The following is a 57,369-nucleotide window of genomic DNA, read 5'->3' as shown; positions in this document are numbered from 1 at the left end:
ACCAACGGCGCTCACGGAGAAAGTGGCGCCGGTCACACCAATGGCGCACCGGACGGCGCGGACACCGTCTTCGACGATCAGACGGAACACGCCGTCCGCGCGTTCCAGCAGCGCCGGGGCCTGATCACCGACGGTGTGGTGGGCCCCGCGACGTACCGTGCGCTGCGCGGATCCTGCTACCACCTGGGTAGCCGCCCGCTGGCCTTTCTCGTCTCGTCGCCGGTGCACGGGGACGACGTCTTCTCGCTGCAGGAGCGCCTGACCGAGCTGGGCTACAACGCGGGCAGGCCGGACGGGCATTTCGGACCCCAGACCGAGCGCGGCCTGAAGAACTTCCAGCGTGACTACGGGCTCACCATCGACGGCATCTGCGGTCCTTCCACGGTCCGTGCCCTGCGGCAGCTGTCGCCGCGTGCGCGCGGTGGCCGTCCGGTGTTCCTGCGTGAGCAGGAGCAGGTGCGGCAGGCCGGGCCCCGGCTCCGTGGCAAGCGCATCGTCATCGACCCGGGGCACGGCGGCGACGACCCTGGCGTCGAGGTCGGCGGGGTGGCCGAACGGGACATCGCGTGGGACCTGGCGCGCCGCCTCGAAGGGCGCATGAAGGCCACCGGCATGGAGGCGCTGATCTCCCGCGGGCCCACCCGGAGCCCTTCGGAGATCGAGCGGGCGCAGTTCGCGAACGACGCGGGCGCCGACCTGTTCCTGTCGCTGCACAGCGACGGCAACTCCTCGCCGCACGCCCAGGGTGTCGCGAGCTTCCATTTCGGCACCGGTAACGGCACCACCTCGACCGTCGGCGAGCTGCTCGCCGGCTACATCCAACGGGAGCTGGCCGCCCGCACCGGCCTGCTCGACTGCCGCACGCACCCCAGGACGTGGGACATCTTCACGCGCACGCGCTGCCCAGCGGTGCGCGTCGAGATCGGCTACCTCACCAACGGCCAGGACCGGCTCAGGATGTCGGATCCGGCCTTCCGCGACGTGGTCGCCGAGGGGCTGCTCATCTCCGTGAAGCGGCTGTACCTGCTCGGTGAGGGTGACCAGCCCACGGGCACGTTCACGTTCGCCGACGTCCTCGCTCACGAACTCGCGAAGGCGGAGTAGTCCGGGCGGGTTCACACCGGACAGGGCACTGCTGGGTGAGCCGGGTTCCGATCGGGTGACGTTCCGATGTCGCGGCTCTTAGCGGTTCGGCCGGGGCAGCCGAACCGCCACCCGGGTGGCGGCTTCCATCCTTTCGAGCGTCTCGTCGTCCGGCGAGCCGCCGAGCAGCGCCGCCTCGGAGATGACCAGCCGGTCTCGTCCCCGCCGCGTGGAGGTGTAGGCCTCGCCCGTGAACTCGCCACTGCCGATCCGCGGTCCGACGGCGCCGAGCGCGGTGACGCTACCCGTGCCGTACCTGTCGACGAGGCGCCGCAGATCCGTCACTCCGGCGGCGCGCGGCATCCGAACCCACACGACGGACACGGCGATGCGGTTGCCGTGCTCGTCGGTGACGGGGATCAGCCGCCTGGTCAGTTCCCGGCACCGCCTGGTCGAGAAGAACTGCTGCACCTCGCCGTACGACCACATCGCGCACTCGGCGGCGTGGTCGATCCGGTCCCGTACCCGGTCCCGGCGAGCTCGGCCGGGCTTGCCGCGGCCGGCGGGCTTGCGCGATTTCGCGGGTCGGAGCTTCAGGGAACGCAGCGCCTTGGCCGTACGCCCCTTCGCGGCGTGCTTGGCCCCCTGCGTCACCGCCGTCCGCATGGCCTGCGACAACGCCCCCTCTGCCGCTGTCCCGAGGCCACCCGCGCCGAAGCCTCCGGTGACACCAGGGCCGGCCAACGCCACAGCTCCCACCGCCGCACCCGCGACGGCCTTGCGGCCCTTCTTGGGCTTGTCCGGACGGTCACTGTCGATGAGGACCCGCCGACCATCCGGCAATGTGACCCAGCGCTTACCCAACGCACCCTCCCCCAGGTTCGAAGTGACCCAGGGTGGTGGATCTGAGCACTCAGAGCGACCACCGAACGAGTGACTGTGCACAAGCCACCGCGATCTGTGGATAACCGTGCGAGTTGTGCACAGAACTGTGGATAACTCGGAGGTGGTCCGGAATCGGGATCGCGGTGACTATGTCGCCCGGACGGCCGGGCAGTGGATCAGGCGCGTGAGCTGGACGACGTCGCCGTGGTCATCGTGACCTCGCCGAGCAGCTTCTCCAGCGCCGCCTCGACGTCTTCCTTCCACGAGATCGACGACCGCAGCTCCAGGCGCAACCGTGGCCAGCGGGGGTGCGGCCGCACGGTCTTGAACCCGACGCTCTGCAGGAACGCGGCCGGCACCACACACGAATGGCCGTCGTCGTCCCCAGCACCACCGGAAGTCCGAGCACCGGACGACTCCGTGCCTGAAGACGCCGTGCTCGGAGACCCCATGCCCGAGGATTCAGCACCGGAAAACGCGCTGCCCGCACCCTGCGCCTCGATGTCCGGCTCTTCCGGACCGGCGTCGCCGAATGCCTCGATGGCCTTCACCCCACGTCGGGTGAGGTCCTTCGCCACGGCTTGCACCAGCATCCGGCCCAGACCGCTACCGCGGAACTCCGGCAGGATGTGGAACGCCGTCAGCAGCACCGCGTCCGGGCTCGGCGGCGACGTCGGGAACGCATCCGACCGGGGGACGGCGTTCGGCGGCGCGTACAGCACGAAACCGACGGGCAGCCGCCCGCTGTAGACGATCCGTCCGCACGAACCCCATTCGAGCAGTACCCCTGAGACCCAGGCCTCCTTCTCGACCTCGGTCTCGCCGAATTCCTCGGCCTGCTGCTTCAGGTGCGGAGCGAGTTCCCAGTACACACAGCGCCGGCAGTGCTGCGGCAGCTGCTCAAGGTTGTCCAGCGTGACGCCCACGATGCGACGTGACACCAGACCTCCCGTACTGCAGGGCCGTGCGGCCATGGCAGACCGCATCCACCGGCACCGACGGACGCCGCCCGCGCGCCTACCGCACGCGGGGCGAGTAACACGGGCCAGCATATGCCGATGTGACGAGCACGCCAACGGCGGGAGGTGCACTACCACCTGTGGTTACACTCGAACAACTACCCGTAGGTAAAGCACGCGGGCCAGAGTCCAGCCGCCGAACGCTTTCCCCACGAAAAGCAGACGGAAGTATGCCATGAGCGAACCCCAGGTCCCGGATTCGCAGAGCGCGGAGCCGAATCTCCCCGAGGCCAGGCCCGGCACCGAACCGGGCAGCCACACCAACCTCGACCCGCACGTCGAGCGCTACGCCGCCCGCACCGCGGGCATGACGGCGTCCGAGATCCGAGCGTTGTTCGCCGTGGCGAGCCGCCCCGAGGTGGTCTCGCTGGCCGGCGGCATGCCGAACCTCGCCGCGCTCCCGCTCGAGTCGCTGTCGCAGCAGATGAGCGAACTCATCGCCGAGGACGGGCTGACGGCTCTGCAGTACGGCTCCGCGCACGGCGTGCCCGCATTGCGCGAGCAGATCTGCGAAGTCATGGCCATGGAGGGCATCACGGGCCACCCCGACGACGTCGTCGTCACCGTGGGTTCGCAAATGGCGCTGGACATGGTCACGCGGCTGTTCTGCGACCCGGGTGACGTCGTGATCGCAGAGGGGCCGTCGTACGTCGGCGCGCTCGGCTCGTTCGCGGCCTACCAGGCCGAGGTCGTGCACGTCGCCATGGACGACGACGGCCTCGTGCCCGAGAACCTCCGCAGCGCGCTCGCCGAATGCGAGAAGGCGGGCAAACGGGTCAAGTTCCTCTACACGATTCCCAACTTCCACAACCCCGCAGGCGTGACGCTCGCCGTCGAGCGCAGGGCCGAGATCCTCGAGATCTGCCGGCAGTACGGCGTGCTCGTCATCGAGGACAACCCGTACGGTCTGCTCGCCTTCGACGGGCAGACCTACCCGGCGCTGCGGTCGATGGACCCGGACAACGTCGTGTACCTCGGTTCGTTCTCCAAGACGTTCGCCTCGGGGCTGCGGGTCGGCTGGGTACTCGCTCCGCACGCGGTACGCGAGAAGCTCGTGCTCGCGTCCGAATCGGCGACGCTGTGCCCGCCGACGCTGAACCAGCTCGTCGTGTCGAAGTACCTCACGACACACGACTGGAAGGGCCAGATCAAGACGTTCCGCGAGAACTACCGCGAACGCCGGGACGCGATGATCAGCTCGCTGGAGCAGTACATGCCCGAAGGCTGCAGCTGGACCCACCCCGAGGGTGGGTTCTACGTGTGGCTGACCGTTCCCGAGGGCGTCGACGCGAAGGCGATGCTGGCACGCGCCGTCACCGCCCGCGTGGCGTACGCCTCGGGCACGGGCTTCTACGCGGACGGCCTCGGCAGCAGGCAGATGCGACTGTCCTATTGCTACCCGACGCCCGAGCGGATCCGCGAGGGCGTGCGCCGCCTTGCCGGCGTACTGGAGTCCGAAATGGACTTGATGCGGACGTTCGGTAGCGTCACCACCCGTGCCGTGTCCGGGCCGCAGACCCCCGGACCGGACACGGCCTGATCGACGTTTTCCCTTCAGCCCCAAGGAGTTTCACGGGTGGCCGAACGTACTGTCGCCGTCCTCGCGGGCGGCCTCTCCCACGAACGGGACGTCTCGCTGCGGTCCGGACGGAGGTTGTCGGTCGCGCTGCGCGATGCCGGACTGACCGTCCAGGAATGGGACACCGATTCGAGCCTGATCGGCAGACTGCGCGAGCAGCGGCCCGACGCGGCCGTCGTCGCACTGCACGGCGGTGAAGGCGAGAACGGCTCGGTGCAGACCGTGCTCGAGATGTTCGGCGTCCCGTTCGTCGGCACCCACTCGCAGGGCTGCCGGCGTGCGTGGGACAAGCCGATCGCGAAGGCACTCGTGTCCGGCGCCGGCTTCACCACCCCGGACTGGTTCGTCCTGCCGCACAGCACATTCCGTGAGCTCGGCGCCCAGTCGGTGCTCGACGCCATGGTCGAACGGCTCGGCCTGCCGCTGATCCTCAAGCCGGACCAGGGCGGTTCCGCGCTCGGCGCTCAGGTGGTGCGCGACGCGACGGAGCTGCCTGCCGCGATGGTCGGCTGCTTCGCCTACGGCGACACGGTGCTGGCCGAGCGGTACATCGACGGCACCGAGGTCGCCGTGACCGTCGTCGAAGGCTCGGACGGGCCGCAGGCCCTGCCCGCGGTCGAGATCGTTCCGGAGAACGGCGTCTACGACTACACCGCGCGCTACACGGCCGGGCTGACGGACTTCTTCACGCCCGCACGGCTCGACGACGGCGTCGAGAAGGCCGTGGGGGAGCTGGCGGTGGGTGCGCACCGGACACTCGGGCTGCGCGACATCTCCCGCACCGACGCGATCGTGGCCGCCGACGGAACGGTCCACTTTCTCGAGGTGAACTCCTCACCGGGCCTCACCGAAACCTCCACGGTGCCGATGGCGTTCGAAGCCGCAGGCACCTCGTTGGGGAAGGTGTTCGACGAATTGATCGGACGTGCCGCCGCTCGCGGCAATTGAGCGCCAGCAGCCAGGTCATCACACGACAACGGCGCCCGGAGCGACTTCGCTCCGGGCGCCGTTGTCATCTCACACGGTCGGTGATTCGGCACCACCACGAGTAATCGTCACCGTGACGTAATGACCCGGGGTGATGGGACCTTGGATCACGTGTCCGATTTGCCGTTATTCGGGTCCATCAGGCGAACGATGCGCTCGAGGTCGTCCTTCGACCCGAACTCGACGACGATGCGACCCTTCCGGCGGCCGAGGTCGACCTTCACCTTCGTGTCGAAGCTGTCCGACAGCCTGGTCGCGAGCTCCTGGAGACCGGGCGCCTCCATCTGCTTGCGCGGCTGCTTCTTCTCCTTCTTCTGCGGACCGTTCTTGTAGAGGGTCACCGCCTCTTCGGTCGCGCGCACCGACAGGCCCTCCGACACGATGCGTCCCGCGAGCTCCTCCTGCGCGTCCGGATCCTCGAGGGAGAGGAGTGCCCGCGCGTGCCCCGCAGACAGAACGCCCGCCGCCACCCGGCGCTGCACGGGGAGGGGGAGTCGCAGCAGGCGGATCGTGTTGGTGATGACCGGCCTGCTGCGGCCGATCCGCGACGCGAGTTCATCGTGCGTCACGTCGAACTCGTCGAGCAGCTGTTGGTACGCGGCCGCCTCCTCCAGAGGGTTCAGCTGCACCCGGTGGATGTTCTCGAGGAGGGCGTCCCGCAGCATCGCGTCGTCGGTCGTCTGCCGCACGATCGCGGGGATGTGCTCCAGACCGGCCCGCTGCGAGGCGCGCAGCCGGCGCTCGCCCATGACGAGCTCGAACTTGTCGCCCTCGAGGGTGCGCACCACGATCGGCTGCATGAGGCCGAACTCGCGGATCGAGTGCTCCAGCTCGGCAAGCGCCTCCTCATCGAAGACCTGCCGGGGCTGCTTCGGGTTCCGCTCGATGGAGTCGAGCGGCACTTCGCGATAGACCGCGCCGGCGACCTCGCCTCCGACCGCGGGTGCCTCGTCGATGGCGCCGTTGGCGGCGAACCATCCGCTGTCGTCACCCGCAGGCGGTTTGACGTCGGCCATGTCAGGGACCGGCACATGGGATTCGGCCTCGGGATCGTCCTCGACCGGTCCCGTCGGGATCAGTGCTGCCAGTCCGCGGCCGAGGCCGCCTCTGCGTTCGGTCATTCCTGCTTCCCCTCCACACCGCGTTCGGCGACTTCGCGTGCGGCGTCCAGATAACTCATGGCGCCACGTGAACCGGGATCGAAGGCCAGCACCGTCTGGCCGTACCCGGGAGCCTCCGAGACCTTCACACTGCGCGGGATGATCGTCTTGAGCACGACCTCACCGAAGTGGTTCTTGACCTCCTGCGTCACCTGATCGGCCAGCTTCGTGCGGCCGTCGTACATGGTCAGCAGGATCGTCGAGACCGACAGTGTGCGGTTCAGGTGCTTCTGCACCAGTTCGATGTTGCTCAGCAGCTGGCCCAGTCCCTCGAGGGCGTAGTACTCGCACTGGATCGGGATCAGCACCTCGTGGGCGGCGACCAGCGCGTTCACCGTGAGCAGGCCGAGCGAGGGCGGGCAGTCGATGAAGACGTAGTCGACGTCGAGCTGGGCGAGCGCCTCATCCGTCAGCGCCTCCTTCAGGCGCGACTCGCGGGACTGCATCGACACCAGCTCGATCTCCGCACCGGCGAGGTCGATCGTCGCCGGCACGCACAGCAGGTTGTCGCTCTGCGAGCTCGCCTGCGCCGCCTCGACGAGCGTCACCTCACCGATGAGGAGCTCATACACCGAAGGGGTCCCGGAACGGTGGTCCACGTCGACCGCGGTGCTGGCGTTCCCCTGCGGGTCGAGGTCGATGACGAGTGTCTTCACGCCGTGCAGCGCGAGCGCCGCCGCCAGGTTCACCGTGCTCGTCGTCTTGCCGACGCCGCCCTTCTGATTCGCCACAGTGATGACACGTCGCTTCGAGGGACGCGGCATGAAGCCCTCGTCGGGGTGGAGCACCTTCGCCGCACGGAGCGCCTCCTCGGCGATGGGCATCGATCCGCCGGTCTTCGACTGTCCAGCTGGCGTGGTCACCGAGTCTCTCCCTTCATCGGCGCGTACCCAACGCCGCCGTGTTTCACGTGGAACATGCCTTGCTCGGAACTGCTCGTCATGCGCTCCGCTGTCCCTTCTTCTTCGACCGCTTCCGCTGCGATCCCGGGCGCTGCCCCTTCACCCGCTCGATCACCACGACCGTTGTCGGCGTATCGAGAATGTCGCCACCACACTCGACGATTCGAGGCTCACCGCCACCCGCCTTGGCGACGTCGGTCCGGTCCCGCTCGATCTCCTCGGCGGCACTGGCGCCCTTGAGGGCAACCAGAGTTCCGGACTCGCGCACCAACGGGAGACACCAGCCGGCGAGGCGGGCGAGGGGAGCGACCGCGCGCGCCGTCACGACGTCGGCGGGATCGAGCTGCGCGCGAACTGCCTTCTCTTCCGCGCGGCCTCGAACCACGGTGACGCCGTCGAGGTCGAGCTCGTCCACGACCTCCTCGAGCCATTCGACACGACGCGCCATCGGCTCCAGGAGAACGATATCGAGATCGGGGCGCGCGATCGCCAACGGTACTCCGGGAAGACCGGCTCCGGACCCCACATCGACGACACTCGTTTCACGTGGAACCTCATCGCCCAACACGGCTGAGTTGAGTACGTGTCGCTCCCAGAGGCGGTCGAGTTCCCGGGGCCCGATGAGTCCACGCCTGACCCCGTCCTCGCGCAACATCGCCACGAACCGCTCCGCCCGATCGACGTGTTCACCGAACACCGCGATCGCCGCTGTCGGGGTGGTGGACTCCAGTCCGTCCCGGCCCACTACTCAACTCCTCACTGGATTCGCGGGCGTCGCGTTTCACGTGAAACGGCCCGCGTTTGATTGTCCATGAACTCGCGCGCGATCAGAGCCGACAGTCCGAGTATGTGGAGAACTCCACGCGCCGTTTCACGTGGAACATCGACACGTGGCCGAGCTCCGACGTCTCTGTCGCCCCTGTCGCGCAGTCTCCCGTCGCGCAGTCTCCCGTCGCGCGACCGCTGCCGACCGACCGCACAGCCAGCGCGGTTGCCTCGACCGATCATAGAAGTGATGGGTTACTCGGCGGCCCACAGTGCGCGGCACGGTCAACCACGCCCGCCGACGACTCATCGGAACCGGAACCTCGGTGTAGCGCCGACCATCGATCTCCGCGCGCCGGGGCTTGCGGCCAACTCATTACCCCCTCGGATCCGCCTGCTCCTCGTCCCGGCCGATCGGGGAGTGGCCGTTCGGGGAGTGGCCGCTCCGCGGTCGGGCCGAGCTGCACCGCTGCGGGGCCCGCGGGGGTCGAGACCCACTACCCCCATCCGAACACCGTCCACCCACTCACCAACCCGCCACCCGGCGCAAGGCCGGTCCACTCTCCGGCCCGCCGCTGTCGGTACACCGCGCCCAAGGCTCGAAGGTGCCTCGCCGCCGTGTGCCGTGTCAGTTGCGCCGTCTTCCGAGACACCATCGTCTGCCGCATTGTGGCCACGTGCCGCCGCGCGGCACCGGACACGCCGGCACCCGCTCCATGGGCCCCACCCACTTCGGTTCACGTGGACGGGCAGTTCTCTCCGAAGGATGTTCGGGGCGCGCCTGGCCGGCACCCCGCAACTCACCTCGACGCGGCGCGACTGCCCGCGAACTCCGCCTGCCGCGCTCTCAGCTCATCCGGTGTCGGTGTCGGTGCGTGCACGTCTGTCGATCGCGGTCTCCTGTGTGGGTCTCCTGTGTGGGTCTCTCGGTGCGGGTCTCTCGGTGCCGGGATCGGTGCGGGGATCGGGGCTGACGGGCCGAGCCCGCGAGTCCCCGGGCGACGGCATCGCCCGACCTGCCGATGCCGAGACCGCTATGCGGCGGCCCGCACGGCGCGACACCGACCGATCGACATGCCCCTCCCGCGAGGCGCTGTCCGACACGACCGACACCCACACCCGGCGCACCGCCCGTCATCACCTTCGCCCGCCACATCCCGGCCAACAGGACCGCACTCGTCGACCTCCATTCCGAGGGGCGGCCAGTCGCGTGTGACCGCGCCGGTTCCCGGGTCCCACGCTCCGACTCCAGCCGTCCCGGTTTCACGTGAAACCGGGACCCCCCGCAGTCGGACACAGGGGAGTGGCCGACCGACACCGCGGGCTGTCACACACACAAAAGCGGCCCGCCGGAAATCGGCGGGCCGCTTCAGTTGGGAGCGTCGCTATTACTCGGGGACGACCACCACGCGCCGCTTGGGCTCCTCGCCCTCGCTCTCGCTCGTGACGCCCTCGACCTCGGCGACGGCGTCGTGAACGACCTTGCGCTCGAACGGGCTCATCGGCTGGAGCTTCTCCTTCTCGCCGGTCTTCGCCACGTTCTCGGCGGCGGTGCGGCCGATTCGGCGGAGCTCCTCACGGCGGCCCGCGCGCCAACCCGCGACGTCCAGCATCAGTCGGCTACGCGAGCCGGTTTCCTGCTGAACGGCGAGGCGAGTCAGCTCCTGCAGCGCCTCGAGGACGGTCCCGCGCGGTCCGACGAGCTTCTCCAGGTCGTCGCCACCGTCGATACTCACGATCGCGCGGCCCGCTTCGACGTCCAGGTCGATGTCACCGTCGTAGTCGAGCAGGTCCAGCAGCCGCTCCAGGTAATCGCCTGCGATGTCGCCCTCCCGGACGAGCAGGTCGTCACCGGACTCCGCGTCACCGGACTCCGCGTCGCCGGGCGAATCCGCCGCGCCCGTGTCGTCGGGCGCAGTCGTGTCCTCGTCGGCCCCGGCCGCTACAGCCGTGGCCTTCTCTTCTTCCGTGCCGATCACCTCTGCGGTCTCGGACATGTCGCTTCTCCTCTCGAGCCCCTCAGGCGAGGTCTGATTGCGGAAGGCGGGCGCCACGCGCGTCAGCGGCGCTTTCCGCCCTTGGACTTCTTGCCCTGACCGGAAGGCCGCTGCTTGTTGCCACCGTTCTTGGCCCACGCACCGCCCTTGGCGCTGTTGCCGCCCTTGGCGCCGGTGCCGCCCTTCTGGGCGGAACCGCTGCCGTTCGCGTTGCTCGACGACTTCGCCGAGACCTTGCCGGAGCCCGAACCGGACCCGGATTCGGAACCTGCTTCGGACTCGGACTCGGAACCGGCTTCGGTCGAGTCGGACGCCTCGTTCGCTGTCTGCTTGTTCTGCGTGGCCGGCTTCTGACCCGGCTGCGGCTTCTTCGGCTTCTGGCCCGGCTTCGGCGCGAGGTTGTCGCGCTTCTCCTTCTCCTCGACCTTCTTCTGCTCTTCTTCGCGGTCGATGCGGCCGTAGACGAAGCGCTGCTGGCCGAGCGTCCAGCCGTTGTTCGCGAGCCAGTAGATGAGCAGGCCGATCGGGAAGAACGCACCGAAGATGAGGACACCGAACGGGAAGATGTACAGCGTCAGCTTGTTCATCATGGCCGTCTGCTGCGTGGCCGACGCCGGGTTCTGACGGGCCACCGAGTGACGGGCGGTCAGGTGCGTGGCGATCGCGGCGACGATCATCAGCGGGATCGCCAGCGGCGCGACCTCCCAGTGCCACTCGCTCGACTGGCCGGCGAAGCCGAAGTGGTTGATGGCATCACCGATGTTGATGCCGAACAGCTTGGCGTTGACGTACGAGTCGACTTCCGCGGCGTCGAAGAAGTAGTTGTTCTGCCTTCCCTCCTGGAAGTTGCGGAGCACCCAGTTCAGACCGATGAACACGGGAATCTGCAGCAGCATCGGCAGGCAGCTGCCGAGCGGGTTGACCCCGTGCTCCTGCTGCAGCTTGCGCATCTCCGTCGCTTGCTTCTGCCGGTCGTTGGCGTACTTCTTCTGCAGCTTCTTCACCTCGGGGGCGAAGTCCTGCATCTTCTTCATCGACCGGACCTGCTTGACGAACGGCTTGAAGAGGATGCCGCGCACCGTGAAGGTCAGGAAGACAATGCCGAGAATCCAGGAGATGGCGTTGTCCGGCCCGAAGACGAAGCCGAACACCTTGTGCCAGCACCACAAGATGAACGACACGGGGTAGTAGATAAAGTCGAGCACTGAGCTACTCCTCGGTAGATATACCAGGGGGTTGACGCCGGAGGCTGAACGTCTCGGGCACGGGGTCCCGTCCCGGTTCGGTCCACGGACCGCAACGCAGCAGTCTGCGAACGGCGAGATAACTGCCCCGCGCCGCGCCGTGCTTCGTCAGCGATTCGGCGGCGTACGCACTACAGCTCGGATAGAACCGGCACATCGGGGGCAGGAAGGGTGAGATCGCCTTGCGATAGAAGCGGATCGGGAGCAGCAGGATCCACGCAACCGGGGTAGGTCGCGGAGCCGCATGTGTCGTCTCGTGGTCGCCTGCACGGTCCGAGTGCTCGGCGACCGGCTGCTGCTCATTCACACCGTTCGTCCATTGCTGTCGCGGGAGGCCTCCGGTGCGGCGCTCGTCGCACCGGCAAGCTTCAACCGCCGCAAGGCCGCGTCGAGGTCCGAGCCCAACTCCGCACTGCTCGCCTTCGCAGCCGGCGGAAGCGCTCGTACGACCAACGCGCAACCGTCCGGCAGGGTTCCGAGTCGGTCCGCGACGAGGTGACGCAGACGCCGGCTGACCCGGTGCCGCACCACGGAATTGCCCACGGCCTTACTCACGACGAACCCTGCCTTCTTCCGCTCGCCGGACTCGGCGAGCGCGTGCAGCACAAGGCGGCGGCGCCCGGCTCGGACGCCGCCGCGCATGACGGCACGGAATTCCTCACTGCGCCGCAGGCGAGCGTCGGCGGGAAGCACGCGCGCTCGGACCCGGCCGCAGGCGAGGTCAGGCGGACAGCTTCTGACGGCCCTTGCGACGACGGGCGGCCACGATCGCGCGGCCGGCCCGCGTACGCATCCGCAGCCGGAATCCGTGGGTCCGCGCGCGTCGACGGTTGTTCGGCTGGAAGGTGCGCTTGCTCACGGCGTCATTCTCCTGGTCTGGCGACGTACAGGTCTGTGGTCGCCCCCGGACCTCGTGTGCACCACGGGCGCCGGCGCGATAGTCTCCGAACGGATGACCTCGTCGGCCGGGTGGCCGTGACGCCGCGGTGTCGGCGGCAGACCTTTCAAGGGTACGCACCCGGCCGCCCACCCCTGACACCGCCCCCTGCGGCAGGCCTGCTGCTCACGGATCCGGTTCGAATGGCGACACGCCGTCGACCATGGAATCCTTGCTCGAATGAACCGCTTGTGGCATGGACCAGCGCTTGTTAGCGTGCCTCTTCTCAACCCACGAAGATGAGGGGCAGGCGCGGCGTCGCCGATAAGTGGGAGACTGGGCGAGCGACACACGGACCCGCGAGTAGGAGGGCTCGTGGGGCAGCCGTACATTAATGCACAACCTGTGGACAACTTGTGGATGCTTCCTGCGCTCATGCCGCCGGAAGCCCCGTTCGACCTGCACCGCTGCCGTCTCGGACCGGCGATCGGCGAGCACGTGCTCACGAACGTCGACAGGGTGAAATGCGCAGGCCACGTGGATGAGGTCGAGGGGAGGGGAGCAGAGCAGGGTGTCTGAGCAACAGCTGAACCTGGGTTCCGTGTGGGAACAGGTCGTCAAAGAGCTGTCCGACGGCACGCTCTCGCCCCAGCAGCGCGCCTGGATGCGTGTGACCCGCCCCATCGGCCTGCTCGACGGCACCGCCCTGCTCGCCGCACCGAGCGACTTCGCCAAGGAAGCGATCGAGCGCGCGCTGCGCGAGCCGATCACCGCCGCGCTCTCGCGCAGGCTCGGCCGCGAAGTCTCACTCGCCGTCAAGGTCGACTCCGCCGAGAGCGCGCCCGCACCGAACGGGCCCACCTCCCCACCTCAGTACTCCTCGCCGGGTCAGCATTCCCCGGCGCCGCACTCACCGGCGGGCCGGATGGAGGGCACGCTCACCCCGGGGAGTGGCGACACCCCCGATGTGCCCCAGCACGCGGCCGGTACGGACGCGGCGACGTCTGCCACATCCCCGGCGTCCCCGCAGGGTTCCGGCGCCAACGGCCCGTCCGGGGCACCTCGCGTCCCGCCGACGTCGGCCGCCGAGGAGACGATGGTCATGCCGACCATCCCGCCGATCCGCGACGACACCCCGCCACCGCCCGGAGTCCCGTCGAGCGGCTCCGCTGCCGCGGGGAACGCCTCCCAGTCGGGTTCGGGCGCAACCGGATCGGGGTCGGCCGAGCAGTCGCCGCACCGGCACCAACCGGGGCAGTCGGCTGCGTCACAGGGCAGGCGGCCGACGCCCTACCCACAGCAGCCCGGCACCCCCCGGCATTCCGCACCTCAGCAGCCGGGGTCACAGCAGCCGGGATCGCAGGCCGGGCCGCAACAACCAGGGTCGCAGCAACCCGCTCCCCGGGCCGGCGGGCAGAACGGCGGCCCGGCGCACCCGCCGGGACAGCAACAGCACGCGTCCGGGCGGCAGTCCTCGGACGGAAACAATCCCGCGGGGCAGTCCGCCCAGTCGAACCCGCGCGGCCACGCCGGACAGACCCGGTCCACGGGCGAGACCCCGGCCGGGCCGGGCTCGCAGGCGACCGGCGGCTCCGCCGAGACTTCGCAGCACTCGGGAAGGCGTTCGCCATCCAGCGGCACGCAGCACTCCGGGAGCGGATCGGCCTCGGCGCAGTCGGCCGGTCAGTCGCGGCTCGAGGCGCTGGCCGATTCCGACGAAGAGGTCGACGAGGAAGGCGAGGCGTTGGCGGCCGCCAACGAGATATGGCCGTCGTTCACCGGGCAGCCGACCGCGGGCCAGCCGTACACCGCGCCTGCGCAGCCGCAGACGTCGAAGACGAAGCTGAACGAGAAGTACACGTTCGACACGTTCGTCATCGGTGCGTCCAACCGGTTCGCGCACGCGGCCGCGGTCGCCGTCGCCGAAGCGCCGTCCCGCGCCTACAACCCGCTGTTCATCTGGGGTGAGTCCGGCCTCGGCAAGACGCACCTGCTCCACGCCGTCGGGCACTACGCCCAGCGGCTGTTCCCCGGTATGCGCGTGCGGTACGTGTCGACCGAGGAATTCACCAACGACTTCATCAACTCGCTGCGGGACGACCGCAAGGTCGCGTTCCAGCGGCGCTACCGCGACATCGACATCCTGCTCGTCGACGACATCCAGTTCCTCGAAGGCAAGGAAGGTACTCAGGAGGAGTTCTTCCACACCTTCAACACGCTCCACAACGCGAACAAGCAGATCGTCGTCTCGTCCGACCGCCCTCCCAAGCGCCTCGAAACGCTGGAGGACCGGTTGCGGACGCGGTTCGAGTGGGGCCTGATCACCGACATTCAGCCGCCCGAGCTGGAGACGCGGATCGCGATCCTCCGGAAGAAGGCGGCCCAGGACCGGCTCGACGTGCCCGGTGATGTGCTCGAGTTCATCGCCGCGCGCATCGAGGCGAACATCCGCGAACTCGAAGGTGCGCTCATTCGTGTCACTGCGTTCGCCTCGTTGAACCAGCAACCGGTGGATGTCGGCCTGGCCGAGATCGTGCTGCGCGATCTCATCCCGGACTCGCAGGCGCCGGAGATCAGCGCCTCCACGATCATGGGTGTCACGGCCGAGTTCTTCGACGTGACGGTCGACGACCTGTGCGGGCCCGGCAAGACGAAGGCGCTCGCCACGGCGCGGCAGATCGCCATGTATCTGTGCCGCGAGCTGACGGACATGTCCCTGCCTCGCATCGGGCAGACCTTCGGCGGCCGCGACCACACGACGGTCATGCACGCCGACAAGAAGATCCGCAAGGAGATGGCCGAACGGCGCCGCATCTACGACCAGGTGCAGGAACTCACCTCCCGCATCAAGCAGCGCGCGCGCCAGTAACCACGCGCCGGCCCCGCCCGCCGACGTAGGCCCCGCCCTGTCGTGTTGCGGATTCCAGGGCTCGTGTTGCGCCCTCCGGGGACCGTGTTGCGTTTCCCGGGGACCGTGTTGCGGGTTACCAATGGCGGTGTTGCGGGTTCCGGATCGACCGACACCTCCACCGACGCGCTCGGCCTGTGCAGTCACCGCGTGTTCTGCGCCCAGCACCGCGTGTTCTGCGCCCAGCACCGCGTGTTCTGCATCCGGCACGGCGGCATCGGCCATCCGCCTACCCGCTGACCGGCACTCGACGAGCTGACGTGCGCCTGCCGTGTGCGCTACACCCGGCACCCGGCAGACGGAGCACCCACCTGCACGGCCGCCGGACACGTCGCCCGCGTCACCGGATCCGAATGCCGACCACGTCCGCACCCCGGGCCCCGCCTCGCACCCTGCCTCGGAGCCGGCGGTCGAGAGGCGGTCGAGAGGCGGTCGAGAGGCAGCGGGCGGGAGGCGGGCCGACGCGTTGGATCGCCGTCCGGTGAGGGCCGGTCGGGCTGCGGTCGCCGCACGATCCAGGTGCCCGACCGGCTGTGTGCGGCGTTCGTCCGGAGGGGCCCGGATGGGGATGCGGCGCCGTTCACGGCGCCGTTCCGAGTCGGGCCGGTGGTCTGATCCGGCTCCGAGGCAGGGTGCGAGGCCGGCTCGGCCGACCGGAACCGCTCCCGACAGACCTCGAACCAACGCCCGGAACCCTCCGGAACCGACCGCGAACCGGCCCTCGAACCGGCCGCGAACCCGCCGGGAGGCCGCCGGGAGGCCGTCTCGAGGCCCGTTCGGCCGATCCGTCCACTGTGCACAGGCGACCTTCGTCGGTTTCCGCTTCATAACGCGAAAACCGTTCGCTCCCGATCTCCGGCCGGGTTATCCACCGGACGTCCACAGCATCCACAGGGTTGTCCGCATCCTGTTCGCAGGATGTCCACCGACGCGCTGACCGCAACGCCGCAGTACAACCGGCTCCGTCTCGCCGTACTTGTGCACGAACGAGCAGGGAAAACATCCCCACTGTGTGGAAATCCTTGTGTGCCAAGAAATCCGTCACCCCGACGGGCGATCTGTCTCACGTCGGCCGCGCACAGGTCTTGGGCACAACCGTCCCCACAACTGGGGATAACCATGGGGACAACTGTGGGCCACCTGAGGACGGTTCAAACCACCCACATCGACCCCTGATTGGTCCACCGGTTGCCGCACCCTGTCCTCCACACGCCGCCACGCCTGCCGACCAGGGCGAACGAGCCGCGTCCACACAACTCACAACGCTTACTACTGCGGCTGGACAAAAGATCTCTCTTAGAAGAACAAAAGAAAAAGAGAAGGGCGCCTGAAGATGGGGACGAACCCGCTCGGAAGCCCCTGGCCCGATATGACCCGCGGCGGTCCCAGGCTCTACCGTGGAGACCCACACATCCGGTCCGCTCGAGCAGCGGCTGTCTCCATGTCGGTCGGGTCCGGTCCGCATCCGGTCCGACGGCGCAGATGCATCGACATGTCGACAAGCTGTAGGTTGGCGGACCCGCTACAGCCACGGTCCGGGCTCGTCTCGAACCACGAGAGGAGTCGGCAGGTGGTCGTTTGTCGTCTTTCGAGCTACGGCGGCTCGGGCCGTCGAAAGGATGGGCGCCATGAAGATCCGCGTCGAGCGTGATGGCCTCGCTGACGCCGTTGCCTGGGTGGCACGCAGCCTCCCGTCCCGGCCGCCGGTTCCGGTGCTGGGCGGAGTGCTGCTGGACGCCGGTGGTGACGGCGGTTCCGATGCGCTGACGGTGTCCGGTTTCGACTACGAGGTGTCGGCGACGGTCGGGGTCCCCGCGACGATCGCCGACGGCGGGCGCACGCTGGTGTCCGGTCGATTGCTCGCCGACATCACCAAGGCGCTGCCCGCTCAGCCGGTGGAGATCGCCGTCGACGGGGCACGTGCCTCGATCACCTGCGGTAGCGCGCGGTTCTCCCTGCCGACGATGCCGGTCGAGGACTATCCCCAGCTGCCCGCCCAGCCGGATCTGGCCGGCGAGGTCGCGGGTGAGGCGTTCGCGCAGGCGGTGGCCCAGGTCGCCGTCGCTGCCGGGAAGGACGACACGCTGCCGATGCTCACCGGCATGCGCGTCGAGATCTCCGGCGAGAACCTCACCCTCGTCGCCACGGACCGGTTCCGGCTGGCGATGAAGGAGTTCAACTGGTCGCCCGCCCAGGAACTGAGTGACGCCTCCGTGCTCGTGCCGGCCCGCACGCTTGCCGACGCGGCGAAGTCGCTGGGTACGAGCGGGTCGACGGTTCAGGTCGGGCTCGCCAGCGGCGACGGCCTGCTCGGCCTGACCGGTTCCGGCAAGTACACGACGACGCGGTTGCTCGACGCCGAGTTCCCGCCGTACCGCCAGCTGCTGCCGAGCGAGCACAGCTGCCGCGCCGTCATCGACGTGTCGACGCTCACCGAGGCGATCAAGCGGGTGTCGCTGGTGGCCGAGCGAGGGACGCAGGTACGGCTCGAGTTCGGTGACGGCTCGCTGCGGCTGTCGGCGGGTGGCGACGACGAGGGGAGCGCCGAGGAGGAGCTGCCCGTCGACTTCGAGGGCGAGCCGGTGGCTATCGCGTTCAACCCGGGCTATCTCGCCGACGGTCTCGCCGCGTTGCACGCCGACCGTGCTGAGCTGACGTTCACCACGCCGAACCGGCCCGCGCTGATCAAGCCGGCTGACGAGAACGGCGACGTGGTACCCGGCTATCTGTACTTGCTCATGCCTGTGCGCCTGCCCGGCTGAACCCGCCCAGCAGACGCAGCAGCAAGCACACGCAACTACCAAGGGAAAGCATTTCGATGGTGCAGCTCGGACTGGTCGGCCTCGGAAAGATGGGTTTCAACATGCGCGAGCGGCTGCGCGCCGCCGGGCACGAGGTGGTCGGATTCGACCAGAACCCGGACGTCAGCGACGTCTCGTCGCTCGCGGACCTGGCCAAGACGCTCGACGCGCCGCGCATCGTGTGGGTGATGGTGCCCGCGGGCGAGCCGACCAGGGCGACGGTCGCGGAGCTCGCCGGTCTGCTCTCGAGTGGCGACCTCATCATCGACGGCGGCAACTCGCGGTTCACCGACGACAGTCACAACGCTGCGGTGCTCGCCGAGCAGGGTGTGAAGTACGTCGACGTCGGGGTGTCCGGCGGCGTGTGGGGCAAGGACAACGGCTACGGCCTCATGGCGGGCGGTGACGCCGAGGACATCGAGCGTGCGATGCCGATCTTCGATGCGTTGCGCCCGGAGGGGCCGCGGGAGGAGGGCTTCGCCCACGCGGGCGGTGTCGGTGCCGGTCACTACGCGAAGATGGTGCACAACGGCATCGAGTACGGCCTGATGCAGGCCTACGCCGAGGGCTTCGAGCTGCTCGAAGCCTCCGACGTCGTCGACAACGTGCCCGGTGTGATCAAGGCGTGGCAGCGCGGCACGGTCGTCCGGTCGTGGCTGCTGGACCTGCTGATCCGTGCGCTCGAGGAGGATCCGGACCTGGGCGAGCTCGAAGGCTACGTCGAGGACTCGGGCGAGGGCCGGTGGACGCTCGAGGAGGCGATCAACAACTCGGTGCCCGCGCCGGTCATCTCGGCGGCGCTGTTCGCGCGGTTCGCCTCACGCCAGGAGGACTCGTCGGCGATGCGTGCCGTGGCCGCGCTGCGAAATCAGTTCGGCGGGCACAGTGTCAAAAAGGCCGGCGAGTGACGAAGGCAGCCGGATAACGACGTGTACATCCGTCACCTGCAGGTGACCGATTTCCGCTCGTGGGATCACGTCGATGTGCCGCTCGAGCCGGGCCCGTCCGTGCTGGTCGGGCAGAACGGACGAGGGAAGACGAATCTCCTCGAGGCGATCGGTTACGTCGCCACGCTCTCCTCGCACCGGGTCGCGACCGACGCGCCCCTGGTGCGGCAGGGATGTGAACGCGCACTGGTGCGGACCGCGGTCGTGAACGAGGACCGGGAGCTGACGGTCGAGCTGGAGATCGCGGCGGGCCGTGCCAATCGGGCGCGCGTGAACCGGGGTGCGGTCGGCAGACCGCGGGATGTGCTGGGGATCCTGCGCACGGTGCTGTTCTCACCCGAGGACCTCGCGCTGGTGCGGGGGGACCCGGGTGAGCGCCGCAAGTTCCTCGACGAGCTGCTGGTGCAGCGCGCGCCGCGCTACGCGGGGGTGCGATCCGACTACGACAAGGTGCTCAAGCAGCGCAACGCCCTGTTGAAGTCGGCGGGAAAGAAGCGCGGTGACGATCCGTACGCGGCGTCGACGCTGGACGTGTGGGACGACCACCTGTCGAAGGCCGGGGCGCAACTGCTGGCGGCGAGGCTGAATCTCGTGGCGGATCTGGCACCGCACACCGCGGAGGCCTACGCGGGAGTGGCACCGGATTCGCGGCCCGCGCACATCGCCTACCGGTCGAGCCTGGGCGAGGCGTTGCCGGAGGGGTACGGCGAGCCGAGCGGGGAGCGGGCCGATCCGGAGCGGCTGGCCGAGGTGCTGCGGGTGGCGCTCGGCGAGTCGCGGGCGGCGGAGCTGGAACGTGGGGTAAGCCTGGTCGGACCGCACCGCGACGAGCTGGACCTGGTGCTCGGTGACACTCCGGCGAAGGGGTACGCGAGCCACGGCGAGTCGTGGTCGTTCGCGCTGGCGTTGCGGCTCGGTTCGTACGAGCTGTTGCGCGGTGAGGCAGGGGGTGAGCCGGTGCTGATGCTCGATGACGTGTTCGCCGAGTTGGACAAGCGGCGGCGGGCGCGGTTGGCGGAGGTCGCGCTGAGTGCCGAGCAGGTGCTCGTGACGGCCGCTGTGGATGAAGACGTGCCGACCGAGCTGACCGGCATCCGCTATGCGGTCGCGGAGGGTGAGGTAACACGTGACTGACAGCACCCGCAATACGGGAAACCGGCGACGCGGCGTGACCGACAGCACAGCTAAACGTCGCCAAACTGGGGATAAGTCTGTGGACAGTGTGGATAACACCCTGGATTTGTTATCGCAGTGGGTAACCGCAGACCGTGATCAGCAGGTCAATACTCCCCGCGAGGGGGGATACCAGGACGAAAGGTCCGATCGAGCGACGGAGCGTGACCGTACCGCACCGACCGGAGCAGTCTCCGACGCGGGGGCGCCTACCGCATCTGGGGACAAGCCGCACGCCGACGGCCGCGGTGGCGCTCCGTCCACAGGTCGTGCACACTCCGCAGCCGCCGACGTGGACCGGGCAGGTGCCCCGAAACCACCGGAGACCGCGGAAAGTGGACGCGACCTGGCGCACTCGGTCCTGAAGGCCGCCCAGGACCGCGCGAAGACGCGGGGTCACGAACCGGGCAGGCGTAAGCCGGGCGCACCGGGCAAGCAGGGTCAGACGGCGCAGAACCCCCGCAGGCGCCGGTGGTCGGGTGCGGGCGCCGACGAGCGCGACCCGCAGAGCCTCGGCCGGATCGCGGCGCGCATGGCGACGCAGTTCGGCTGGAGCGACCGCCTGGCCGGGGGACACGTCTTCGGCCGGTGGGCCACCCTCGTGGGTGAAGACGTGGCGGAACACGCCCAGCCGGTGAGCCTGACCGACGGAGAACTGGTGGTCAGGGCGTCGTCGACGGCGTGGGCCACACAGCTGCGGTTGCTGCAGCGGCAGCTCCTCGCGAAGATCGCCTCCGGGGTGGGACACGGCGTCGTCAAACGCATGAAGATCCAGGGCCCTGCCGCTCCGAGCTGGCGGAAGGGGCCACGTCATGTGTCCGGCAGGGGGCCGCGTGACACGTACGGCTGACCCCCACCGAAGAGCGGGCGCCCGATTTCTCCGAGACGCGGCGGCGCTGATCGGGTCAGCCCCGGGACCCGATCAGGGTCGAGATCGTCGCTCTCTGGCGAAATCAGACGTGTCCTTGATGCATGTGAGCGAGACTGGCCAAGTAAACTAGGACCGGTGGGCCGGATCGGCGCGCGGAAACCCCGTGTGAGCGCGTGCGAGACGGTGAGCCGAGAAGGTGCCCGCGCCCCAGAATTCCCCGCGCGCGTGCGCGTGTGGCGATGGTGAGGAGAAGTCAGGCCGGTGGCAGAGAACGAGAACGAATACGGTGCGTCCTCCATCACGGTCCTCGAGGGTCTCGAGGCCGTCCGTAAACGCCCCGGCATGTACATCGGGTCCACCGGTGAGCGCGGCCTGCACCACCTGATCCAGGAGGTCGTGGACAACTCCGTCGACGAGGCGATGGCGGGGTACGCGAGCAAGGTCGAGGTCACGCTCATGGCCGACGGCGGCGTCCGCGTCGTCGACGACGGCCGCGGTATCCCGGTCGAACTGCACCCGAAGGAGCAGCGCCCGACCGTCGAGGTCGTGCTGACGGTGCTGCACGCGGGCGGCAAGTTCGACAGCGACTCGTACGCGGTATCCGGTGGTCTGCACGGCGTCGGCGTGTCCGTCGTCAACGCGTTGTCCACCGCGCTCGACGTCGAGATCCACCGCAACGGGCGCAAGTGGACGCAGCACTACAAGTACTCCGAGCCCGGTGAGCTCGTCGACGCCGGTCCGTCCGACGCCTCCGGCACCACCGTCACGTTCTGGGCCGACCCGGGGATCTTCGAGACCACCGACTACAACGCCGAGACGGTCGCGCGCCGGTTGCAGGAGATGGCCTTCCTCAACAAGGGCCTGACGATCGTCCTGCGCGACGAGCGGGTGCCGGACGAGAACGGTGAGGACGCCGCGGGGGAAGCGGCCCGCATCAAGGAGCGCACCTACCACTACCCGGGCGGGCTCGAGGACTTCGTCAGGCACATCAACAACACGAAGGACCCGATCCACCCGACGATCGTCAGCTTCGAGACCGCCGGTGACGGCCTCGAGGTCGAGGTCGCGATGCAGTGGAACAACGGGTTCACGCCCTCGGTCTACACGTTCGCCAACACAATCAACACGCACGAGGGCGGTACCCACGAGGAGGGCTTCCGCGCGGCGCTGACCCGCGTGGTGAACGCCTACGCGCGCGACAAGAAGCTGCTCAAGGAGAAGGACGCCAACCTCACCGGCGACGACGTCCGCGAGGGTCTGACGGCGATCATCTCGATCAAGGTGGGCGAGCCGCAGTTCGAGGGCCAGACCAAGACCAAGCTGGGCAACAGCGAGGCGAAGACGTTCGTGCAGACCAACGCGAACGAGTGGCTGTCGGACTGGTTCGAGCGGAACCCGACCGAGGCCAAGACCATCATCAACAAGGCCATTTCGAGTGCGCAGGCCCGCGACGCCGCGCGTAAGGCCCGTGACCTGGTGCGCCGCAAGGGCGCGATGGACATCGGCGGACTGCCGGGCAAGCTCAAGGACTGCCGCTCGACCGACCCCGAGCAGTGCGAGCTCTACATCGTGGAGGGTGACTCCGCCGGCGGTTCGGCCAAGGAGGGCCGGGACTCGATGTTCCAGGCGATCCTGCCGATCCGAGGCAAGATCATCAACGTCGAGAAGGCCCGCATCGACCGCGTGCTGAAGAACGCGGAGGTGCAGTCACTGATCACCGCGCTCGGCACCGGCATCCACGACGAGTTCGACATCTCGAAGCTGCGGTATCACAAGATCGTGCTGATGGCCGACGCCGACGTCGACGGCCAGCACATCCGCACGCTGCTGCTGACGCTGCTGTTCCGGTTCATGCGCCCGCTGATCGAGCACGGCTACGTCTACCTGGCGCAGCCGCCGCTCTACAAGATCAAGTGGCCGCGTGCCACCGCGGAGTACGCCTACTCCGACCGCGAGCGGGACGGCCTGCTCGAAGCGGGCGCCGCGGCCGGCAAGAAGTTGCCGAAGGAAGACGGTATCCAGCGGTACAAGGGTCTCGGCGAGATGAACTCGGACGAGCTGTGGGAGACCACGATGGACCCGACGAACCGGGTGCTGTTGCAGGTCAGCCTCGACGACGCTGCTACGGCCGACGAGCTGTTCTCCGTCCTGATGGGCGAGGACGTCGACGCCCGCCGTTCGTTCATCACCCGTAACGCCAAGGCCGCCGGAATGCTCGACATCTGATCCGCCGAGTCCGCAGCGGACCCCCGTCCACTTGCGAGCCATCCGGATCAGGCGTGAAAGGAACAACCAGCCGTGACTGAAACTCTGCCCCCCGACGGCCAGCACGGTCGTGTCGAGCCGGTCGATCTCCAGCAGGAGATGCAGAACTCGTACATCAATTACGCGATGAGCGTGATCGTGTCGCGAGCGCTGCCGGACGTGCGCGACGGGCTCAAGCCGGTGCATCGCCGGGTGCTGTACTCGATGTACGACTCGGGTTTCCGGCCCGACCGCGGGTACAACAAGTGCTCCCGCGTCGTCGGCGACGTGATGGGCAATTACCACCCGCACGGCGACTCGGCGATCTACGACGCTCTCGTGCGCCTGGCGCAGTCGTGGTCGATGCGCTACCCGCTCATCGACGGCCAGGGCAACTTCGGCTCTCCGGGCAACGACCCGGCCGCCGCCATGCGGTACACCGAGTCCCGCCTCGACCCGCTCGCGATGGAGATGTTGCGGGAGATCGACGAGGAGACCGTCGATTTCTCCGATAACTACGACGGGCGGACGCGCGAGCCGGACGTGCTGCCCAGCCGGATCCCGAACCTGCTGGTCAACGGCGGTTCGGGCATCGCGGTGGGCATGGCGACGAACATCCCGCCGCACAACCTCCGCGAGGTCGCCGACGGCGTCATCTGGGCGCTCGACAACCCGGAGGCGGGCGAGGAGGAAACGCTCGCCGCGATGATGCAGCGCATCAAGGGGCCGGACTTCCCGACGCGCGGCCTGATCCTCGGCACGCAGGGCATCTCCGAGGCTTACCGCACGGGCCGCGGCTCGGTGCGCATGCGCGCGGTCGTCGAGGTGGAAGAGGACAACAAGGGCCGCGCGACGCTGGTCGTCACCGAGCTGCCGTACCAGGTCAACCCGGACAACCTCGTCGAGAACATCGCGACGCTGGTGCGCGACGGCAAGCTCACCGGCATCGCCGACATCGCCGACGAGACCAACTCCCGCAGCGGTATGCGCATCGTCGTCACGCTCAAGCGCGATGCGGTCGCCAAGGTGGTGCTGAACAACCTCTACAAGCACACCCAGCTGCAGTACAACTTCGGCGTCAACATGCTGGCCCTGGTCGACGGCGTGCCGCGCACGCTGCGGCTCGACCAGATGATCCGGCACTACACGAACCACCAGCTCGACGTCATCGTCCGGCGCACCAGGTACCGCCTGCGCAAGGCCGAGGAACGCGCCCACATCCTGCGCGGTCTGGTCAAGGCGCTGGACCAGCTGGACGCGGTGATCGCGCTGATCCGGCGCTCGCCCACGGTCGACGAGGCGCGCACCGGTCTCATCGAGCTGCTCGACATCGACGAGATCCAGGCCACCGCGATCCTCGACATGCAGCTGCGCCGCCTGGCCGCACTGGAACGTCAGAAGATCATCGACGAGTTGACCGAGATCGAGGCGAAGATCGCCGATCTCGAGGACATCCTCGCCAAGCCCGAGCGGCAGCGGCAGATCGTCAGGGACGAGCTCACCGAGATCGTCGAGAAGTGGGGCGACGAGCGCCGCACGAAGATCATTCCTTACGACGGCGACGTGTCCATCGAGGACCTGATCGCCGAAGAGGACGTCGTCGTCACCATCACCCGCACCGGGTACGCCAAACGCACCAAGACGGACTCGTACCGTTCGCAGAAGCGCGGCGGCAAGGGCGTGCAGGGCGCGACGCTCAAACAGGACGACATCGTCCAGCACTTCTTCGTGTGCTCCACGCACCATTGGCTGCTGTTCTTCACCAACAAGGGCCGCGTGTACCGCACGAAGGCCTACGATCTGCCCGAGGCTGGCCGCAACGCCCGCGGCCAGCACGTGGCGAACCTGCTGGCGTTCCAGCCGGACGAGGAGATCGCGGGCGTCATCCACATCCCGGACTACGAGGCGGCCGACTACCTGGTCCTGGCCACGCGGAACGGTCTGGTCAAGAAGTCCAAGCTGACCGACTTCGACTCGGCGCGCTCGGGTGGGCTGATCGCGGTCAACCTGCGTGAGGGTGACGAGCTCGTCGGCGCGGTGCTCGCCTCGGCCGACGACGACCTGCTGCTCGTGTCCGCGGAAGGCCAGTCCATCCGCTTCCACGCCACGGACGAGACGTTGCGCCCGATGGGCCGCGCCACGTCGGGTGTGCTGGGTATGCGGTTCAACGAGGGTGACGAGCTGCTCAAGATCAGCGTGGTCAAGCAGGACACGTTCCTGCTGGTCGCGACCGACGGCGGGTACGCCAAGCGCACCGACATCGAGGACTATCCGGTGCAGGGCCGCGGCGGCAAGGGTGTGCTCACCATTCAGCAGGACCGCAAGCGTGGCAGGCTGGTGGGGGCACTCGTGGTCGAGTCGGACGACGAGCTGTACGCCATCACCTCCAGTGGCGGGGTCATCCGGACGCGTGCCGACGACGTGCGCAAGGCCGGCAGGCAGACGAAGGGTGTTCGCCTGATGAACCTCGACGAGGGAACGACCCTGCTGGCCGTCGCGCGCAATGCCGACAAGCCTTTGGACGTCCCCGACGAGGGGGCCGCCGAGGATGCGGACGGCGCGGCTGATGGTGCTGTTACATCGGATGCGGCAGCCTCGACGGAAGGGGAGACCGACTCCGCCCCTGCCGACATCGAAGAGGCTGCGGACGCCGATGACGCGGCCTCGGAGGGCGGAGCCGCCCAGGACGAGCAAGAGTAAACGGTAGGCACGAGACGCAAGCGCGGACGAGGGACTGACCGGTAGTGACACCACCCGACAACACCGAACAGCGCGGCGCCGACGCGGGTACCGACGACGAGGTCGCACCGCCGTGGCAGCGGGTCGCGAAGGATGTCGACGCCGTGTCGGAATCCGACGGTGACGGCTTCGGCCAGCGCTGGTCGTCGGGCGAACTGCCCGCCGACGAGGCCTCATACCAGTCGGCGTCGTACCAATCGACCGCGTACCAGTCGGCCGACCAGCAGCCGACGGAGCAGTATGCCGCGGCTTCCGCGGGAGCCGACTACTCGGGCAGCGACGCCGACACGCAGGTGGTGAGCGGTACCGCCGCGGGCAGACTGTTCGGCGGCCGTGGGCCCGAGGCCGGTGACGACCAGCTCGCCTCCCCCGAGGGGGTCGGCGCCGCGTCGGGCTCCGGTGGAGGGTCGAAGCGGTCGACGCCGGTCAGTGCACTGCGCAGGCCGGGCCGAGGGCCGCGTCGCGCGAGCCTCCAGGTCAAGCGGTTCGACCCGTGGTCGGTGCTCAAGCTGTCGCTCGTGCTGGGTGTGGCGCTGTTCTTCATCTGGCTCGTCGCGGTCGGTGTGCTGTACACCGTGCTCGAAGGCATGGGTGTGTGGGACCAGATCAACGGCACCTACACCTCGCTCGTGCAGGGAGAGGCCACCGAGGGTGTGGGCGACCCGTTCATCACGGCGCCGAGGGTGTTCGGCATCGCCGCCATCGTCGGTGCCGTCAACATCGTGCTGATCTCGGCTCTGACCACGGTCAGCGCGTTCATCTACAACGTGTCCGCCGACCTCGCCGGTGGCCTCGAGGTGACGCTCTCCGAGCGGGAGTGACGAGCGGCGCGATGGCGTGTGACGGGCCATGACGGGCGGAGCGATGAGTCGGACGACGGCGAAGCGACCCCGCGTCAACCCCGTAGTGGCGGTGAGGTAGAGTTTTCATCGCTGCACGGGCCCATAGCTCAGGCGGTTAGAGCGCATCGCTGATAACGATGAGGTCGGAGGTTCAAGTCCTCCTGGGCCCACCGCACGTCAAAGGCCCCTTTCCTAACCGGGAGAGGGGGCGTTGGTAGTAGCAATGAGTGTTGAGGCGCCTCCTGCTCCACGCGGGAGGCGCCTTCGTCTTCTATACCCCCACGCGCGTGTCCTGCACTCAGCACCGCGTGTCCTGCATTCGTGCACGCGTGTTCTGCACCCGGGACGCGACGTTGAGGGTTCGCGGGCCCGTGTTGTCGATTCCGGGGACCGTGTTGCGGGTTCGCGGGCCGGCTCAGGCGCGGCCGCGCAGCGTGGTGTCGAGTGTGCGGAGGAGCTCCCCCGGACGGCTACCGCCCGCGGGGGCGACCGGGTAGCGGCGGAGCACGTCGATCACGGCAGGTGTGGCCAACCGGCGCGCTCGTTCGAGTTGCTCGACCGCGACATCCGCGTCCCCACCGGCTTCCAGTTCGCACGCCCGCGCCGCGTGAGCGGCCGCGCCCAGGATGTGCCTGACCTGCGTCGCCTTCGGCAGCGGGTGCAGATACGCCGCGCTCGCGGCCGTATGCGCCGACCGGGCGGCCTCGCTCGCGGCGGTCAGGCCGGCGTCGCGGGTCTCCTGATACGCCCGCCATGCCGCCCACGCCGCGTCGCGGATCGCTTTCGACCGCCGCCCACCCTCCGCGAACGTCCTGGTGACGTCGAGTGCATCCCGTGCGCGCGGATCCTGCGGACGCACTCGTTCGAAGAGCGCCACCGCGGGCTCCGCACACCCGACGGCGAACGCCGCGACGGCGCGGATCTCGTCCAGCGTCACCTCGATCGACACGCGTCCATCATGCCGTGACGGCCGGCCGTCAGAACGGTTTGCGGGTCCACGCGTGGGGAAACGGTCCGATGGTCATGATGCCGTCGTGCTCGCGCAGATCCGCCTTGAGTCGTTCGCCGAGCGTCTCCGGTTGCACTTCCTCCCGGGTCGCGACGCCGAATTTCTCCATGAGCGGAAGCGTGCCGCACACGATGTCGGCCCACGTGTACTCCGGTAGCTCGCTCGCGCCGCGCAGTCGCCAGCTGATCCCGATCTCCGGATCGGGAAGTCCGGCGGCGCGGAACGTCGCGAACAGGTCGTAGCCCATCCGTGGGTTGACGCCGGCCAACCGCATCGTCTCCTGCAGCCAGTCGTACGCCTGCTGCCACAGCGGGGTCATGGGATGCGCCCACGTGTTGGTGAGATCGGCCTCCTGCAGGCACACGAGCCCGCCGGGGCGAACCCGCGCGTACGCCTGCCGCAGTGCTTCGACCGGGTCGGCCACGTACATGTAGATCAGCCGGCCGACCACGGCGTCGAAATCGCCGTCGATCCCCTCCAAGGTCTGTGCGTCGCCGGTGCGGAACTCGACGTTGGCGTAGCCACGTCGCCGGGCGTCGGCCTGTGCCCGTTCGGCGGTCGCCGGGTCGCGGTCGATGCCCGACACCGATCCGGTCGGTCCGACGCGGTCGGCGGCGAGGTAGGCGACATCGCCGGCTCCGCTGCCCAGGTCGAGTACGCGCCAACCGGGTCCGAGCCCGATGTGATCGAGAAGTTCGGTCGTCATCGCGTTGAGCAGGCCGCTCTGAGCCCGTAGCCGCTCGTCCTCGGCTTCGTCACGTTCGAACAAGTACTTCGGTGTGGTCGTCATGGCCCAGGTGTAAGGCGGAGGGAGTACTCGGCCAATGTCTTTGCGCGACAGGGAAAACACCCGCGCCCCCGCGAGGGTGCGGTGATTCGGTTACGCACGCGGCCTGATGTGGAGACCCGGGTCCATAAATCAACTGTCCACAGGAGACGTCCACATGGGGACAGACAGGCCCACCGTGGAAACCGAGTTGAGGCGGACCGAGGCGCGTGTGATCCTCGGTAAGTGAGGGATCCGTACCCACTGAGGGGCCGGGCTGCCGTCGTCACGGGCGTGAGTAGACGCGGCGGCATCGGCTACGCCATCGCATGCAGGCTCGCGTCGTACGGTGCGAACGTGTTCCTGCACCATTTCGTGCCACACGACAGCGAACAGGACTGGGGCGCGGACGACCTCGACGCGGTCCTGGCCGGAGTGAGGGAACAGTCTGCGGGCGGGCGGATCGCCGATCTTCACGCCGACCTCGCCGAACCGGATGCGCCACAACGGGTCTTCGACGCGGCGACCGGCACATTCGGCCACGTCGACATACTCGTTGCCAATCACGCGATGAGCGGCCACGACGGACCGCTGGGTGAGCTGACGGCCGATGAGCTCGACCGCCATTGGGCCGTCGACGCGCGTTCGACGATCCTGTTGTTGCAGGCGTTCGCGAACGCTCACGACGGTAGGCCCGGCGGCGCGGCGGTGCTGATGACGTCCGGACAGGCGCTCGGTCCGTTGCCCGGCGAGATCGCCTACGGTTCGGCCAAGGCCGCCCTGCACGGCATGACGACGACATTCGCCGATCAGCTCGCCGACCGTGGAATCCGCGTCAACACGGTGAATCCCGGTCCGGTCGACACCGGATACCTGACCCACGACATATGGCGGACGGTCGAGCCGATGTTCCCGTTCGGACGGTACGGCGAACCCGACGACCCGGCTCGGCTCGTCGGGTGGCTCGTCACGGATGAGGCCGTGTGGATCACGGGACAGGTCGTCAATAGCGAGGGTGGATTCGGCCGGTGGCGACCGAGGGGCGCCTCCACTTGACGGCATGCGCCGGGACGGCCGATCGCTGTACGGCGGGAACTCAACTGCCGGCGAGGTACTGCACCAGGTGCGGATGTTCCGTGGCTAGCCGTTCCAGCCGAGTCGCACCGGTGTCGGAGTGCCGCCGCAGGAACTCGGCCGTGGTGGCATCGGCGGGGAAGAACGACTCCATCGACAGTCCCGCGACCGTGGTGTCGAGCGGGGTGCCGAACGTCGTGACGGTGCTGATCAGTTGCAGTTCGAGGTCGGCAACGAGGAGCCGCACCGGCAGGAACACCCTGTCGTCGGTGGCCGGTGCGCCACCACTGGACCTTCCGTTGTGCGGATCCCCGCCGTACGCGGTCTCCCCGTTCGAATCGCCGCCGTTTCGTTCACCGGCGTGTGGTGGGTCGCCGTAGGACACCAGTTCCGTGTAGAGCTCGGCCAGCCGTGGATCGCCGCTGAGCGTTGCCTGCCTGTCGACCTTGTGCAGCAACGAGGTCCGCAGCTGGGGGAGGTTGCTCAGCCGTGGTGCGAGACCGTTCGGGTGCAGCGTCAACCGCAGGACGTTGAGCGGTGCGGTGAGCAGCTCCGGTGCCACGTCCTCGAGCAGCAGTGTGCTGCCGGAGTTGGCGGCCACGATGTTCCAGCAGTCGTCCACGGCAAGAGCGGGGTGGGGCTCGTGAGCTGTCAGCACGGTGTCGATCGCCCGGCGCACGGGTTCCATCGCGCCGTCGCCGAGCCGGTGTTCACCGAAAGCGGGCGCGTACCCGGCGGCCAGCAACAGTTCGTTGCGGGCGCGTAGCGGCACGTCGAGGTGCTCGGCGAACTGCAACAGCAACCCGCGGCTGGCGCCGGAGCGGCCGGTCTCCACGAAGCTGATGTGCCGCGCGGACACCCCGAGCTGTGTCGACAGCTCGAGCTGGCTGAGCCTTCTGCGGGTACGCCATTCGCGGAGCAGCGGGCCGACGGTCATACGCCGACCGTAGACCGCTCCGGTGCGCGGGGCGATTACCGAACGGGTAATCGACGCGCCCACGTGGCGGTGCCACCGTCGGTCGGCATGAGCGCATCGACACACATCGCATCGAAATGCGTCACCCCGGGTCAGGCCTCGTGGCTCGACACCGCATTCCGGATCGCCGCGGTGGGACGGCTGGCCTGGGGAGCGCTATCGCTGGTGACGCCGAGGGCGAACACGCGTCTCGCCGGCGTGGACGAGTCCGCGACGCCGGAACTGACCTATCTGATCAGGGTCTTCGGCTCGCGTGCGCTCGCGTTGGGCTGGGGCTACCTGCTCTCCGACGGCTCGGCGCGACGCCGGTGGCGCCGCCTGGGGCTGCTGGTGGACGTGTGCGACACGGCCGACGGCCTCGCCCACGTCGTCCGCGGCGACGTGCGCAGGGGTGCCGCCATCGGGCTGACAACCGCCACGGGTGCCTACGCGGCGCTGGGTGTCGTGGGAGTGCTGGCCGATCTGAGGGCCGCCGAGTCGGAAGGATCCGTCGATGACCGATGAGTTCGCCGCCCACCGCCACCAGGTCGGGGGCATCAGCTACGTCGACGTGGGAGAGGGGCCGGTGACGCTGTTCGTCCACGGCGTGTTCACCAACGGGCGCCTGTGGCGGAATGTGGTGCAGCGGCTGCGCGGTCACCGGCGGTGCATCGTGGTGGACCTGCCCGGCCACGGGTGCACGCCGCCGTTGGGGGAGGCGTCGCTGTGGGGGCTGGCCGACGCCGTGGGCACCGTGCTCACCGAACTGGACCTGTGGGACGTGCATCTCGTCGGCAACGACACCGGCGGCGGGGTGTGCCAGATCGTGATGGCGCGCCACGAGTCCCGCTTCGCGTCGTGGGTGCTGACCAATTGCGACACCGAGGGCAACACGCCGCCGCGCGCGTTCGCACCGGTGGTGTGGGCGTCGCGGCTCGGGCTGTTCCGGGTGACCGGTCCCGTCGTGCGGTGGCCCGCGCTGGCGAAACAGATCCTCAGGGTGGGTTATCGCCGTCCCGCGGAGCTGCCGGACGACGTGGTGGTGGACTACCTGGCGCCGCGATCCTCGGCAGCCGTGACTCGGTGCGGTTCATGGAGCGGCTGTTGATGTCGCTGGCGCCGACCGAGCTCGGCCGCATCCGCCCCGAACTGGAGGCGTGCAACGTGCCGACCTTGTTGGTGTGGGGCACCGCCGACGTGTTCTTCCATCTCGAGTGGGCGCACTGGTTGCAGCGCCTCGTCCCCGGGGTGACGGATGTCGTCGAGATACCCGGCGGGCGCCTGTTCTTCCCCGACGAGTTCGCCGACGACTTCGTCGACGCGGCTGAGCGGCACTGGAAAACGGTGTGAGCGGCCGCTGAAACAGTCAGGTGAATTCCCGCGAACCGGCCGTGGTGGCCGCTGCCGCACCGTTACGCTGCTGCCGGCGTTGTCGAGCGTGGTGCGAACCGTGGAGGCGGCAGTGGCGGTCGAGTCGGGTGACAGGGCCGATCCGGTCGGCGGGATTCCCGCGGAAGGTTCCCCCGTCGAGGTCGCAGGTTGGTGGCGGGACCTGTCGGCAGAGGAACGGGAATCGGTGATCGCCGCCGAGCCGGCCACGGTCGGTGCGCTCGACGGGGTTCCGACCGTCGACCGCGACCGTGCCAACCGGTTGCTGTTCGACGTCGAGTACGCCGACATCACGGCGCAGCAGCAGGACGATCCCGACGAGGACCGCGGCGCCGTCATCCGCGCCATGGACGCGATCAAGCGCTACATCGACAGCGACGCGACCCGCGCGCGGCCGCGGGCGTTCCTCGTCGGGTTCTCCCGCGAGGGCCGGGGCCGCGCGATCATCGCCACCGGAGATCCGGACACGGCCGACAACGTGGTGACGAACGTGCAGGGCACCGGAACCAGCCTGAAGACCGTCCGGTCCGAGATCGACAAGTCGGATGCGATCGTCGACCGGCTCGGCCAGTTGTCCCGCCGCACCAACACATCCACGATCACCTGGCTCGGCTACGACGCGCCGCAGGACCTCCTGGAGTCGGCGAGCAAGGACCGTGCCGTGGTCGGCGGGGAGTCGTTGCGGTCCTTTCAGGACGGTCTGCGTGCGACCCGGGACGGCGAGCGTTCCTACAACTCGGTCATCGGCTACAGCTACGGTTCGACGGTGATCGGGCACGCCGCTTCCGAAGCGTTGCTCGACGTCGATGCGGTGGTGTTCGTCGGCAGTCCCGGTGTCGGTGTGGACCACGTGTCGGAGCTGCAACTGCCGGAGGACTGCCGCGTGTTCGCCACGACGGCCCAGAACGACGTCATCCGCCTGACACCCGACTTCGCCCACGGGCCGCAGCCCATCGACGAGGACTTCGGCGCGACGGTGTTCGATTCCGATCCCGGTGCCGACGGCGAATGGTTCACCGTGGGGCTGTCCACCGAGGCGCATTCGCAGTACTGGAACACCGATTCCGACTCGCTGCGCAACTTCGCGGCGATCATCCTGGGCAGGGGACCGTTGTGAGGCGAACCGGCACCTCGCGCCAGGGGAAGGGGCACAGGCCATGCGGACGTTGACCCACGACGAGGCGCGTGCGCGAGCGCAGGAACACATCGAACGCGCCGTCGCCGCGCTGCCCGTGCAGCCCACGCTGACGGTGCAGCGCGACGACGCGCTCGAATGCGATGACCCGAAGGATCGCGGGCCGCGCGGCCGCTACGAGGTCGGCAAGACGTACTGGCTCGACGACCTTCCCGGCGACCGCAACGCTGAGATCGTCGACGTGCTCGTCGAGCACTGGACGTCCCACGACTTCCGGGTGCTCGCCGATCACCGCGCCGCCGACGACCGGTTCGTGTCGGTGCAGCACACCGGCGATGCGTTCCGGATGTCCGTCACCCAGAGCATCGAGGGCGACCTGTCACTCGGCGCGTCGTCGCCCTGCATCTGGCTCGACGGCGGCACCGACGACTGACCGTCACCACCGGAATGCCCCCAAGGGCACTTTGGTTGCGTTGAATGCGACCAAAGTGCCCTTGGGGGCGGAACAGCACTCGGCCTAGCGGGTGATGGTTCCCGCCACGGTGCGGTTGGTGACGTTGATGCGGTTCCACGCGTTGATCGCGGCGATGGCCATGATCAGCGTGCTGAGGTGGGTGTCGTCGTAGTGCTTGCGGGCGGCCTGCCACACGTCGTCGGGAACACCGTGCGGGTTGTCGGCGAGCCGGGTCGCGGCTTCGGCCAGTTCGAGCGCCGCACGTTCGGCTTCGGTGAAGTAGGGCATCTCGCGGAACGCGGCGACCCCGTTGACGCGTTCGGTGCTTTCGCCGTCGGCTGCGGCGTCGCGGGCGTGCATGTCGACGCAGTAGCCGCAGCCGTTGATCTGGCTCACGCGCAGTTTCAGCAGGTGCAGCAAACCCTGGGGAACGTCACTGCCCGCGAGGAATGACTCCATCGCGTACATGGCCTTGAAACCGCCTGCGGCGGCGGACTGCAGACCGTCGAGTCGTCCCTGCATCGTTGTCTCCTTTTCTGGATGTTGAATATCCGGAATTCGTGGACGAGTGAGCGCACGCCCACGCCGTGGCGGTTGTCAGCGGGTGTCGTCGAACCAGCGGCGCACCTTGTCGGGCACGCCGGGGTTCGTGTGCTCGACGGTCGTCATGACGTCGGCGACCGTCTGCCCGGCGAGTTCGCGCCGCCAGGCGAGTTCGGCCTTGCGCATCGCGGCGTCGATCGCGCAGGGCTTGCGGTAGGCATCGGCGTCGCCGCCGCCCGAGCCGCCTCGTTGGCGAATCTCGGTGCAGCGGAACGCCGGTTCGTCACCGTCGATGGCGACGACGACGTCCATCAGCGTGACCTTCTCGGGCGGCCTGGCGAGGCGGAATCCTCCGCGCGGGCCCGACACGGAGGTCAGGATGTCCGCGCGGGCCAGGGCCTGCAGCTGTTTGTTGAGATACGCCGCGGGTAGCTCGTAGAACGCCGCGAGCCGGGCCGCGGGCACGGCTCGCTCACCCAGCCACGCCAGGTTCAGGCAGCTGTGGACCGCCCACTCGACTCCCTCGTTCATCCGCACAACCTGGATATTAGATGTCCTGGATTGAGATGCGCAAGTGATGGAGGGTCGACTGGCTGGTGCCTTTCTGCAGGTGCTGCGCTCCGGATATGGCTGTGACCCGGACCTGCTCGATGACAGGGCCGGACGTCCTCGGTGCAGCCAAGATCGCGGATGGTTCCACGTGGAACCATCCGCGATCATGAGCTCTCACTCCTGCTGGGAGCGCTCGCGCGCCTGGGACTCGGTGGCCTTGCGCTCGGCCTCCTTGGCCTGCGCCTCCTTCTCGGCGACCTCGCGCTGGGCCTCAGCCTTGTCCTGTTGCGCACTGCCTTCCTGCTGCATCGAGTCGTGTCCGAGCAGGGAGCCGGCGGCCTGCTTCACGCGGCCCTTGATGTCCTCGACGGCACCCTTGAGGCCTTCCTGCTGTTCGTCCCTGCGGTTCATGTGAACCTCCTGTGCCTCTCGTGCCTGTACCTGCGGCCGGGCCGTTGCCCATGGCCGCGCACCCGGCGGCTGCCCGCATGGCCGGACCGCGTAAACCGCCCGGGAGGGGGTGCAGTACGATCGAGACGGCAGGGTCAGTTCGTGCCAGAGGGAGGCTTCGGCCGTGAAGAAGCTGTTGGCGTTCGCCGTGGTCGCGGGTGGCGTGTTCTTCGTCATCAAGCGCAACAAGGATGCGAAGGCCGAGGCGGACCTGTGGCGCGAGGCCACGGCACCGGTCGACACCCACGTCAACGGTGCGTCCCTCAACGGCAGCACTCCGGCGAACACCGGAGCCGGCCAGAACTGACACCGGCACCCGCGAACGTCACGGTTCGCAGGCCCAGGGGCTGTAGCTCAATTGGTAGAGCGCTGCTTTTGCAAGGCAGAGGTCAGGGGTTCGATTCCCCTCAGCTCCACATAGTTTGACCTGGGATTTCAAGCCATTCGGCGGATATCCGTGAGTCCGATGTGACTGACGGTGGGACCGGCTACCTTCGAAACGTGGCCCGTGAGTCAGCTCGGTCGCCAATCACACGTAGTGCCCTCCTGAAGATGTCAGCCTCGGCTGCCCGGAGTGACGGCGTGAGGCGGACCGCGCGAGCTCTCCTCAGGCTGACGGTTGTTGGTCGAGCAGCCCGACGGGGTCGACGCTGTAGGCGACCATCCAGCTGGGGTCGATGCGATACCACACGTTCTCGTCCCAGAACGGATCGTCGCCGTCGCCGTCGTAGTGGTCGACCAGATAATCGCGGACGGTCGGCCAAGTCGGGTCGTTGCTCGTCCCCTCGGGGTTCAGTGGAACGACGTGTCCGTGCGTGAAAATGCCGAGCTGTTCGCCGTGCATGAAGGTCGCGCTGATGCCGGGCCGCGCCGCGAGATGACGGGCTTTCGCGGCCTGGCGGTCGGTGCCGATGATCCAGCGGCCGTGCAGGAAATGCCCGTCGGCGCCGCTGATGCGTGGTTCGCCGCGCCGGGTGACCGTTGCGATGGCCAGGGTGCACATGCCTTGGCAGACGCGGACGACCTGTTCGGCGTCGAGGGTCCGTTCACCTGGTCGGATGATCGATTTGAGGTGGCTGCTGGAACCGGCCCAGGACGTGTCGAGCAGGACTTGGAGGCTGTGGAGCTCGTCGGGAGTTTCGAACATTCGGCTAGTTGACCAGCTCCCACCGACAGTGTCGGCTCAGTGCGCGGTCGCCGACCGCATCTGCTCCTGCCACCGCCCGATCATCCGGACCACTCTTCACCGAGCCCGTATCGTGCGAGGAGGACCAGACGATGCGACCGAAGGGAACCGATGTCCGACAATGCCCCGGCGGCGGAAGTCGCCCAGGCCGGAGACCGTGACCGGTACGAGATCAGCGTCGGCGAGCAGCCGGCTGGGTTCACCGAATACGTCGATCGCGGCGGGCAGCGCATCTTCTTCCACACCGAGATCGGCGAGAACTTCGGCGGAATGGGACTGGGCAGCAAGCTGATCGGTCAGGCACTGGCCGACACGCGCGACGCGGGCCTGCGCATCGTGCCGGTGTGCCCGTTCGTGAAGAAGTACCTCGAACGCCACCACGAGGTCGACGACGTCGTCGACAAGGTCACCACCGACGCCCTGGCCGCGGTGCGCGAGCGGACGGAGTGAACCATGTCCGACAGGATCTTCATCGACAAGCAGACACCGTCCGTGTTCAAGGCGCTCAGCGCGACCGCCACCGAGATCCGCAGCCGGGCGCGTGAGATCGGCCTGGACACGATCCTGCTGGAACTGGTCAACGTCCGGGCGTCCCAGCTCAACGCGTGCACCTTCTGCCTCGACCGGCACACGCACCTCGCCCTCGAAGCGGGTGACACCGCTCAGCGGTTGGCCGTGCTGCCGGGCTGGCGTGACACCGACCTGTTCACCGCACGCGAGCGGGCCGCGCTGGAACTGACCGAAGCCGTGACCTTGGTCGCCCAGCAGCATCCCGACGACGAGGCGTACGCACGGGCTCGTGCGGACCTCACCGACGACGAGGTCTCGGTGATCACGTGGGCGGCCGTTACCATCAACGCTTTCAACCGCGTGTCCCTCATGTCGAGGCACCCGGTGCGCCGCCGCTCAGGCACGTCCGATCGGTCGCAAGCCTGAACGGGCGTCAACCGCGCTTGGCGGCCCGGCGGTCGTAGAGCTCGGCGTACCGGCGCCAGCTGAGCATGGTCACGGTCATGGACCAGGCGAGGCCGAGGGCCGTCGGCACCGGCCGTTTCGTCCACGCACCCAGCGCGGCGGCGGCGAGGCCGACCGATCCGACCGCGTTGAGACCGCTCGATCCCGGGTCCTGCTTCGGGTCCGCCATCCACTGTTCCTCACCGAGGATGGCGCGCGTCGCGAATGTCCTGTCGCCGCGCACCGGAGGGGTCACGACCGGGTTGACCGCCATCCACACCGCGACGGGGACCGCATGCCGCCAGTCGCGCGTCCACAGCGGCAGCACCAGCAGCGGCGTGGTGGCCCAGCGGGACCACGCGCTGACCGGATGCGCGTGCCGGGCGAACACCCACCTGCGGAACCGGTCTGCCGCCGGCACGTCGGAAGCCGTGGTCGGTGCGTCGGGCTTCGGCATCGAATCCTCCTGCTGCCAGGACGGCTGTCGTCGGCGTGCGCCGAAGTATGCCGCACCCGTCGACGTGCCGGCGGAGATTCGGCGCATCGCCCCCGTGCCCTCTACTGTCGACCGAGTTCCATGTTGACCTCGGGGTCGTGGGCAGGCACGCTCGCCGCGACCGGAGTCGCGATGACGGGGGAGGCTGCCGATGTCGGACGAGCGGCGCGACGAGCGCCCGCGGTACGTCGTCGTGGACGAACCCGACGTCGACGCCGACGAGATGATCGCGATCTGGCGTAAGGCCAGCCGGGCGTGGGGTGTGCGCCCGCATCCCGATCGCGTGGCCGAGATGCACGCCGACCTCGACCTGATGCGCCAGCACTACCCCGCGGACGTCCTGGTCGAGCTGGAGATCGGGCTCTGGCGGATGCTGCAGCTGCAGGCGATCGACGCGCACGCCGACTACCGGCCCATAGCGGTCCTCACCGAGAACGGCGTCGGCCTGGTGGAGCGCGTCCGCCCCGAAGACGTCGAGTAGCCGGCCGCAACCCGGTGACCGGTAGCAGAGCGGAGCGGGCCACGGACCTCACCGCTCACCCCGTCGTAGGCAGCTGTTCACCGAAAGTGGCAACGCGGCCGTGTCCGGTTCGATACTTTCTACTCCCCACCTGCCCACTGGAGAAAGGCACATCCGGCGTGAGCGGTTACGACGTCGATCCCGAGACACTCGTCAGCACCGGCGACGAGCTCGTTTCGCTCGCGGACGGTGCCGGCGAAGCGGTCGCCGAGTTCAGCGGCGCAGTCGCGGTGTACGCCGACGACAACGACGGATTCAACGCCGCGGGCAAGGTGAAGGGGCTCGCCGAACTGTGGGAGTACCACGTCGACGACCTGGGCAAGCGCACCGCGGTCGCAGGGGGACTGCTGCGCGACGGCGCGAGCGATTACGAGCAGATGGAGGACACCGTGCTCGACACCCTCCCCGACCTGCACTCGGAGACGTGACGTGGTTTCGTTCGAACAGCTGCGGTCGGCCGATCCGGCGTCCTTCGACAACCTCGCCAACAAGTGGTCGCGCTTGGCGGGAGAACTCTCCTCCACCGACTCCGACCTCGCGTCCGCGGCACGCCCCCTGGAAGGCTGGAGCGGCGACGCCGGTGACACCGCACGGGCTCACATCAGCGACGTGCGCGATGGCTACTCCACGGCCGCCGAGTACATCGAGAAGATCCCGCCCGCCCTGCGCACGCTGTCCGACGCCGTGTCCGAGGCGCAGAAGACCGTGAACAGCGTCGCCGAGACCGTCGATTCCAACGGGCACCTGCGGTTGCAGACGGACGGTACCGTGCGGGCGATTCCCGGTGGGCCGGGCGACATGCGGAGCGACGAGGAGAAACAGGCCGCTTCCGATCTCGCGGAGGAACTGACCGGGAAGATTTCCCGAGCGCTGAAAGCCGCCAGGGAGGCCGACCGCACGGCTGTGTCTGCTTTGGACAAAGCGACACCGGAGTCGGCGGGTCTCGAACTCGAAGCCACCGGCGACGGCAACATCGTGACTCCGGCCGACATTCCCCGCGACGCCTCCGCCGCAGAGGTCAAGCAGTGGTGGGACGAGTTGAGCCCCACCGAACAGGAATCGGCCATCTACACCCACGGCGACGTCATCGGCGGCCTGGACGGGATTCCCGCCGAGGATCGCGACCGTGCCAACCGGATCCGGTTCACCGAGGAGTACACGCAGCTCAACGAACGCCGCGACGAACTCGAGAACCTCGACCCGTCCGGATACTCACCGGAGGCGCGCGAACTCGAGGAGATCGACCAGACACTCCGCGGGCTCGACGCCATTCACGAACGCCTCGAGCGGGAACCGACAGCGACCAGGCCGGAGGCGTACCTGCTCGACTTCTCCACCGAGGGCAACGGCCGTGGCATCGTCGCGACCGGAAATCCCGACACGGCCGACAACGTCGTCACCTCCGTCCCAGGGACCGGGTCGAACCTGTCGAAGATCGGCGGCGAACTCGACAAGGCCGACGCGCTGCTCGACCAGGCAGCGCAGACCGAAAGGGGCAGCAGCAACGCGGCCATCACGTGGGTCGGCTACGACGCGCCGCAGGATCTCGGCGCGGCGACGAAGGCCGATTTCGCCGAGGACGCCGCGGGCGACCTACAGTCCTTTCAGGATGGTCTGCGTGCCACGCACGAGGGGCAGCCGTCCAACAACACGCTCATCGGCCACAGCTACGGGTCGACCGTCGTCGGACACGCGGCACAGGGTGACAAGGAACTCGACGTCGACAACGCCGTGTTCATCGGCAGTCCCGGCGTCGGCGCGGACCACGTGTCCGAACTCAACCTGGCCGACGGTGCCGACGTCTACGCCGGGACCGCGGAGAACGACGTCATCCGCAACACCCCGCCGTTCATCCACGACAACCAGCCGATCAACGAGGACTTCGGCGCCGAGGTGTTCGACGCGGGCGAGGGCACCGACTCGTGGTACGGCACGTCGACGGATGCGCATTCGGAGTACTGGGACGAGAACTCCACACCGTTGCGCAACCTAGGCCGCATCGTGGTCGGCGAGTCACCGTCATGATGGGGCCATGAGGAAACCGAATCCCCGGCCGGCCGCGCGTAAGCGGACCCGATGGGCGCTGCCCGCGCTGGTCGCGGGTGTGCTGCTGGCGGCAGGGTGCGGCGGTGGCGCGGGGACGGGCGGCTCGGGTGAAAGCACGGACGGCGGCGGTACGGAAGGCGGGCGGCAGATGAACACCCTGACGATCGAACAGGCGCGGGAGCGGGCACAACAGCACATCGACCGTGCCGTCGCCGCACTGCCCGTGACACCGGAGCTGACCCTGCACCGAGACGACGAGCTCGAGTGCACCGACCCCGACGACAAGGGGCCGGCCGGGCGCTATCAGGTCGGCAGGACGTACTGGCTCGACGAGGTTCCGGCCGAACGGAGCGCCGAGATCGTCGACACGCTCCACGACCACTGGACGTCCGGCGGTTTCCGCGTGCTCGCCGACGAGCGGTCGGCCGACGACCGGTTCGTGTCGGTCGAACACGATGAGGACGCGTTCCGCATGTCCGTGCAGCAGAGCAAGGACGGCAGCCTCTCGCTCGGTGCGTCGTCGCCGTGCCTGTGGCCCGAGGGCGAACCACCCGGCGGCGGGGAATCCGCCTCGCGGTGAGGCGCCACCGGACAGGGCACCTCCGGACAGGGCGCCACCGGACAGGGCACCTCCGGACAGGGCGCCACCGGACAGGGCAACACCGCGGCCCACCAGCCGCATGTGATCTTGACGGGATCCCCGGCAGTGATCAGGTGTCGCGATGCGGAAGTGACAGCCGTCGTAGCGGGTCGCCGCCGTCGACGAACAGCCGTCCCCGTGGGGTGAGTGCGTCGGCGATTCGGCGGAGGGCGAGTCGCCCCGTTGCCGGGTGTCGCCCGTCGAGGGCACCAACGCGGACTGCGAAGGCCAGGTCGAAGCGCGCTTCGTCGGGCAGGAGCGTGAAGTCTTCGACGGCGATCCGCCGCACGCTCATCAGCCCGGCGTCGATCTCCGCCGCGGCACCCTTCCAGGCCTGGTCGATGCTCGTGGCCGAGCGGTCGATCATCAGGATGTGCCCGTCACCGACCCGTCCGGCGACCGCCTTTGCCGCCGCGCCGGTACCGCCCCCGATTTCCAGTACACGCATCCCAGGAGTGAGCGGGAGCGCGTCGACGATCGCCGTCAGGCGTGGCGACAGGGAGCGCATGCGGGACCCTTCCCACTCGGTGATCCGGTAGCACCGGAGGCTGTCATCGACGAGTACCCCGCGACCGATCAGCAACGCCTCGGCCGGCCCGCGTACGGGAGCGACCGGGGTCCACGGGCAGGCGGAGCGACGTTCCGCGGGCGTCCCCTGTCGTGTGATCCTCTCTACACCTGTCCGATATCCGCAGTTCATGCTGGGTAGGCTGACCGGTCGTTCTCGGCCGTCTCACCCGGAGCTGGCCCGGATAGCGCCTGTGAGGGCTTGTGACGATCGCGATCGACAGACCTGCCGGACCGACGCCCGCCCCTGACCCCGCCGCCCGCGCCGTGTTCCGGACCGGGCCCGCGCCGACCGTCCGGACGCTGCTCGACGTACTCGACGACACGATCGCGCGGCACAAGGACGCGCCCGCGATCGACGACGGTTCGACCGTGCTGACCTATCGCGCGCTGGCCGCCGAGATCGACACCGTGCGGGCGAAGCTGGTGGCCGAAGGCGTCGGCGTCGGCGACCGCGTGGGCATCCGCATCTCCTCGGGCACCGCCGAGCTGTACGTGGCGATCCTCGGCACGCTCGCGGTCGGCGCCGCCTACGTCCCGGTCGACATCGACGACCCGGACGAGCGTGCCGCGCTCGTGTTCGACGAGGCGGGCGTCGGTGTCGTGCTGGGTGACGGCGGCGCGCTCGAACGGGTCGGCGAGCCGCGCGGCATGCCCGGCACGCCCACGCCGGGTGACGACGCGTGGATCATCTTCACGTCAGGCTCGACCGGCAAGCCCAAGGGCGTCGCGGTCAGCCACGGCAGCGCGGCCGCGTTCGTCGACGCCGAGGCGCAGCTGTTCCTCACCGACGAACCGCTCGGGCCGGGCGACCGCGTACTGGCCGGCCTGTCGGTGGCGTTCGACGCCTCCTGCGAGGAGATGTGGCTGGCGTGGCGCAACGGCGCCTGCCTCGTGCCCGCCCCACGCGCGCTCGTGCGCACCGGCGTCGACCTCGGGCCGTGGCTGCTCGACCGCCGGATCACCGCCGTGTCCACCGTGCCGACGCTCGCCGCGCTGTGGCCTGCGGAGGCGCTGGAGGACATCCGGCTGCTCATCTTCGGCGGCGAAGCCTGCCCACCGGAGTTGGCCGCGCGCGTCGCCGTCGAAGGGCGCGAGGCGTGGAACACCTACGGGCCGACCGAGGCCACCGTCGTCGCCTGTGGGGCACAACTGTCCGGTGAGGGGCAGGTCCGTATCGGTCTGCCGCTGCACGGCTGGCAGCTCGCGGTGGTCGACGACGACGGCAAGCCCGTGCCCATGGGCGCCACGGGCGAACTCGTGATCGGCGGCGTCGGGCTCGCCCGGTACCTCGACGAGGACAAGGACGCCGAGAAGTTCGCACCGCTGCCGTCGCTCGGCTGGGAGCGTGCGTATCGCAGCGGCGACCTCGTGCGTGCCGACCCCGAAGGCCTCGTGTTCCTCGGCAGGGCCGATGAGCAGGTCAAGCTCGGCGGCAGGCGGATCGAGCTCGGCGAGGTGGACGCCGCGCTGCAGTCGTTGCCCGGCGTCGCGGGCGCCGCGGCCGCCGTGCGCAGGACCGATGCGGGCAATCAGGTGCTCGTCGGCTACGTGTTGCCCGGCGACGGCGACGGCGACGGCGACGGGTTCGACATCGACGCCGCCGTCGCACACCTGAGGGAGCAGCTGCCCGCCGCGCTCGTGCCGCTCCTCGCGGTGGTCGACGATCTGCCGGTGCGCACCTCCGGCAAGGTCGACCGCGCCGCGCTGCCCTGGCCGCTGCCCGCCGGATCGGTGACGGGCAGCGACGACGGGCTGTCCGAGACCGAACAGTGGCTGGCCGAGGGGTGGGCCGCGATCCTCGGCGTCACCGTCGGCGATCCGAAGGCCGACTTCTTCTCCTGCGGCGGCGGCAGCCTCACCGCGGCGCAGCTCGTGTCGCGCATCCGCACCCGGTATCCCGACGTGGCGGTCACCGACGTGTACACCCATCCGCGACTCGGCGATTTGGCCGAGAAGCTCGACGGGCTCGAAGGCACGACCGCACGCCGTCGCCGCGTCCCGCCGGTGCCCGCATCGACCGGCCTGGTGCAGAGCCTGTTGCTGGTTCCGCTGCTGACGGTGGCCGGGCTGCGGTGGACGACGATCGCGGCCGCACTGTCGACGGCACTCGGCGTCGTCGCCGGTGTCGCCTGGGCGCCCACGGTGCCCTGGTGGACGCTCGCCGCGGCGTGGCTCGTGCTGTTCAGCCCCGCGGGCCGCATCGTGATCTCGGCGGCGGGTGCCCGGCTGCTGCTGCGCGGCCTGCGACCCGGCCGGTATCCCCGTGGCGGCAGGGTGCACCTGCGGTTGTGGGCGGCGGAACGGCTCGCCGACGTCACCGGGGCCACCGACGTGACAGGTGCGTCCTGGATGACCCACTACGCCCGGCTGCTCGGCGCGAAGGTGGGCGAGGACGTGGACCTGCACGCCCCGCCGCCGGTCACCGGCATGCTCAAACTCGGCCGCGGCGCCGCCGTCGAACCGGAGACCGACCTGTCCGGCCACTGGGTCGACGGCGACGTCGTCCACATCGGAAAGATCCGCATCGGCGCGGGTGCACGCGTGGCCGCGCGGAGCACGCTGCTGCCAGGCGCGCGCATCGGCAAGGGCGCCGAGGTGGCCGCCGGCGCGACGGTGCGCGGTGCCGTTCCCGCGGGCAGGCGCTGGGCGGGTTCACCTGCGACCAGCGATCCGAAGGGTGCGTTGCGCTGGCCGTCGAAGAAACCGGCGCGCAGCCGGCGCTGGGCACTGGCCTACGGCGCCGCCTCGTTCGGGCTCGGCGTGCTGTCCGCGGTGGCGGCGCTGCCGGCCGTCGCGATCCTCGGTGCCGCCGCCGCGCAGGCCCCCGGACTCGTGGCCGCGCTCGGCCCGATGCTCGCGCTCGTGCCTGTCGCGGCGCTCGCGTACCTGGGCACGTACGCGGCGCTCGTACTGGTGGGCGTGCGCGCGCTCGGCATCGGACTACGCGAGGGCTTCCACCCCGTGCACAGCCGACTCGCCTGGCAGGTGTGGGCCACCGAACGGCTCATGGACGCCGCGCGATCGGCACTGTTCCCGCTGTACGCCAGCCTGCTCACGCCCGGTTGGCTGCGACTGCTGGGCGCCAAGGTGGGCCGCGGTGTCGAGGCGTCGACCGTGCTGGCCGTGCCCAAGATGACCAAGATCGCCAGTGGGGCGTTCCTCGCCGACGACACGATGGTCGCCGCCTACGAACTCGGCAACGGCTGGCTGCACGTCGCGCCCGCGCGGATCGGCAAGCAGGCGTTCCTCGGCAACTCCGGCATCACCGCACCCGGCCGGTCGGTGCCCAAACGCGGGCTGGTCGGCGTGCTCTCGTCGACGCCGAAGAAGGCCAAGAAGGGTTCGTCCTGGCTCGGGATGCCGCCGATGCCGCTGCGGCGCGCGGTCGAGAGCGGCGCTCGCGACCGCACGTTCGACCCGCCGCGCCGACTGAAGATCGCGCGCGGCGCCGTGGAGCTGTGCCGGGTCGTGCCGGTGATGTGCTCGGTAGCGCTGTCGGTACTGGTCGTGGCGGCGCTGTCGGCCGTGTGGTCGGCGTACGGACTGTGGGCGGCCGCGCTGTCGTCGGGTGCCGTGCTGTTCGTCGCGGGTGTCGGTGCGGCGGCCGCCGCGACCGTGGCGAAGTGGTCGCTGGTGGGCCGCTTCCGCGCGAAAGAATGTCCACTGTGGAGCTCGTTCGTCTGGCGAGCGGAGCTGGCGGACTCGTTCGTCGAAACGCTCGCCGTGCCGTGGTTCGTCGGCGGCGTCGGCGGAACCCCGCTGCTGCCCGCGTGGCTGCGTACGATGGGTGCGCGGATCGGCAGGGGAACGTGGGTGGAGACGTACTGGCTGCCCGAGTCGGATCTCATCCGCATCGGCGACGGTGCCACGGTGAACCGCGGGTGCGTCGTCCAGACCCATCTGTTCCATGATCGGATCATGAGTATGGACACCGTCGAGTTCGGCGAGGGCGCGACGCTCGGCCCGCACGGCATCGTGCTGCCCGGCGGCGGTATCGGCGACCGCACCACCGTCGGTCCCGGATCGCTCGTGACCCGCGGAGACTCCGTGCCCGCCGATTCCCGCTGGCAGGGCAACCCGATCGCCGCGTGGGGTGACGAGTGCGGGTCGGGTGACGAAGGCGGGTGGGGTCACAAGTGCGGGTCGGGTGACGAAGGCGGGTGGGGTCACAAGTGACAGCACAGCCCGAACCCGGCGCCGATCGTTCCGATGACTCGTACCTGCCCGCGCACGGCAACGGCGGCTACCGCGTGCGCCACTACGACCTGGACCTCGAATACCGGCCGGTTGCCAACCGGCTCTCCGGCACCGCCCGCATCACCGCCGTCGCCACGCAGCCGCTCTCGGCGTTCACGCTCGACCTCGCGGAGTTCAAGATCGGCCGCGTGCAGGTGTCCGGCACGAATGCTCGTTACGCCCACCGCGGGCACAAACTCCGCGTCAAACCGGCCAGGTCGATCGCCGAGGGTGCGGAGTTCACGGTCGAGATCCGCTACTCGGGGAATCCGGCACCGATCTCGTCGCCGGAGTGGGGCGACGTCGGCTGGGACGAGCTCACCGAGGGTGCGCTCGTGGCGAGCCAGCCGATCGGCGCGCCCACGTGGTTCCCGTGCAACGACCACCCCGCGGACAAGGCCACCTACCGACTCGCGCTGAAGGTCCCGGCCCCGTACACGGTCGTCGCGACGGGGAGCCTCGTCGACCGCAGCAGGTCGGCGAGCACGGTCAGGTGGGTGTTCGAACGCCCCGAACCGACGGCGCCGTACCTCGTCAGTGTCCAAATCGGATACTACGACGACGTCGACCTGGGCGAGGCCCGGCTGTTCGTGCCCACGCGGCTGCGGCAGAAGGCGCTCGTCGACTTCGGCAGGCAGCCGGACATGCGCACCGCTCTCGAAGGGTGGTTCGGCCCGTACCCGTTCGACGACTACGCGGTCGTGGTCACCGACGACGAGCTCGACGACCCCATCGAGGCGCAGGGCATGGCCGTGTTCGGCGCCGGCCACGTCGACGGCGAGCGCACCCACGAACGACTCGTCGTGCACGAGTTCGCGCACCAGTGGTTCGGCAACAGTCTCACGGTCGCCGACTGGCGGCACATCTGGCTCAACGAGGGCTTCGCGACGTACGCCGAATGGCTGTGGTCGGAAGCATCCGGCGGCGAATCCGCCGACGCGCTCGCCCGCCGCTGGCGCGACGCGCCGGCGCAGCAGGGGAGCGGTCCGCGCATCGCCGACCCCGGCGTGGCCGGCATGTTCTCCGAGCGTGTCTACAAGGGCGGAGGGCTCACCCTGCACGCGCTGCGCGGCGAAGTCGGCGATGAGACGTTCTTCGCGCTGCTGCGCGACTGGACCGACGCCCACCGTCACTCGACCGTGACGACCGCCGAGTTCACCGCCCTGGCCGCCCGGCATGCGGGCCGTTCACTGGACGGATTCTTCACCGCCTGGCTCGACGCCGACACACTGCCGCGGTAGCCCGGCTGCCGCGATCAGGGGAGTGGCCTTCCTCGACGTGCTGCGGCCACACCTGGGCCCCGACGCGATGGCGGAAGCCGAACCGCCCACCACACGTCACTGCAGCTGCAGGCCGCCACCGCCGGATACGCCCCGGTCCACATCCCGAACGAGGACGGCGTCGCCACCGTGCCCACCCACCCGTGGGACATCAGAAAGTCCACAACGGACTACCGGTGGGCACGGTGGCTTCTGCGGCCCGCGGCTGTTCTAGTCGAGGAGCTCGACCGAGCCGCGCGTGCCGTCGACGCGGATGCGCCTGCCGTCGGGGATGACCTGTGTCGCGTGCTCGACGCCCACGACTGCGGGCAGCCCGTACTCGCGGGCGATGACGGCGCCGTGTGTCATCTGGCCGCCGACCTCCGTCACCAGACCCGCGGCCGAGACGAACAGCGGTGACCAGCTGGGATCGGTGTACGTGGTGACGAGGATGTCTCCCTGCCGCAGATCGGCCTCCGCCATGTCCAGCACGACGCGGGCTCGCCCCTCGATCGTCCCCGTCGACACCGGCAGCCCGGCCAGCGCACCGTCCGGCACGTCCTCGCGCCGATACGACCCGGCGACGGCCTCGCCGTTCGAGGTGAGCACCCGCGGCGGCGTCAGCGTCCGGTACTCGTCGAACTCCGCCTTGCGCCGGGGGATCAACGCGTGGTCCGCGTGCCGCGTGCGGACCACGTCGCGGAACTCCTCGAACGTCAGGAAGAAGACGTCCTCCCGGTCGGGCAGCACCCCGCCGGACACGAGGCGGTCGGCCTCGGCCAGCAACGCCTGCTTGTACGCGAAGTAGCGGCGGACCATGCCGTACTTCGGATACTCGCGATAGCCGATGAAGCTGCGGAGCACGTCGATCGTCCGCTCGGTCTCCGCGGCCTTGTGCTCGCCGTCCGGGAGGGTCCGGAGTCGGTCGAGCACGTCCTGCTTCGTCCGTTCCGCGTCCCGGCGGCCGTGTTCGAACCGCCGCTGTGCCTCACCGGGGTCGAAACCGGCGATGTTGCCGAGGATCACCGGAACCAGCGCCGAGGGCCGTTCGCTCCACCGTGGCGTGGTGATGTCGATCTCGCCGACGCAGCGCATCCCGTAGGTGTCCAGGTAGGACTCGATGGCGTCCCGCGCCTCCCGGCCGCCCGGCACCTTCGGCAGCTCGTGCAGGAACTCGTCGCCGGTGGCCTCGCGCAGCACGGCGACCGCCTCGGGATGCGGCCGGATCATGTCCGCGACCTCCAGCAGTGCCAACCCCATCTCCGAGGTCACGTTGTTCGGTGCGGACTGCGTCAGCGTGTCCGTGATCCCCTTTTCACCCAGCCATGCGTCCAGGCGGTCGCCCAGCCAGGCCGTCGCCTCCATGACGGCCGTGATCGCCTGATGGTTCTGCGGATCGAACATGGTCCGCCTGAGTTCGTCCAGGTCCTCCAGGATCACGTCGAACAGCTCCGGTCCGGACGCGGTGAGGATCCGGGGTCGTGCCTCGGCGAACGACTCCTCGTTGCGCGCGATCAGCTTCGCCACGATCGCCGGGTCGGGATCGATGTCCACCGAACCCGTCATCGACGGCCCGGCACCGGCGGGTCGCTGCGCCGTATCGGGCGGTGGGGGAAGGAAGCCGTCGCGGTCGAGCACGGTTCGCAGCGCGTTGCCGATCAGCGGGTCGGAACTGCCCAGTGCGTCGACCAGGCCGTCTCGCGTGGCGGGCGAGGCCAGCCGCTCGGTGACGTCGACGAACAGCCGGCCCCCCGCGTGGACCATCGGAGCGGGCGTCGTCAACAGCCACACCGACAGCCCGAGCGGTTTCATCGCGTCGGTCATCATCTGCTGGTGCCCGACGGACACGTACACGTGGTTCCCGTCGTCAGCGGTCTCGGGAATCGGGAACAGCGTCGTGATCGGTCGACTTTGGACGATCAGGAACCGGTCGTCCGCGAGGCACCACTCGATGTCCTGCGGCCGGCCGAAGTGCTCCTCGATCCGCCTGCTCAGCCGTTCGAGCCGCAGGGCCTGTGCGTCGGTGAGTGCCTGCCGGTCGCGCTGCTGCGGCGGGATCTCCTCCTGGACGGTCCCGCCGCCCGGCGCGGCGCGTACGGCCACCGTTTTCGCGGCGATCGACCGGTCGACGACCTCACCGGCGCGTATCGTGCACGAGTCGGCGTCGGCCGTGCCACCGGCGATCGTCTCGCCCAGACCGAAACACGCCTCCACCACCGTGACCGTCCGGTCCGACGTGACGGGATCGGCGGTGAACGCGATCCCCGACACCTCGGGCGCGACCATCTGCTGTACGACCACGGCCATCGCGACCCGGCGGTCGTCGACACCGCCCCGCAACCGGTAGGTCACGGCTCGCTCGGTGAACAACGAGGCCCAGCAGTTGCGGACGTGGTCGAGCACCGCGGCACCGCCCGCGACGTTCAGATACGTGTCCTGCTGGCCGGCGAACGAGGCGGTCGGCAGGTCCTCGGCCGTGGCGCTCGAGCGGACGGCGTAGGCGACGCCGTCGTCGAGCCGGGACGTGATGGCGTCGGCGATATCGCTCGGAACGGCCGCGGTTTCGACGGCGTCACGGATCTCGGCGCTCAAGGCGCGAATCGAATCCCGATCGTCCGGTGTGAGCCGAGCGAGCCGGTCGAGTCGCTCGTCGAGTGACGGTACGGCCGCCAGAACCGTACGGAAAGCATCGGTGGTCACGCAGAATCCGGCGGGAACGTCGACCCCCTCGATCCGTGACAGCTGCCCCAGCTGGGCTCCCTTTCCCCCGACGAGTCCGGCGTCGTCCAGGCCGACCTCCTCGAAGCCCAGTACGACGTCGCGTATTTCCACAATTCCCCCTGAAAATCGGATCTGTTTCGACCGGAGAATTGTGCGCCCGATACCGGGTCTTGCCGCAAGAGGGAGGGTGTGTTATAAATTAGGCACGACAGGGAGATGTGACTCCTTGTCGTTCTTTTTTGGGAAGCCCCTGGTCGTCAGTGGGAGGCTCTTGGTCACCAGGCGGATTGTGCGGATCATCGAGGATCGGTTGCTCGACGACTCTTCTTCCTGACGCGACTGCTCACCAGGGATTCTTCTCACCGCTGACCGTACTGACCTCAACGGCCCTCACAGCGGCTGTGCTCGGCGCGGCTGTGCTCGGCGACGGCTGTACTCGGCGACGACTGGGGCGCAGCAGGATCGTGCGGTGTTGTCCACCGTCGTGTGACGGCGCCATTCGAGTGCTGCGGCGGGTGAGTAGCCGGCGAAGTCCACGGGTCGGCCTGAGCTCGTGTCGGGCGAATTCACTTAAGCACCTGCTTGACCTTTGCCGTGTCGGCGTGTGATGGTTAAGAACATGCTTAACCAATCTGCGGTGTTGGACGAGGTGTTCCACGCGCTCGCGGACGTGACCCGCCGGGCGATCGTCGAACGCCTCGTCCGGGGGCCGGCGGCGGTGTCGTCGCTGGCAGAGCCGCTGGCCATGTCGCTACCCGCGGTGATGCAGCACCTTCGGGTGCTGGAGAAGGCGGGGTTGATCCGGACCGAGAAGGTTGGCCGAGTGCGAACCTGCCAGATCGAACCGGACATGTTGCGCACGGCTGAACAGTGGCTCGGCCGACAGCGAACGCATTGGGAGCGGCAACTCGATCAACTCGACGAATACCTACAGGAGTGATCAGCATGGAAGTCACGCACGCGACCTTCACGATGGAACGGACGTATGCGGCGCCCGTGTCGGCGGTGTTCTCGGCCTGGGCACGGCCCGAGGCGCGGCGGCGCTGGTTCGCGCAGGGAGCCGAGCACGAGCAGCATTTCGCCGTCGGTGGCACGGAATGTGTTCGCGGCAGCGCCGAAAACGGGGAAGAGTTGGCTTTCGAAGCCCGCTATCACGACATCGTGCAGAACGAACGCATCATCTACACCTCGACGTTGACGGCGGGCGACGCGTTGTCCACGGTGTCGGCGACGACCGTGGAGTTCCGGTCCGCAGCTGCCGACGGTGCCGAAGCAACCCGCATTCTGCTCACCGAACACGGCATGTACCTGCCAGGACAGGAGCAGCCGACGTGGCGCGAGCGAGGTACCGCTGATCAGCTGACTGCCCTGGCTACTGAGCTGGGTGTGGAGGTGACCGAGCCATGAATGCCGCCACCTTCCGAGTCGAGCACGTGCTGGCCGTCGTTCCGGTCGGCGACATCGACGCCGCCATCGCTTGGTACGGCGAACTGTTCGGACGCCGCCCCGACAACACCCCGATGACCTCACTGGCCGAATGGCACGTTGCACAAGGCGGATGGGTCCAGGTCACGGTCGATGCCGACCGTGCCGGGAATGGACTGCTCAACCTTGCGGTGTCCGACCTGCCGGCCGCGATCGACGAGTTGGCGATGCGGGGCCTGCACTTCGGTGCGATCAGTGACGTCAACAAGGGTGTCCGGTTGAGTTCCCTGGGTGACCCCGACGGCAACGTGGTCACGCTGATCGGACACTTCCGAGTGCGCTACTGACCGCCCTGCCATGTCCTCCACTCACAGTCGGCCGTTGCGGTGGAGGATCGCGACGTTGCCGACGGTCGTGTAGCCGCGCCATTCCAGCGCCGCCGCGGGCGAATAGCTGTCGAAATCGACGGCCCATCCGCCGTCGGCTCGCCGTTCGCTCTCGACCCGGTCGAGATCGGACTCGACGGCGGCCTCGCTGACGAGCTTCCGCACCGGCCGTCCCGGTTCGGGTGCGAAGTCCAGCAGGTGCAGCGTCTCGCCCTCGGCGCCGCCCTCGACCGGCACGGCGCCGTCGGTGGGGACGAACGTCGCCAGGTGGTCGAGGAGCCTCAGCGCCTCGGGGTGTGTGTCGCTGGCCGCGTCCGCCAGCATCAACGCGAACGACAGCACGTACGCGAACGGCCGCTCGTCGAGGTTGCGGATCTCGGCGAAGCAGTACTCGGTGGCGCGCGCGAGCCACGGGTGGCCGGCCACGTCGGGGTCGAACGCCGCGAGCCGGTGCGCCTGCGCCGCGACCGCCGCCGTGATCTGCAACGACGATTCCCGCGGCTCGGCCTGCGCCCAGAACGGTGCACAGCCCGTCGTGTCGGCGATCGGCAACGCGAACGGCAGCCCGCCGTCGGGGAGCGTCACCGACGTGAGCCAGTCCAGCAGCGGGGCGGCCCGCGGTGTCCTCGCCGGTTCGGCGTCGACCATCGCCTCCAGCGCGTGCAGTGCACCCGCGGGCTGGCTTTCGCGTGCGCGCAGGTCGGGCTCGATTCCCCAGCCGTATCCGCCGTCGTCGTTGCGGTACGCCTCCAACGCGGCCAGCACCGTGTGTCCGTCGGCGGTGCCCGTGATCGCGTCGAATCGCCGCCGGTCCAGCTGCCGTCCGTGCGCGGCGAGGAACGCGCGCGCCTGCTCGCTGCCCATGTCGTCGACGGTCGCACGCCGACGCGGCCGTCGCTTGTACGAAACGGCCACGTTTCACGCCGTCAGCGCGCCGGGCGTGACGCCGCTCAACCTGCGGACCTCGCGGGTCAGATGCGCCTGATCGGTATAGCCCGCCAGCGCCGCCGCCTCGCCGAGCGGAGTTCCGGATCGGGCGAGCCGCAGCGCGCACTGGAAGCGGTGGACCGAGGTGAGGGTCTTGATGCCGTAGCCGAAGAACCGGTTCGCGTTGCGCCGCAGCGACCGTTCCGACAGGCCGTGGTCATCGGCCACCTCCCGCGCCGCAGCGCCGGTGCGCGCGGCCCGGTCGAGCGAGGCGGCCAGGCGCAGCTCCGCCGGGTCCGGTGCTGCCTGCCGCCACAACGCCGCCGCGACGCCGGGAAGCCGCCACGGCCGGTCGGGGCGGTGGACGGGCACGCGTGTGACGTCGGCGAGATCGACGCGTAGTCCGGTGAGCTCACCCGCCGGAACGCCCAGCAGTGCGGGTGCGACGCCGGGCGGCAGGCGCAGGCCCCACGTCACGGCGCCTGCCGTCCCGGCCACGTCGACCGCCGTCCGGTCCGCACCCGCGACGACGAACCTGCCCTCGTGGACCATCAGGTCCAGCGCTCCGTCGGGCATGATCCGCTGCGGGCCGTCGACGTCGGCGACGTTCCGCCACAGGACCCAGCCGCGTCCGAACGCGCCCGCACCGGGGACGTCGGCACGTTGTTCGGTGTAGCCCACGCCGGTCACCTCCGGTCGTCGGCGCCCAGCTTCCACGATTCGCGCACGTGACAATTGTCGTTCTCCCACCACTGCAGGTCGATCCGGTCGACACGGAGAACCACCGGCAGCGTGGCGGCCAACTCGGCGGCGACCGTCTCCTGCGTGATGCCGTCGGCGACGCGGTCGAGCGTCACGTGTGGCACCACCTCGCCGAACCGGCCGCCGTACGGCGGGCACCGCGGGAACGCGGCCGCCAGGCTGCGGGTCAGTGTGCGCAGCGGCAGGTCAGGGTCGCAGCGCAGGTGGATGAGCCCGTCGGGGAAGGTTTCGATCCGCCCGAGCACCGTGTCGAACCCGGGGGTCTGCGCGGCGATGCGAGCGACGACGTCGAGGTCGGACGGTGTGGGATCGGCCAGCCACGGCGCGAGCAGCGTGATGTGGGCGTGCCCGAACGCCGGGTCCGCCGAGACGAACGACGCGTCGTAATGGGCGGTGCGGGCGCGGACGTAGCCGTCGAGCCGGTCGACACGGACGGCCAGTACCGAATGCCCGGGCGAGCGGGTCACGCCGCCGGGGAGGTCTCCTGCTTACGCGTCATGCGTGCCTCGACCACCATCACGGCCACGACCACGCCGAAACCGACGAGCCCCAGCGTGATCGCCATGCCCAGGTGGTCGCCGGGGGCGAGCAGGCCGCGGTCCTCGGTCTGCCACGGCCACAGTGCGCGGAGGCTGCCCGCCATGAGGCCGGTCAGCACGACCAGCGTGATGCGCTTGCGGTGTTCGAGCAGCCACTGCAGCCCCTTGACGATCGACCCGAGGCCGATGACGGCACCGAGGGCGAACAGGCCGAGGTAGGCGAGGTCGCGGTCGTTCACCGCGCTGAGCGTCGGCTGGTAGAGGCCGATCGTGAGCAGCAGGAACGACCCGGACAGGCCGGGCAGCACGAGTGCGCAGATCGCCACCGCCGCCGACAGGATGATCACCGGCGCCGTGGCTTCGAGGTCGCCGGGCGGCAGGCTGACGAGGACGTACACGACGACGGCCGTGACCAGCGCCGCCAGCCCGTCCTTCCAGGTCCACGGCGCATGGCCGCCGGAGGAGTCCTTCGCCGGTGCGGTCTTCGACATCGAGTACGGCACCCACAGCGAGGCGAGCACCATGCCGAAGAACAGGGCGCGCGTCTGGACCGGGTGCTCCTCGACCCACACCTCCATCAGGCTCGCCATGATCAGCAGCGCGGCGAACATGCCTGCCAGCAGCGGGATGATCGTCCGCCAGACGACCGAACGGAACTCCTCGGACGCCCGGCCCATGCCCTTGCCGCGGGGCAGGTCGGTCACCGTGCGCGCCACGCCGGAGATGAGGTGTCCCGCCGAGGTGATCGCCGTGTCGTACACCTTCGTGACGAGCGCGACCGTCCCGCCGCTGACGCCGGGGACGGTCTCGGCGGTGCCGATCAGCGCGCCGCGCACCACATCGATGCCGTAGCTGGTCCACGCCGGGGCCTTACCCGCGCGCTGCGGCGATGTCGTCACGCTCTCTCCTTCGTCAGGGCCGGCTCCTCCGCGGGGGCCGACGCTGTGCTGGGGCCGGCTCCGTGCCTGCGGTTGCTTCCATGTTGGCAGGCGCCGAGTTGCGGGCCGCCGGAGGTCCTCACCCGGCATGCGGACACGGCTGGACACGGGCCGGGGCCGCCGCGCGTCCTGCGCCCGCCCGTCGCCCGGCCGCCACCCCGCAACGCCGCACTGGCGCGCGCCTGCGCCCTCTCGCGTGTCCTGCATTCAGCACCGCGTGTTCTGCATTCGGCACCGCGTGTTCTGCACTCGGCATCACGCCCGTCCCAACGCCGTGTTCGCCGCGTTGACGTGCGCCTGCGCCCTCTCGCGTGTCCTGCGTCCGCCCGTCGCTGTCGCTCAGCCACCCCGATGGCGCGCTGTCGCGCGGCCGCCCTCGCGTGCGTGTTCTGCGCGGTGCGCTGGCAATGGGTCAGAGTCCAGGTGCGTCAGGGTCCAGGTGGGTCAGGGTCCAGGTGGGTCAGCGGCCTGCGCGGATGTCGGCGAGGGTGCGGTCGCCGCGGCGGAAGAAGTCGGCGACCTCGGCGTCACGCAGCGGGATGAAGGCGAGTACGAGCAGCATGTTCCCCGGCAGCAGCAGCCACGCGGTCTGCGTCAGCGCGACGACCCACATCACGGCGCTCACCGGCGTGGCGATGAGTAGCACGGTGCGCGCCCACCGCTTCGGCTCAGCCAGCACCAGCGACGCGGGCACCACGAAAGCGAACTGCAGCGACGTGACTACCAGCAACGTCCACAGCACCCGGTCGGTCGTCGGCACCGTGGCCGCCATGGCCAGCAGTACCGACAGCGTGCTGCTCAGGAACGTGAGCCACCGGATGCGGCCCACCTTGCGACGGATGCGCTCGTCGGGTGATTCGGATTCGACGGCGTCGATCCCCGTTCCGGCCGCGGCGACCTCGGCGGGCTCGGCGTCGACGCCGCCGGTGTCGTCGGTCTGCTCGTTCGGCTCGGTCGCCACCACGTTCACTCCCTCAGCTCGCCGCTGTCACCTCCATCATCGACCATCCGGCCGGCCGGTGACTTGCCCGGGAGGCAAGGTGTGCGTGGTGGCACGTCCGGTGGCCCCGAGCCCCCTCGTCCCGGGGCCACCGGAGGTCCTCAGCTCGGGTAGGTACTCAGCTCAGGTGGTGCACCTCGGCGAGTTCGTGAACGGACGTCGGGATGCCGACGTGCCGCGCCTTGAGCTGCAACGCCAGGTACAGCGAGTAGTGGCGGGACTGGTGCAGGTTGCCGCCGTGGAACCACAACCCCTCCTGCCGCGTGGGCTTCCACATGTTGCGCTCCTCGCCCTCCCACGGGCCGGGGTCCTTGGCGGTGTCCGAGCCGAGGCCCCACACCTTGCCGACCTTGTCGGCGATCTCCTGGCCCATCAGGTCGGCGGCCCAGCCGTTCATCGACCCGTAGCCCGTGGCGTACACGACGAGGTCGGCCGGCAGCTCCGTGCCGTCGGCTAGTACGACGGAGTCCTCGGTGAGCCGTTCGATCTGCCCGTGGGCGAGTTTGACGTCGCCGCCCGCGACGAGGTCCGCCGCGCCGACGTCGATGTAGTAGCCCGAGCCGCGCCGCAGGTACTTCAGGAAAAGGCCGGACTCGTCCTCGCCGAAGTCGAGCCAGAACCCGGCGCGTTCGAGCCGCTCGTAGAACTCGGCGTCCCGTTCCTTCATCTTTTCGTACAGCGGGATCTGGAACTGGTGCATGATCCGGTACGGCAGCGACGCGAAGATCATGTCGGCCTTCTCGGTGGTCATGCCCGCGGCGAGTGCCCGTTCCGAGTACAGATCGCCCATGCCGATGTCCATGAGGCTTTCGCTCTTGACGATGTGTGTCGACGAGCGCTGCACCATCGTCACGTCGGCGCCGTGTTCCCACAGCGCGCCGCAGATGTCGAACGCGGAGTTGTTGCTGCCGATCACGACGACGCGTTTGCCCGTGTAGGCGTCCGGTCCGGGGTGCTGCGAGGAGTGGTGCTGCTCGCCGCGGAAGACGTCCTGGCCCGGCAGCTGCGGCACGTTCGGTTTGCCGGACATGCCGGTGGCCAGCACGACCTGTTTCGGGTGCAGCGTCATTCGCTCACCGTCGCGCTCGACCTCGACGGTCCACTCCTGCGTGGCTGCGTCGTAGTTCGCCGAGGTGGCCGTGGTGGACCCCCAGTACGGCACCTCCATGATCTTGACGTACGACTCGAGCCAGTCGGCGATCTTGTCCTTAGGGGCGAACACCGGCCAGTTGTCCGGGAACTTCAGGTAGGGCAGGTGGTCGTACCAGACCGGGTCGTGCAGGCACAGCGACTTGTATCGGCCGCGCCACTGGTCGCCGGGCCGTGGATGGTTGTCGATCACCAGGGCGGGCACGTCGAGTTGCCGCAGTCGCGCGCCGAGCGCGATGCCGCCCTGACCGCCGCCGATCACGAG

General features: G+C 69.1%; 56 protein-coding genes and 2 tRNA genes (2 of these 58 only partly in view). 32 read left to right on the top strand and 26 right to left on the bottom strand.

What is annotated here, in order from left to right:
- Positions 1 to 1,104, top strand: partial view of an N-acetylmuramoyl-L-alanine amidase gene (locus FB384_RS08205; RefSeq protein ID WP_183781020.1) — the 3' portion only. 90 nt of this gene lie to the left of the window's left edge; 1,104 of the gene's 1,194 nt are visible here — the last part of the coding sequence; its start codon lies beyond the left edge, outside the window; its stop codon occupies positions 1,102 to 1,104.
- A gap of 78 nt (positions 1,105 to 1,182) precedes the next feature.
- Here FB384_RS08205 and FB384_RS08200 read toward each other — a convergent pair whose 3' ends face one another.
- Entirely contained in the window at positions 1,183 to 1,947 is a 765-nt protein-coding gene (locus FB384_RS08200; protein WP_183781017.1) for a hypothetical protein, read from the bottom strand.
- 197 nt (positions 1,948 to 2,144) lie between these two features.
- Entirely contained in the window at positions 2,145 to 2,909 is a 765-nt protein-coding gene (locus FB384_RS26790) for a GNAT family N-acetyltransferase (RefSeq protein ID WP_323985165.1), read from the bottom strand.
- Between the two features lie 253 nt (positions 2,910 to 3,162).
- Between FB384_RS26790 and FB384_RS08185 the strand changes: the two genes are divergently transcribed.
- The gene (locus tag FB384_RS08185) at positions 3,163 to 4,527 is read left to right on the top strand and encodes an aminotransferase-like domain-containing protein (protein WP_183781014.1); all 1,365 of its coding nucleotides are present in this window, start codon (positions 3,163 to 3,165) and stop codon (positions 4,525 to 4,527) included.
- A gap of 36 nt (positions 4,528 to 4,563) precedes the next feature.
- Positions 4,564 to 5,514, top strand: coding sequence for a D-alanine--D-alanine ligase family protein (locus FB384_RS08180; RefSeq protein WP_183781010.1), 951 nt, complete (start codon positions 4,564 to 4,566; stop codon positions 5,512 to 5,514).
- 146 nt (positions 5,515 to 5,660) lie between these two features.
- Here the strand turns inward: FB384_RS08180 and FB384_RS08175 are convergent, their stop codons facing one another.
- The 8 genes from FB384_RS08175 to rpmH all read right to left on the bottom strand — a co-directional run bounded on the left by FB384_RS08175 (position 5,661) and on the right by rpmH (position 12,480).
- Positions 5,661 to 6,674: a ParB/RepB/Spo0J family partition protein gene (locus FB384_RS08175; protein ID WP_183781007.1), complete on the bottom strand. Its 1,014-nt coding sequence runs from the start codon at positions 6,672 to 6,674 to the stop codon at positions 5,661 to 5,663.
- Entirely contained in the window at positions 6,671 to 7,537 is an 867-nt protein-coding gene (locus FB384_RS08170) for a ParA family protein (protein ID WP_183785158.1), read from the bottom strand. Before FB384_RS08170 ends, FB384_RS08175 begins: the two co-directional genes overlap by 4 nt.
- 115 nt (positions 7,538 to 7,652) lie before the next feature.
- Positions 7,653 to 8,360 (bottom strand): 16S rRNA (guanine(527)-N(7))-methyltransferase RsmG, encoded by a 708-nt coding sequence (gene rsmG, locus FB384_RS08165; RefSeq protein ID WP_183781004.1) that lies wholly within the window; start codon positions 8,358 to 8,360, stop codon positions 7,653 to 7,655.
- A gap of 1,408 nt (positions 8,361 to 9,768) precedes the next feature.
- A complete protein-coding gene (locus FB384_RS08160; protein WP_183781001.1) occupies positions 9,769 to 10,377 on the bottom strand; it encodes a Jag family protein in 609 nt (202 codons plus the stop codon).
- A 62-nt stretch (positions 10,378 to 10,439) separates the two neighbouring features.
- Positions 10,440 to 11,582 (bottom strand): membrane protein insertase YidC, encoded by a 1,143-nt coding sequence (gene yidC, locus FB384_RS08155; protein WP_183780998.1) that lies wholly within the window; start codon positions 11,580 to 11,582, stop codon positions 10,440 to 10,442.
- Positions 11,583 to 11,586: 4 nt separating this feature from the next.
- Positions 11,587 to 11,928, bottom strand: coding sequence for a membrane protein insertion efficiency factor YidD (yidD, locus tag FB384_RS08150; protein ID WP_183780995.1), 342 nt, complete (start codon positions 11,926 to 11,928; stop codon positions 11,587 to 11,589).
- Positions 11,925 to 12,314: a ribonuclease P protein component gene (gene rnpA, locus FB384_RS08145; protein WP_183780992.1), complete on the bottom strand. Its 390-nt coding sequence runs from the start codon at positions 12,312 to 12,314 to the stop codon at positions 11,925 to 11,927. The genes yidD and rnpA overlap by 4 nt, the downstream gene beginning before the upstream one ends.
- A gap of 28 nt (positions 12,315 to 12,342) precedes the next feature.
- Complete coding sequence (gene rpmH / locus FB384_RS08140; protein ID WP_183647447.1) at positions 12,343 to 12,480, bottom strand: 50S ribosomal protein L34; 138 nt, start codon at positions 12,478 to 12,480, stop codon at positions 12,343 to 12,345.
- A gap of 423 nt (positions 12,481 to 12,903) precedes the next feature.
- On the opposite strand from rpmH, the gene FB384_RS08135 reads away from it, so the two are divergent.
- The 10 genes from FB384_RS08135 (at position 12,904) to FB384_RS08090 (ending at position 27,193) form a co-directional block, all read left to right on the top strand.
- Positions 12,904 to 13,077, top strand: coding sequence for a hypothetical protein (locus tag FB384_RS08135; protein WP_183785755.1), 174 nt, complete (start codon positions 12,904 to 12,906; stop codon positions 13,075 to 13,077).
- Positions 13,070 to 15,367, top strand: coding sequence for a chromosomal replication initiator protein DnaA (dnaA, locus tag FB384_RS26785; protein WP_323985164.1), 2,298 nt, complete (start codon positions 13,070 to 13,072; stop codon positions 15,365 to 15,367). Before FB384_RS08135 ends, dnaA begins: the two co-directional genes overlap by 8 nt.
- Positions 15,368 to 17,034: 1,667 nt before the next feature.
- Positions 17,035 to 18,168: a DNA polymerase III subunit beta gene (gene dnaN, locus FB384_RS08125; protein ID WP_183780986.1), complete on the top strand. Its 1,134-nt coding sequence runs from the start codon at positions 17,035 to 17,037 to the stop codon at positions 18,166 to 18,168.
- Positions 18,165 to 19,115 carry a phosphogluconate dehydrogenase (NAD(+)-dependent, decarboxylating) gene (gene gnd, locus FB384_RS08120; RefSeq protein WP_228726266.1) on the top strand — a complete coding sequence of 317 codons (951 nt, stop codon included), beginning with the start codon at positions 18,165 to 18,167 and terminating at the stop codon, positions 19,113 to 19,115. The genes dnaN and gnd overlap by 4 nt, the downstream gene beginning before the upstream one ends.
- Positions 19,116 to 19,136: 21 nt before the next feature.
- Positions 19,137 to 20,288 (top strand): DNA replication/repair protein RecF, encoded by a 1,152-nt coding sequence (recF, locus tag FB384_RS08115; protein WP_183780982.1) that lies wholly within the window; start codon positions 19,137 to 19,139, stop codon positions 20,286 to 20,288.
- Between the two features lie 331 nt (positions 20,289 to 20,619).
- A complete protein-coding gene (locus FB384_RS08110; RefSeq protein ID WP_258936370.1) occupies positions 20,620 to 21,177 on the top strand; it encodes a DciA family protein in 558 nt (185 codons plus the stop codon).
- A gap of 282 nt (positions 21,178 to 21,459) precedes the next feature.
- Positions 21,460 to 23,424 (top strand): DNA topoisomerase (ATP-hydrolyzing) subunit B, encoded by a 1,965-nt coding sequence (gyrB, locus tag FB384_RS08105; RefSeq protein ID WP_183780980.1) that lies wholly within the window; start codon positions 21,460 to 21,462, stop codon positions 23,422 to 23,424.
- Between the two features lie 72 nt (positions 23,425 to 23,496).
- Positions 23,497 to 26,142, top strand: coding sequence for a DNA gyrase subunit A (gyrA, locus tag FB384_RS08100; protein ID WP_183780978.1), 2,646 nt, complete (start codon positions 23,497 to 23,499; stop codon positions 26,140 to 26,142).
- A 44-nt stretch (positions 26,143 to 26,186) separates the two neighbouring features.
- On the top strand, positions 26,187 to 27,002 hold the full coding sequence (locus FB384_RS08095) for a DUF3566 domain-containing protein (RefSeq protein ID WP_183780976.1): 816 nt from the start codon (positions 26,187 to 26,189) through the stop codon (positions 27,000 to 27,002).
- Between the two features lie 117 nt (positions 27,003 to 27,119).
- Positions 27,120 to 27,193 (top strand) — tRNA-Ile (locus FB384_RS08090).
- A 245-nt stretch (positions 27,194 to 27,438) separates the two neighbouring features.
- On the opposite strand, the gene FB384_RS08085 is transcribed toward FB384_RS08090, so the two are convergent.
- Both FB384_RS08085 and FB384_RS08080 read right to left on the bottom strand, forming a co-directional pair.
- Positions 27,439 to 27,972, bottom strand: coding sequence for a putative immunity protein (locus FB384_RS08085; protein WP_183780974.1), 534 nt, complete (start codon positions 27,970 to 27,972; stop codon positions 27,439 to 27,441).
- A gap of 28 nt (positions 27,973 to 28,000) precedes the next feature.
- The gene (locus FB384_RS08080) at positions 28,001 to 28,822 is read right to left on the bottom strand and encodes a class I SAM-dependent methyltransferase (protein ID WP_183780972.1); all 822 of its coding nucleotides are present in this window, start codon (positions 28,820 to 28,822) and stop codon (positions 28,001 to 28,003) included.
- Positions 28,823 to 29,044: 222 nt separating this feature from the next.
- On the opposite strand from FB384_RS08080, the gene FB384_RS08075 reads away from it, so the two are divergent.
- Complete coding sequence (locus FB384_RS08075; RefSeq protein ID WP_183780969.1) at positions 29,045 to 29,854, top strand: SDR family oxidoreductase; 810 nt, start codon at positions 29,045 to 29,047, stop codon at positions 29,852 to 29,854.
- 40 nt (positions 29,855 to 29,894) lie between these two features.
- Here the strand turns inward: FB384_RS08075 and FB384_RS08070 are convergent, their stop codons facing one another.
- A complete protein-coding gene (locus FB384_RS08070; RefSeq protein ID WP_183780966.1) occupies positions 29,895 to 30,809 on the bottom strand; it encodes a helix-turn-helix domain-containing protein in 915 nt (304 codons plus the stop codon).
- An 87-nt stretch (positions 30,810 to 30,896) separates the two neighbouring features.
- Here FB384_RS08070 and FB384_RS08065 point away from each other — a divergent pair, with 87 nt between their 5' ends.
- The 5 genes from FB384_RS08065 to FB384_RS08045 all read left to right on the top strand — a co-directional run bounded on the left by FB384_RS08065 (position 30,897) and on the right by FB384_RS08045 (position 33,784).
- Positions 30,897 to 31,352, top strand: coding sequence for a hypothetical protein (locus FB384_RS08065; protein ID WP_183780963.1), 456 nt, complete (start codon positions 30,897 to 30,899; stop codon positions 31,350 to 31,352).
- Positions 31,342 to 31,935 (top strand): alpha/beta fold hydrolase, encoded by a 594-nt coding sequence (locus FB384_RS08060; protein ID WP_183780960.1) that lies wholly within the window; start codon positions 31,342 to 31,344, stop codon positions 31,933 to 31,935. The genes FB384_RS08065 and FB384_RS08060 overlap by 11 nt, the downstream gene beginning before the upstream one ends.
- Positions 31,920 to 32,177 carry an alpha/beta fold hydrolase gene (locus tag FB384_RS08055; RefSeq protein ID WP_183780956.1) on the top strand — a complete coding sequence of 86 codons (258 nt, stop codon included), beginning with the start codon at positions 31,920 to 31,922 and terminating at the stop codon, positions 32,175 to 32,177. The genes FB384_RS08060 and FB384_RS08055 overlap by 16 nt, the downstream gene beginning before the upstream one ends.
- A 100-nt stretch (positions 32,178 to 32,277) precedes the next feature.
- Positions 32,278 to 33,333 (top strand): alpha/beta hydrolase, encoded by a 1,056-nt coding sequence (locus FB384_RS08050; protein ID WP_183780953.1) that lies wholly within the window; start codon positions 32,278 to 32,280, stop codon positions 33,331 to 33,333.
- A gap of 40 nt (positions 33,334 to 33,373) precedes the next feature.
- Entirely contained in the window at positions 33,374 to 33,784 is a 411-nt protein-coding gene (locus FB384_RS08045) for a hypothetical protein (protein WP_183780950.1), read from the top strand.
- 84 nt (positions 33,785 to 33,868) lie between these two features.
- On the opposite strand, the gene FB384_RS08040 is transcribed toward FB384_RS08045, so the two are convergent.
- The 3 genes from FB384_RS08040 to mbp1 form a co-directional block, all read right to left on the bottom strand.
- A complete protein-coding gene (locus FB384_RS08040) occupies positions 33,869 to 34,327 on the bottom strand; it encodes a carboxymuconolactone decarboxylase family protein (RefSeq protein WP_183780947.1) in 459 nt (152 codons plus the stop codon).
- Between the two features lie 75 nt (positions 34,328 to 34,402).
- Positions 34,403 to 34,879, bottom strand: a complete 477-nt coding sequence (locus FB384_RS08035) for an RrF2 family transcriptional regulator (RefSeq protein ID WP_183780944.1) — start codon at positions 34,877 to 34,879, stop codon at positions 34,403 to 34,405.
- A gap of 195 nt (positions 34,880 to 35,074) precedes the next feature.
- Positions 35,075 to 35,311 (bottom strand): microaggregate-binding protein 1, encoded by a 237-nt coding sequence (gene mbp1, locus FB384_RS08030; RefSeq protein WP_183780941.1) that lies wholly within the window; start codon positions 35,309 to 35,311, stop codon positions 35,075 to 35,077.
- A gap of 163 nt (positions 35,312 to 35,474) precedes the next feature.
- On the opposite strand from mbp1, the gene FB384_RS08025 reads away from it, so the two are divergent.
- Positions 35,475 to 35,657, top strand: coding sequence for a DLW-39 family protein (locus tag FB384_RS08025; RefSeq protein ID WP_183780938.1), 183 nt, complete (start codon positions 35,475 to 35,477; stop codon positions 35,655 to 35,657).
- Positions 35,658 to 35,693: 36 nt separating this feature from the next.
- Positions 35,694 to 35,766, top strand: a tRNA-Ala gene (locus FB384_RS08020).
- Positions 35,767 to 35,957: 191 nt separating this feature from the next.
- On the opposite strand, the gene FB384_RS08015 is transcribed toward FB384_RS08020, so the two are convergent.
- Positions 35,958 to 36,497 (bottom strand): pyridoxamine 5'-phosphate oxidase family protein, encoded by a 540-nt coding sequence (locus tag FB384_RS08015; protein WP_183780935.1) that lies wholly within the window; start codon positions 36,495 to 36,497, stop codon positions 35,958 to 35,960.
- Between the two features lie 150 nt (positions 36,498 to 36,647).
- Between FB384_RS08015 and FB384_RS08010 the strand changes: the two genes are divergently transcribed.
- On the top strand, positions 36,648 to 36,986 hold the full coding sequence (locus FB384_RS08010) for a GNAT family N-acetyltransferase (protein ID WP_183780932.1): 339 nt from the start codon (positions 36,648 to 36,650) through the stop codon (positions 36,984 to 36,986).
- Positions 36,987 to 36,989: 3 nt separating this feature from the next.
- A complete protein-coding gene (locus FB384_RS08005) occupies positions 36,990 to 37,472 on the top strand; it encodes a carboxymuconolactone decarboxylase family protein (protein WP_183780929.1) in 483 nt (160 codons plus the stop codon).
- 7 nt (positions 37,473 to 37,479) lie between these two features.
- Here FB384_RS08005 and FB384_RS08000 read toward each other — a convergent pair whose 3' ends face one another.
- Entirely contained in the window at positions 37,480 to 37,947 is a 468-nt protein-coding gene (locus FB384_RS08000) for a DUF6653 family protein (protein WP_183780926.1), read from the bottom strand.
- A gap of 190 nt (positions 37,948 to 38,137) precedes the next feature.
- On the opposite strand from FB384_RS08000, the gene FB384_RS07995 reads away from it, so the two are divergent.
- From FB384_RS07995 to FB384_RS07980, 4 genes are all read left to right on the top strand, one after another.
- A complete protein-coding gene (locus tag FB384_RS07995) occupies positions 38,138 to 38,467 on the top strand; it encodes a hypothetical protein (protein ID WP_183780923.1) in 330 nt (109 codons plus the stop codon).
- Between the two features lie 158 nt (positions 38,468 to 38,625).
- Positions 38,626 to 38,934 carry a hypothetical protein gene (locus tag FB384_RS07990; protein ID WP_183780920.1) on the top strand — a complete coding sequence of 103 codons (309 nt, stop codon included), beginning with the start codon at positions 38,626 to 38,628 and terminating at the stop codon, positions 38,932 to 38,934.
- A gap of 1 nt (position 38,935) precedes the next feature.
- Positions 38,936 to 40,531: an alpha/beta hydrolase gene (locus FB384_RS07985; RefSeq protein WP_183780917.1), complete on the top strand. Its 1,596-nt coding sequence runs from the start codon at positions 38,936 to 38,938 to the stop codon at positions 40,529 to 40,531.
- A 7-nt stretch (positions 40,532 to 40,538) separates the two neighbouring features.
- On the top strand, positions 40,539 to 41,132 hold the full coding sequence (locus tag FB384_RS07980; RefSeq protein WP_228725984.1) for a hypothetical protein: 594 nt from the start codon (positions 40,539 to 40,541) through the stop codon (positions 41,130 to 41,132).
- Between the two features lie 130 nt (positions 41,133 to 41,262).
- Here the strand turns inward: FB384_RS07980 and FB384_RS07975 are convergent, their stop codons facing one another.
- Positions 41,263 to 41,700, bottom strand: coding sequence for a methyltransferase domain-containing protein (locus FB384_RS07975; RefSeq protein WP_183780913.1), 438 nt, complete (start codon positions 41,698 to 41,700; stop codon positions 41,263 to 41,265).
- Positions 41,701 to 41,963: 263 nt separating this feature from the next.
- On the opposite strand from FB384_RS07975, the gene FB384_RS07970 reads away from it, so the two are divergent.
- On the top strand, positions 41,964 to 45,938 hold the full coding sequence (locus FB384_RS07970) for a Pls/PosA family non-ribosomal peptide synthetase (protein WP_183780910.1): 3,975 nt from the start codon (positions 41,964 to 41,966) through the stop codon (positions 45,936 to 45,938).
- Entirely contained in the window at positions 45,935 to 47,239 is a 1,305-nt protein-coding gene (locus FB384_RS07965) for a M1 family metallopeptidase (protein WP_407676070.1), read from the top strand. Before FB384_RS07970 ends, FB384_RS07965 begins: the two co-directional genes overlap by 4 nt.
- Before the next feature lie 249 nt (positions 47,240 to 47,488).
- Here the strand turns inward: FB384_RS07965 and rph are convergent, their stop codons facing one another.
- Positions 47,489 to 50,089 carry a rifamycin-inactivating phosphotransferase gene (rph, locus tag FB384_RS07960; RefSeq protein WP_323985163.1) on the bottom strand — a complete coding sequence of 867 codons (2,601 nt, stop codon included), beginning with the start codon at positions 50,087 to 50,089 and terminating at the stop codon, positions 47,489 to 47,491.
- A gap of 529 nt (positions 50,090 to 50,618) precedes the next feature.
- Between rph and FB384_RS07955 the strand changes: the two genes are divergently transcribed.
- The 3 genes from FB384_RS07955 to FB384_RS07945 are packed head-to-tail and all read left to right on the top strand — an operon-like array spanning position 50,619 to position 51,750.
- Positions 50,619 to 50,918, top strand: a complete 300-nt coding sequence (locus FB384_RS07955) for an ArsR/SmtB family transcription factor (RefSeq protein WP_228725983.1) — start codon at positions 50,619 to 50,621, stop codon at positions 50,916 to 50,918.
- Between the two features lie 5 nt (positions 50,919 to 50,923).
- The gene (locus FB384_RS07950) at positions 50,924 to 51,385 is read left to right on the top strand and encodes an SRPBCC domain-containing protein (protein ID WP_183780901.1); all 462 of its coding nucleotides are present in this window, start codon (positions 50,924 to 50,926) and stop codon (positions 51,383 to 51,385) included.
- Positions 51,382 to 51,750, top strand: coding sequence for a VOC family protein (locus FB384_RS07945; protein ID WP_183780898.1), 369 nt, complete (start codon positions 51,382 to 51,384; stop codon positions 51,748 to 51,750). The genes FB384_RS07950 and FB384_RS07945 overlap by 4 nt, the downstream gene beginning before the upstream one ends.
- Before the next feature lie 21 nt (positions 51,751 to 51,771).
- Here FB384_RS07945 and FB384_RS07940 read toward each other — a convergent pair whose 3' ends face one another.
- The 6 genes from FB384_RS07940 to FB384_RS07915 all read right to left on the bottom strand — a co-directional run.
- Positions 51,772 to 52,653 (bottom strand): hypothetical protein, encoded by an 882-nt coding sequence (locus FB384_RS07940; RefSeq protein ID WP_183780895.1) that lies wholly within the window; start codon positions 52,651 to 52,653, stop codon positions 51,772 to 51,774.
- Between the two features lie 54 nt (positions 52,654 to 52,707).
- The gene (locus FB384_RS07935; RefSeq protein WP_221212671.1) at positions 52,708 to 53,397 is read right to left on the bottom strand and encodes a helix-turn-helix domain-containing protein; all 690 of its coding nucleotides are present in this window, start codon (positions 53,395 to 53,397) and stop codon (positions 52,708 to 52,710) included.
- Positions 53,398 to 53,402: 5 nt separating this feature from the next.
- Positions 53,403 to 53,945, bottom strand: coding sequence for a 2'-5' RNA ligase family protein (locus FB384_RS07930; RefSeq protein WP_183780889.1), 543 nt, complete (start codon positions 53,943 to 53,945; stop codon positions 53,403 to 53,405).
- Complete coding sequence (locus FB384_RS07925) at positions 53,942 to 54,916, bottom strand: DUF368 domain-containing protein (protein WP_323985162.1); 975 nt, start codon at positions 54,914 to 54,916, stop codon at positions 53,942 to 53,944. The genes FB384_RS07930 and FB384_RS07925 overlap by 4 nt, the downstream gene beginning before the upstream one ends.
- A 499-nt stretch (positions 54,917 to 55,415) precedes the next feature.
- Positions 55,416 to 55,919, bottom strand: coding sequence for a hypothetical protein (locus tag FB384_RS07920; protein ID WP_183780883.1), 504 nt, complete (start codon positions 55,917 to 55,919; stop codon positions 55,416 to 55,418).
- Positions 55,920 to 56,073: 154 nt separating this feature from the next.
- On the bottom strand, positions 56,074 to 57,369 hold the 3' portion of the coding sequence (locus tag FB384_RS07915) for a flavin-containing monooxygenase (RefSeq protein ID WP_183780880.1). Its footprint extends 540 nt past the window's final position; only the last 1,296 of its 1,836 coding nucleotides appear in the window; its start codon lies beyond the right edge, outside the window; its stop codon occupies positions 56,074 to 56,076.

The sequence above is a fragment of the Prauserella sediminis genome (assembly GCF_014195435.1).
GTDB lineage: Bacteria > Actinomycetota > Actinomycetes > Mycobacteriales > Pseudonocardiaceae > Prauserella > Prauserella salsuginis.
Note: the sequence above shows the minus strand (reverse complement) of the source record. Positions and strands in the feature narration are given on the sequence as shown.

Bases quoted from the DNA above. Each gene is read 5' to 3' on its own strand.
- FB384_RS08185 (WP_183781014.1), top strand. From the start codon at position 3,163: ATGAGCGAACCCCAGGTCCCGGATTCGCAGAGCGCGGAGCCGAATCTC.
- FB384_RS08175 (WP_183781007.1), bottom strand. From the start codon at position 6,674: ATGACCGAACGCAGAGGCGGCCTCGGCCGCGGACTGGCAGCACTGATC.
- FB384_RS08170 (WP_183785158.1), bottom strand. From the start codon at position 7,537: ATGCCCATCGCCGAGGAGGCGCTCCGTGCGGCGAAGGTGCTCCACCCC.
- FB384_RS08160 (WP_183781001.1), bottom strand. From the start codon at position 10,377: ATGTCCGAGACCGCAGAGGTGATCGGCACGGAAGAAGAGAAGGCCACG.
- dnaN (WP_183780986.1), top strand. From the start codon at position 17,035: ATGAAGATCCGCGTCGAGCGTGATGGCCTCGCTGACGCCGTTGCCTGG.
- FB384_RS08080 (WP_183780972.1), bottom strand. From the start codon at position 28,822: ATGACGACCACACCGAAGTACTTGTTCGAACGTGACGAAGCCGAGGAC.
- FB384_RS08070 (WP_183780966.1), bottom strand. From the start codon at position 30,809: ATGACCGTCGGCCCGCTGCTCCGCGAATGGCGTACCCGCAGAAGGCTC.
- FB384_RS08065 (WP_183780963.1), top strand. From the start codon at position 30,897: ATGAGCGCATCGACACACATCGCATCGAAATGCGTCACCCCGGGTCAG.
- FB384_RS08060 (WP_183780960.1), top strand. From the start codon at position 31,342: ATGACCGATGAGTTCGCCGCCCACCGCCACCAGGTCGGGGGCATCAGC.
- FB384_RS08055 (WP_183780956.1), top strand. From the start codon at position 31,920: ATGGAGCGGCTGTTGATGTCGCTGGCGCCGACCGAGCTCGGCCGCATC.
- FB384_RS08045 (WP_183780950.1), top strand. From the start codon at position 33,374: ATGCGGACGTTGACCCACGACGAGGCGCGTGCGCGAGCGCAGGAACAC.
- FB384_RS08040 (WP_183780947.1), bottom strand. From the start codon at position 34,327: ATGCAGGGACGACTCGACGGTCTGCAGTCCGCCGCCGCAGGCGGTTTC.
- FB384_RS08035 (WP_183780944.1), bottom strand. From the start codon at position 34,879: ATGAACGAGGGAGTCGAGTGGGCGGTCCACAGCTGCCTGAACCTGGCG.
- mbp1 (WP_183780941.1), bottom strand. From the start codon at position 35,311: ATGAACCGCAGGGACGAACAGCAGGAAGGCCTCAAGGGTGCCGTCGAG.
- FB384_RS08015 (WP_183780935.1), bottom strand. From the start codon at position 36,497: ATGTTCGAAACTCCCGACGAGCTCCACAGCCTCCAAGTCCTGCTCGAC.
- FB384_RS08010 (WP_183780932.1), top strand. From the start codon at position 36,648: ATGTCCGACAATGCCCCGGCGGCGGAAGTCGCCCAGGCCGGAGACCGT.
- FB384_RS08005 (WP_183780929.1), top strand. From the start codon at position 36,990: ATGTCCGACAGGATCTTCATCGACAAGCAGACACCGTCCGTGTTCAAG.
- FB384_RS08000 (WP_183780926.1), bottom strand. From the start codon at position 37,947: ATGCCGAAGCCCGACGCACCGACCACGGCTTCCGACGTGCCGGCGGCA.
- FB384_RS07995 (WP_183780923.1), top strand. From the start codon at position 38,138: ATGTCGGACGAGCGGCGCGACGAGCGCCCGCGGTACGTCGTCGTGGAC.
- FB384_RS07980 (WP_228725984.1), top strand. From the start codon at position 40,539: ATGAGGAAACCGAATCCCCGGCCGGCCGCGCGTAAGCGGACCCGATGG.
- FB384_RS07975 (WP_183780913.1), bottom strand. From the start codon at position 41,700: ATGCGCTCCCTGTCGCCACGCCTGACGGCGATCGTCGACGCGCTCCCG.
- FB384_RS07950 (WP_183780901.1), top strand. From the start codon at position 50,924: ATGGAAGTCACGCACGCGACCTTCACGATGGAACGGACGTATGCGGCG.
- FB384_RS07945 (WP_183780898.1), top strand. From the start codon at position 51,382: ATGAATGCCGCCACCTTCCGAGTCGAGCACGTGCTGGCCGTCGTTCCG.
- FB384_RS07940 (WP_183780895.1), bottom strand. From the start codon at position 52,653: ATGGGCAGCGAGCAGGCGCGCGCGTTCCTCGCCGCGCACGGACGGCAG.